Annotated in this window: 51 protein-coding genes, 2 tRNA genes, 1 other RNA gene and 1 pseudogene (2 of these 55 running past the window's edge); 44 read left to right on the forward strand and 11 right to left on the reverse strand. The window is 35.6% G+C overall.

Annotation, left to right across the window (positions count from 1 at the left end; all coding sequences use genetic code 11):
• A protein-coding gene (locus FC70_RS01415; protein WP_057889259.1) for a TetR/AcrR family transcriptional regulator crosses the window boundary here: on the reverse strand, positions 1 to 500 show its 5' portion. 115 nt of this gene lie to the left of the window's left edge; only the first 500 of its 615 coding nucleotides appear in the window; it begins with the start codon at positions 498 to 500; its stop codon lies beyond the left edge, outside the window.
• A gap of 239 nt (positions 501 to 739) precedes the next feature.
• On the opposite strand from FC70_RS01415, the gene FC70_RS01420 reads away from it, so the two are divergent.
• From FC70_RS01420 to whiA, 11 genes are all read left to right on the forward strand, one after another.
• Entirely contained in the window at positions 740 to 2,725 is a 1,986-nt protein-coding gene (locus FC70_RS01420; RefSeq protein WP_057889260.1) for an ABC transporter ATP-binding protein/permease, read from the forward strand.
• A 127-nt stretch (positions 2,726 to 2,852) separates the two neighbouring features.
• Complete coding sequence (locus FC70_RS01425; protein WP_057889261.1) at positions 2,853 to 4,577, forward strand: phospho-sugar mutase; 1,725 nt, start codon at positions 2,853 to 2,855, stop codon at positions 4,575 to 4,577.
• A gap of 46 nt (positions 4,578 to 4,623) precedes the next feature.
• Positions 4,624 to 5,265: a YfbR-like 5'-deoxynucleotidase gene (locus tag FC70_RS01430; RefSeq protein ID WP_057889262.1), complete on the forward strand. Its 642-nt coding sequence runs from the start codon at positions 4,624 to 4,626 to the stop codon at positions 5,263 to 5,265.
• 109 nt (positions 5,266 to 5,374) lie between these two features.
• On the forward strand, positions 5,375 to 7,378 hold the full coding sequence (uvrB, locus tag FC70_RS01435; protein ID WP_057889263.1) for an excinuclease ABC subunit UvrB: 2,004 nt from the start codon (positions 5,375 to 5,377) through the stop codon (positions 7,376 to 7,378).
• 18 nt (positions 7,379 to 7,396) lie between these two features.
• On the forward strand, positions 7,397 to 10,234 hold the full coding sequence (gene uvrA, locus FC70_RS01440) for an excinuclease ABC subunit UvrA (RefSeq protein WP_057889264.1): 2,838 nt from the start codon (positions 7,397 to 7,399) through the stop codon (positions 10,232 to 10,234).
• Positions 10,235 to 10,293: 59 nt separating this feature from the next.
• Positions 10,294 to 10,767: an S-ribosylhomocysteine lyase gene (locus tag FC70_RS01445; protein WP_057889265.1), complete on the forward strand. Its 474-nt coding sequence runs from the start codon at positions 10,294 to 10,296 to the stop codon at positions 10,765 to 10,767.
• A gap of 180 nt (positions 10,768 to 10,947) precedes the next feature.
• A complete protein-coding gene (locus FC70_RS01450) occupies positions 10,948 to 12,168 on the forward strand; it encodes an argininosuccinate synthase (protein WP_057889266.1) in 1,221 nt (406 codons plus the stop codon).
• A 2-nt stretch (positions 12,169 to 12,170) separates the two neighbouring features.
• Complete coding sequence (gene argH / locus FC70_RS01455; protein ID WP_057889267.1) at positions 12,171 to 13,553, forward strand: argininosuccinate lyase; 1,383 nt, start codon at positions 12,171 to 12,173, stop codon at positions 13,551 to 13,553.
• Between the two features lie 104 nt (positions 13,554 to 13,657).
• Positions 13,658 to 14,542 carry an RNase adapter RapZ gene (gene rapZ, locus FC70_RS01460; RefSeq protein WP_112278693.1) on the forward strand — a complete coding sequence of 295 codons (885 nt, stop codon included), beginning with the start codon at positions 13,658 to 13,660 and terminating at the stop codon, positions 14,540 to 14,542.
• Positions 14,539 to 15,549 (forward strand): gluconeogenesis factor YvcK family protein, encoded by a 1,011-nt coding sequence (locus FC70_RS01465; protein ID WP_057889269.1) that lies wholly within the window; start codon positions 14,539 to 14,541, stop codon positions 15,547 to 15,549. The genes rapZ and FC70_RS01465 overlap by 4 nt, the downstream gene beginning before the upstream one ends.
• Before the next feature lie 12 nt (positions 15,550 to 15,561).
• Positions 15,562 to 16,503, forward strand: coding sequence for a DNA-binding protein WhiA (whiA, locus tag FC70_RS01470; RefSeq protein WP_057889270.1), 942 nt, complete (start codon positions 15,562 to 15,564; stop codon positions 16,501 to 16,503).
• A gap of 46 nt (positions 16,504 to 16,549) precedes the next feature.
• On the opposite strand, the gene clpP is transcribed toward whiA, so the two are convergent.
• Together clpP and FC70_RS09505 are read right to left on the reverse strand one after the other, a co-directional pair.
• Positions 16,550 to 17,140, reverse strand: a complete 591-nt coding sequence (gene clpP, locus FC70_RS01475) for an ATP-dependent Clp endopeptidase proteolytic subunit ClpP (protein WP_057889271.1) — start codon at positions 17,138 to 17,140, stop codon at positions 16,550 to 16,552.
• A gap of 108 nt (positions 17,141 to 17,248) precedes the next feature.
• Positions 17,249 to 17,371 carry a hypothetical protein gene (locus tag FC70_RS09505; protein ID WP_268871758.1) on the reverse strand — a complete coding sequence of 41 codons (123 nt, stop codon included), beginning with the start codon at positions 17,369 to 17,371 and terminating at the stop codon, positions 17,249 to 17,251.
• 243 nt (positions 17,372 to 17,614) lie between these two features.
• Between FC70_RS09505 and FC70_RS09510 the strand changes: the two genes are divergently transcribed.
• Positions 17,615 to 17,746 (forward strand): hypothetical protein, encoded by a 132-nt coding sequence (locus tag FC70_RS09510; protein WP_268871759.1) that lies wholly within the window; start codon positions 17,615 to 17,617, stop codon positions 17,744 to 17,746.
• Positions 17,747 to 17,859: 113 nt separating this feature from the next.
• On the opposite strand, the gene FC70_RS01480 is transcribed toward FC70_RS09510, so the two are convergent.
• On the reverse strand, positions 17,860 to 18,591 hold the full coding sequence (locus tag FC70_RS01480; RefSeq protein WP_057889272.1) for an MIP/aquaporin family protein: 732 nt from the start codon (positions 18,589 to 18,591) through the stop codon (positions 17,860 to 17,862).
• Positions 18,592 to 18,728: 137 nt separating this feature from the next.
• Positions 18,729 to 20,537, reverse strand: coding sequence for an FAD/NAD(P)-binding protein (locus tag FC70_RS01485; RefSeq protein ID WP_057889273.1), 1,809 nt, complete (start codon positions 20,535 to 20,537; stop codon positions 18,729 to 18,731).
• Between the two features lie 478 nt (positions 20,538 to 21,015).
• Between FC70_RS01485 and gap the strand changes: the two genes are divergently transcribed.
• The 9 genes from gap to smpB all read left to right on the forward strand — a co-directional run bounded on the left by gap (position 21,016) and on the right by smpB (position 30,561).
• Positions 21,016 to 22,032: a type I glyceraldehyde-3-phosphate dehydrogenase gene (gene gap / locus FC70_RS01495; RefSeq protein WP_057889274.1), complete on the forward strand. Its 1,017-nt coding sequence runs from the start codon at positions 21,016 to 21,018 to the stop codon at positions 22,030 to 22,032.
• Between the two features lie 82 nt (positions 22,033 to 22,114).
• Positions 22,115 to 23,317 carry a phosphoglycerate kinase gene (locus FC70_RS01500; protein ID WP_057889275.1) on the forward strand — a complete coding sequence of 401 codons (1,203 nt, stop codon included), beginning with the start codon at positions 22,115 to 22,117 and terminating at the stop codon, positions 23,315 to 23,317.
• Between the two features lie 141 nt (positions 23,318 to 23,458).
• A complete protein-coding gene (gene tpiA, locus FC70_RS01505; protein WP_057889276.1) occupies positions 23,459 to 24,214 on the forward strand; it encodes a triose-phosphate isomerase in 756 nt (251 codons plus the stop codon).
• 15 nt (positions 24,215 to 24,229) lie between these two features.
• Positions 24,230 to 24,949, forward strand: coding sequence for an SDR family oxidoreductase (locus tag FC70_RS01510; protein WP_057889277.1), 720 nt, complete (start codon positions 24,230 to 24,232; stop codon positions 24,947 to 24,949).
• 140 nt (positions 24,950 to 25,089) lie between these two features.
• Positions 25,090 to 26,412: a phosphopyruvate hydratase gene (eno, locus tag FC70_RS01515; protein ID WP_057889278.1), complete on the forward strand. Its 1,323-nt coding sequence runs from the start codon at positions 25,090 to 25,092 to the stop codon at positions 26,410 to 26,412.
• A gap of 226 nt (positions 26,413 to 26,638) precedes the next feature.
• A complete protein-coding gene (gene secG, locus FC70_RS01520) occupies positions 26,639 to 26,878 on the forward strand; it encodes a preprotein translocase subunit SecG (RefSeq protein ID WP_057889279.1) in 240 nt (79 codons plus the stop codon).
• Positions 26,879 to 26,938: 60 nt separating this feature from the next.
• Positions 26,939 to 27,709, forward strand: a complete 771-nt coding sequence (locus tag FC70_RS01525; RefSeq protein ID WP_057889280.1) for an alpha/beta hydrolase — start codon at positions 26,939 to 26,941, stop codon at positions 27,707 to 27,709.
• Positions 27,696 to 30,071, forward strand: coding sequence for a ribonuclease R (gene rnr, locus FC70_RS01530; RefSeq protein ID WP_057889281.1), 2,376 nt, complete (start codon positions 27,696 to 27,698; stop codon positions 30,069 to 30,071). Before FC70_RS01525 ends, rnr begins: the two co-directional genes overlap by 14 nt.
• A 22-nt stretch (positions 30,072 to 30,093) precedes the next feature.
• The gene (gene smpB, locus FC70_RS01535; RefSeq protein ID WP_057889282.1) at positions 30,094 to 30,561 is read left to right on the forward strand and encodes an SsrA-binding protein SmpB; all 468 of its coding nucleotides are present in this window, start codon (positions 30,094 to 30,096) and stop codon (positions 30,559 to 30,561) included.
• A 37-nt stretch (positions 30,562 to 30,598) separates the two neighbouring features.
• Here the strand turns inward: smpB and FC70_RS01540 are convergent, their stop codons facing one another.
• On the reverse strand, positions 30,599 to 31,180 hold the full coding sequence (locus tag FC70_RS01540; RefSeq protein ID WP_191980109.1) for an LURP-one-related/scramblase family protein: 582 nt from the start codon (positions 31,178 to 31,180) through the stop codon (positions 30,599 to 30,601).
• A 102-nt stretch (positions 31,181 to 31,282) separates the two neighbouring features.
• Here FC70_RS01540 and FC70_RS01545 point away from each other — a divergent pair, with 102 nt between their 5' ends.
• The 4 genes from FC70_RS01545 to FC70_RS01560 all read left to right on the forward strand — a co-directional run bounded on the left by FC70_RS01545 (position 31,283) and on the right by FC70_RS01560 (position 34,004).
• Positions 31,283 to 31,969 (forward strand): uracil-DNA glycosylase, encoded by a 687-nt coding sequence (locus FC70_RS01545; protein ID WP_057889283.1) that lies wholly within the window; start codon positions 31,283 to 31,285, stop codon positions 31,967 to 31,969.
• A 38-nt stretch (positions 31,970 to 32,007) separates the two neighbouring features.
• Positions 32,008 to 32,979: a phosphate acetyltransferase gene (gene pta / locus FC70_RS01550; protein WP_057889284.1), complete on the forward strand. Its 972-nt coding sequence runs from the start codon at positions 32,008 to 32,010 to the stop codon at positions 32,977 to 32,979.
• Positions 32,980 to 33,040: 61 nt separating this feature from the next.
• A complete protein-coding gene (tsaE, locus tag FC70_RS01555) occupies positions 33,041 to 33,505 on the forward strand; it encodes a tRNA (adenosine(37)-N6)-threonylcarbamoyltransferase complex ATPase subunit type 1 TsaE (RefSeq protein WP_420835981.1) in 465 nt (154 codons plus the stop codon).
• Positions 33,495 to 34,004 carry a GNAT family N-acetyltransferase gene (locus FC70_RS01560; protein ID WP_057889286.1) on the forward strand — a complete coding sequence of 170 codons (510 nt, stop codon included), beginning with the start codon at positions 33,495 to 33,497 and terminating at the stop codon, positions 34,002 to 34,004. Before tsaE ends, FC70_RS01560 begins: the two co-directional genes overlap by 11 nt.
• A 44-nt stretch (positions 34,005 to 34,048) precedes the next feature.
• On the opposite strand, the gene FC70_RS01565 is transcribed toward FC70_RS01560, so the two are convergent.
• Complete coding sequence (locus FC70_RS01565; protein WP_057889287.1) at positions 34,049 to 34,585, reverse strand: 3'-5' exonuclease; 537 nt, start codon at positions 34,583 to 34,585, stop codon at positions 34,049 to 34,051.
• A gap of 141 nt (positions 34,586 to 34,726) precedes the next feature.
• On the opposite strand from FC70_RS01565, the gene murB reads away from it, so the two are divergent.
• Positions 34,727 to 35,620: a UDP-N-acetylmuramate dehydrogenase gene (murB, locus tag FC70_RS01570; protein ID WP_057889288.1), complete on the forward strand. Its 894-nt coding sequence runs from the start codon at positions 34,727 to 34,729 to the stop codon at positions 35,618 to 35,620.
• Positions 35,621 to 35,677: 57 nt separating this feature from the next.
• On the forward strand, positions 35,678 to 37,780 hold the full coding sequence (locus FC70_RS01575; protein WP_057889289.1) for a cation:proton antiporter: 2,103 nt from the start codon (positions 35,678 to 35,680) through the stop codon (positions 37,778 to 37,780).
• On the opposite strand, the gene FC70_RS01580 is transcribed toward FC70_RS01575, so the two are convergent.
• Entirely contained in the window at positions 37,777 to 38,418 is a 642-nt protein-coding gene (locus FC70_RS01580; RefSeq protein ID WP_057889290.1) for a DUF1361 domain-containing protein, read from the reverse strand. The genes FC70_RS01575 and FC70_RS01580 overlap by 4 nt on opposite strands.
• Positions 38,419 to 38,573: 155 nt before the next feature.
• Here FC70_RS01580 and cdaA point away from each other — a divergent pair, with 155 nt between their 5' ends.
• The 11 genes from cdaA to FC70_RS01635 all read left to right on the forward strand — a co-directional run bounded on the left by cdaA (position 38,574) and on the right by FC70_RS01635 (position 49,208).
• A complete protein-coding gene (cdaA, locus tag FC70_RS01585; RefSeq protein ID WP_057889291.1) occupies positions 38,574 to 39,416 on the forward strand; it encodes a diadenylate cyclase CdaA in 843 nt (280 codons plus the stop codon).
• Positions 39,409 to 40,248: a CdaR family protein gene (locus FC70_RS01590; RefSeq protein WP_057889292.1), complete on the forward strand. Its 840-nt coding sequence runs from the start codon at positions 39,409 to 39,411 to the stop codon at positions 40,246 to 40,248. Before cdaA ends, FC70_RS01590 begins: the two co-directional genes overlap by 8 nt.
• Positions 40,249 to 40,285: 37 nt before the next feature.
• Entirely contained in the window at positions 40,286 to 41,635 is a 1,350-nt protein-coding gene (gene glmM / locus FC70_RS01595) for a phosphoglucosamine mutase (protein ID WP_057889293.1), read from the forward strand.
• A gap of 131 nt (positions 41,636 to 41,766) precedes the next feature.
• On the forward strand, positions 41,767 to 43,587 hold the full coding sequence (glmS, locus tag FC70_RS01600; protein WP_057889294.1) for a glutamine--fructose-6-phosphate transaminase (isomerizing): 1,821 nt from the start codon (positions 41,767 to 41,769) through the stop codon (positions 43,585 to 43,587).
• 156 nt (positions 43,588 to 43,743) lie between these two features.
• A complete protein-coding gene (locus tag FC70_RS01605; protein ID WP_057889295.1) occupies positions 43,744 to 45,096 on the forward strand; it encodes a gluconate:H+ symporter in 1,353 nt (450 codons plus the stop codon).
• Positions 45,097 to 45,206: 110 nt separating this feature from the next.
• Positions 45,207 to 45,911, forward strand: a complete 705-nt coding sequence (locus tag FC70_RS01610) for a glucosamine-6-phosphate deaminase (RefSeq protein ID WP_057889296.1) — start codon at positions 45,207 to 45,209, stop codon at positions 45,909 to 45,911.
• A 176-nt stretch (positions 45,912 to 46,087) separates the two neighbouring features.
• A complete protein-coding gene (locus FC70_RS01615; RefSeq protein ID WP_057889297.1) occupies positions 46,088 to 46,393 on the forward strand; it encodes a hypothetical protein in 306 nt (101 codons plus the stop codon).
• A gap of 69 nt (positions 46,394 to 46,462) precedes the next feature.
• Positions 46,463 to 46,535 (forward strand) — tRNA-Asn (locus FC70_RS01620).
• 119 nt (positions 46,536 to 46,654) lie between these two features.
• Positions 46,655 to 46,727, forward strand: a tRNA-Asn gene (locus FC70_RS01625).
• A 121-nt stretch (positions 46,728 to 46,848) separates the two neighbouring features.
• Positions 46,849 to 48,699, forward strand: coding sequence for an acyltransferase family protein (locus FC70_RS01630; RefSeq protein WP_057889298.1), 1,851 nt, complete (start codon positions 46,849 to 46,851; stop codon positions 48,697 to 48,699).
• A 41-nt stretch (positions 48,700 to 48,740) separates the two neighbouring features.
• Positions 48,741 to 49,208 carry a universal stress protein gene (locus FC70_RS01635; protein WP_057889299.1) on the forward strand — a complete coding sequence of 156 codons (468 nt, stop codon included), beginning with the start codon at positions 48,741 to 48,743 and terminating at the stop codon, positions 49,206 to 49,208.
• 43 nt (positions 49,209 to 49,251) lie between these two features.
• On the opposite strand, the gene FC70_RS01640 is transcribed toward FC70_RS01635, so the two are convergent.
• Positions 49,252 to 50,061: a LicD family protein gene (locus tag FC70_RS01640; protein WP_057889300.1), complete on the reverse strand. Its 810-nt coding sequence runs from the start codon at positions 50,059 to 50,061 to the stop codon at positions 49,252 to 49,254.
• 148 nt (positions 50,062 to 50,209) lie between these two features.
• On the opposite strand from FC70_RS01640, the pseudogene FC70_RS01645 reads away from it, so the two are divergent.
• The 5 genes and pseudogenes from FC70_RS01645 to FC70_RS01660 form a co-directional block, all read left to right on the forward strand.
• Positions 50,210 to 50,617, forward strand: a pseudogene (locus tag FC70_RS01645) (MarR family winged helix-turn-helix transcriptional regulator); the annotation flags it as partial.
• A gap of 184 nt (positions 50,618 to 50,801) precedes the next feature.
• Positions 50,802 to 51,614, forward strand: a complete 813-nt coding sequence (locus tag FC70_RS01650) for a Cof-type HAD-IIB family hydrolase (protein WP_057889301.1) — start codon at positions 50,802 to 50,804, stop codon at positions 51,612 to 51,614.
• A 311-nt stretch (positions 51,615 to 51,925) separates the two neighbouring features.
• Positions 51,926 to 52,507: an aggregation-promoting factor gene (apf, locus tag FC70_RS01655; RefSeq protein WP_057889302.1), complete on the forward strand. Its 582-nt coding sequence runs from the start codon at positions 51,926 to 51,928 to the stop codon at positions 52,505 to 52,507.
• A 106-nt stretch (positions 52,508 to 52,613) separates the two neighbouring features.
• Positions 52,614 to 52,986: a transfer-messenger RNA gene (gene ssrA / locus FC70_RS09075) on the forward strand.
• Between the two features lie 156 nt (positions 52,987 to 53,142).
• On the forward strand, positions 53,143 to 53,877 hold the full coding sequence (locus FC70_RS01660; RefSeq protein ID WP_057889303.1) for a glucose 1-dehydrogenase: 735 nt from the start codon (positions 53,143 to 53,145) through the stop codon (positions 53,875 to 53,877).
• Between the two features lie 108 nt (positions 53,878 to 53,985).
• Here FC70_RS01660 and FC70_RS01665 read toward each other — a convergent pair whose 3' ends face one another.
• Both FC70_RS01665 and FC70_RS01670 read right to left on the reverse strand, forming a co-directional pair.
• Entirely contained in the window at positions 53,986 to 55,389 is a 1,404-nt protein-coding gene (locus FC70_RS01665) for a DHA2 family efflux MFS transporter permease subunit (protein ID WP_057889304.1), read from the reverse strand.
• Positions 55,390 to 55,607: 218 nt separating this feature from the next.
• Positions 55,608 to 56,762: an AbrB/MazE/SpoVT family DNA-binding domain-containing protein gene (locus FC70_RS01670; protein ID WP_057889305.1), complete on the reverse strand. Its 1,155-nt coding sequence runs from the start codon at positions 56,760 to 56,762 to the stop codon at positions 55,608 to 55,610.
• A gap of 428 nt (positions 56,763 to 57,190) precedes the next feature.
• Between FC70_RS01670 and FC70_RS01675 the strand changes: the two genes are divergently transcribed.
• A protein-coding gene (locus tag FC70_RS01675) for a response regulator transcription factor (protein ID WP_057889306.1) crosses the window boundary here: on the forward strand, positions 57,191 to 57,671 show its 5' portion. Its footprint extends 242 nt past the window's final position; the window shows 481 of its 723 coding nt (coding positions 1–481); it begins with the start codon at positions 57,191 to 57,193; its stop codon lies off the right edge, out of view.

Here is a 57,671-nt window from a genome sequence, read left to right on the forward strand (position 1 = left end):
AAGCGACTATATTGAATGATCATATCAACATAAAATAGCATCGCTTCCAAAGTAATATTGTTTTTTAGTTGATCAGTTTTTTTAAGTTGACTATAGATGGCAGTTACGATGCCCTTAGTCATTTCTTCTTGAGCAACAATTACTTTCGGATTGCTAAAAAAAGCGATATCGAGAAATTCGTCAAACTCTGGATTATTTAAATCACCAGCTTTTTCATCAATTAAATTCTCAATTCGTTTCATAATTGAGAAAATATTATCAGTCGATACTTCTAATTCTTCTTTAATTGAGGCTGAAGCTTCAGTTAATTTTAAAATTGTAATTTGAGTTAATAATTCATCTTTACTGGGGAAATATTTGTAGAAAGTGACCGTTGATACGCCGGATTGCTTGGCAATATCACGAATATCAGTTTTTTTAATTCCCTGTTTTGAAAACATCTTTTCTGAAATAACTAAGATGTTTAATCGCGTTAAACGCTTCTTTTCTTCACGATTCATTAATAAGACTAGTCCTTTCTATCGATGACCACTTATACTAATAAATTAACCACATGGTGCATATATATTTAAAGTATGAAGCTAATGTGGTTAACTTAGCATGGTACTGTTTTAATAAAACATAGCTTAACATATTTTATTGAAAAGTTAAACATTTTGTCTTTATGTTAACTTTTCTTGACTTAAAAAATTCATTGAGTTATCATTACTCGTATTCAAAAACAAAAGGAGATTATAGGATGTCATATTTGGAACTTAAAGATATTCGTAAATCGTATTATCTTGGAAAAGAAGAATTTCCAGTTTTAAAAGGGATTAATTTAAAGTTTGAACTAGGTGAATTCGTTTCAATTCTTGGGGAATCAGGTGGTGGTAAATCAACCTTAATGAACATCATTGGCGGACTTGACCGTAAGTTTGAGGGTGAAGTTCAGGTTAAGGGAGAATTACTTGATCATCATAAAGAAAAGGAAATGGATGAATATCGCCGTGGCACCATTGGTTATATCTATCAATCATATAATTTAATTAGTCATTTAACTGTCTTAGATAATGTTTTGACATCACTTGAAATGGCACAACTAACCCAAGCTCAACGAGTTGAACGTGCTAAAGAAATGTTAATCAAGGTTGGCTTGGAAGATCAAATTAAAAAGCATCCAAATCAATTATCTGGTGGGCAAAAGCAACGGGTTGCGATTGCACGTGCATTGGCAGCTGATCCAGAAATTATTATTGCTGATGAACCTACCGGGGCATTAGACGCGGTTAATACTGAAGAAGTTCTTGAAATTTTGAGAAATATTGCCGCTGAAGGCAAGCTAGTTATTGCAGTAACTCATTCACAAGATGTTGCTGATTTCGGGACTCGAATTGTTCATTTAGAAGATGGAAAAGTCGATTACGATAAAATAGTTCGTGAAAAATATCCTGAAGTAAAGAATGAATCAAAAATTGTAAGTCGAAAATTACCAGCAAGTGCTAGCTATAGTAACGCTTGGAAGCATTTGAAGTATAATTTTGGTCGTAATTCATTAATTATGATTGGGACCGCAATTGGGTTGTTTGCTGTGTTATTGTTTAGTGGTTTAGGTAACGGAATTAAGGGCTATATTAATGACCAAGTTGATTCTTTAGTAAATCCCAATGCGATGATGGTTCAGCGATACACCAAAACTTCTGGAACTGCATCGAGTCAAAGTGAAGCTGGCGCTCAGTCTGCTTCGGCAGATCCAACTACAACTTCTTTCAGCCAAGCTCAAATTAAAAAGATGGCTGATGTTAAACATGTTGATTCCGTTGAATCAATGTTTGTCGCTGCAAATATGAAATTTAGTATGAGTGGCCGTGATTATACATTAGCAACGGTTCAATCTTGGACGAAGTTCTTCTCAAAAGATATGTTGAAGGCCGGAACTTTACCGGGCAAGGATGAAATCGTTGTTGATAAAAAGACGGTTGCCAAAGTTTACGATAGTAAAGACTGGAAATCAGTCGTTGGTAAAAAAATTGATGTTAAATGGACTACAACTGATGACAGTGGTAACCCAGTTCAGATTAGTAAAAAATTAACGATTTCAGGGGTTGTTGATGCTGGCCAAAGTGGTGCGTCAATGAATGCTATGTCTAGTGCGACCATGAAATCAGTTTTAAAGGATGCTGGGGCAACCACTAAGCCATCAGCAACGATTGTTAATGTTGATAATTCTAAAGATGTTGAGTCAGTTTCTAAAAAAATTGACAGTATTAAGATGGACAATCAACGAGTCTTCAAGGCGACAACAATTGGAAGTACTTTGAAAACAGTGAATACAATTGTTGATTTAGCAACATATGTCTTAATGGCAATTGCTGGAATTTCATTAGTTGTATCAGCCTTAATGATTATCGTTTCGATGTACATGTCAGTTTCTGAACGGACTAAGGAAATCGGAATTTTACGAGCTTTAGGTGAAAGTAAAGCTGATGTTCGTCGCTTGTTTACAAGTGAATCGTTATTAATTGGTTTAATTTCAGCTGCATTAGCAACTGTCTTGGCCTTTGGATTAGGTTATTTGTTAAATCAATTCCTATATTCAATTGCTAAGTACGATTTGATCCAAATTTCATTAGGTAATATTGTCATGACCTTTATCTTGGCAATTGTAATTTCATTCTTAGCAGCGTTATTACCTGCAAGAAGTGCCGCTAAGCTTAACCCAATTGATGCTTTAGCAGCAGATTAAAAATATCTGTTTTAAAATAAAGTAGTCTTTAAAAGTAAATTTACTTTTAAGGGCTGCTTTTTATGTACCCAATAAATTAAGTGCGGTATACTTAATAGCAAAATGGATACGAAAAGGAGATAGTATAGTGAGCTGGAAAGATACTTATCAAATCTGGAAAAACGAAAAAAATTTAGATAAAGATTTAATGACGCAATTGAAACAATTAGATGGTCAAAACGAACAATTGGAAGATGCATTTTATGAACCAATGTCATTTGGAACTGCTGGAATGCGAGGACTACTTGGACCCGGAATTAATCGAATGAACATTTATACAGTTCGTCAAGCAACTGAAGGGTTAGCAGCATTTATGGATACGCTAGACAGTAGCGTGAAAGAACGTGGGGTTGCCATTGCGTTTGATTCACGTCACTATTCAGTTGCGTTTGCTCATACAGCAGCTGAAGTTTTGGGAGCCCACGGAATCAAATCGTTTGTGTTTGAAAGTTTACGGCCAACTCCAGAACTATCATTTACAGTTCGTCATCTACACACATATGCGGGAATTATGATTACTGCTAGTCATAATCCAAAAGAATATAATGGTTATAAAATTTATGGGGAAAATGGTGGTCAAATGCCACCAAAGGAATCGGATTTAATCACTAGTTATATTCGCAAGGTTGAAGATGTATTCGCCATTAAAACAGTTAATGAACATGAATTATTATCAGCGGGAATCATGAAAATTGTTGGTGATGATCTCGATCAAGATTATTTAAGTGCTGTTAAAACCGTGACTATTAACGCTGATTTAGCTAAATCACAAGGTAAAGATATGAAGCTAGTTTATACACCGCTTCATGGAACTGGCCAAATGCTTGGCGAAAAAGCTTTACAAAATGCTGGCTTTACTAACTATGAAATTGTACCTGAACAAGCAATTGCTGATGGTGATTTTCCAACCATTACAAAGCCTAATCCAGAGGATGCGGCTGCGTTTGATTTAGCTATTAAGTTAGGCAAAAAAGTGAATGCAGATGTTTTAATTGCCACTGATCCAGATGCTGACCGTTTAGGAACCGCAGTTAGATTACCAAATGGGGAATATCAATTATTAACCGGTAACCAAATTGCATCAATTATGTTGCACTATATTTTAGAGGCGCATAAGCAAGCTGGTGATTTACCAAAAAATGCCGCTGCCGTTAAATCAATTGTTTCAACTGAATTTGCCACTAAAATTGCTGCCAGTTATAACGTTGAGATGATTAGTGTTTTGACAGGCTTTAAGTACATTGCAGAACAAATTGAACATTTTGAAGCCACTGGTGAACATACTTATATGTTTGGTTTTGAAGAAAGCTATGGCTATTTAGTCAAACCATTTGCGCATGATAAGGATGCAATTCAATCATTAGTCTTACTAGCCGAAGTAGCTGCATTTTATCGTAGTCAAGGTAAGACACTGTATGATGGTTTACAAGAATTGTTTGCTGAATTTGGTTATTTCAGTGAAAAAACAATTTCAAATGTTTATGATGGTATCAACGGTGCTGCTGAGATTACGGCTTTGATGAAAAAGTTCCGTGAAGAAGCACCAACAGAATTTGCTGGTCATAAAATTGTAACTACGCAAGATTTCAGTTTGCAAACGGAAACTGACGCTAAGGGTAATGAAAAAAAGATGACATTACCAACTGCTAATGTATTGAAGTATATTTTGGATGATGAAACTTGGATTGCAATTCGCCCTTCAGGAACGGAACCAAAGCTGAAGTTTTATGTTGGAACTAGTGCAGATAGTAAAGCAGCAGCAGATCAAAAAATTAATGAATTTGAAACAGCTTTGAATAATTTTAGTAAATAACAAATGAGTCTGGGAAACCAGGCTTTTTTTGCAGGGGGAAATAATAATGGGAATGCATCAATATTTAAATAGTTTAAGTGACTTAGAAATGATTAGTCGGGCACCAGGGTATTTTAAATTTGAAAAACATACGGTAGCAGCTCATTCTTTCAAGGTAGCCCAAGCCGCCCAAATGTTAGGTGATATTGAAGAACATGCTGGCAATGAAGTTAATTGGCGGGATTTGTATGAAAAGTCATTAAACCATGATTATACTGAACGTTTTATTGGTGATATAAAAACGCCGGTTAAGTATGCAACAAATGAATTACGCACGATGTTAGCAGATGTTGAAGATTCATTAACCGAAAATTTTGTTAATAATGAAATTCCGGCAGAGTTTCAAGCTGCTTATCGCCGTCGATTATCTGAAGGCAAGGATGACACATTAGAGGGCCGGATACTATCAGTTGCTGATAAAATTGATTTAATGTATGAATCATATGGTGAAATTCAAAAAGGAAATCCGGAGCCCGTTTACCTTGAAATCTATCGTGAAAGTCTGCGCACGATGTTAGAGTTCAAACAAATGGCTAGTGTTCAATATTTTTTACATGAAATTTTACCAGAATTGATTGCGGATAATGCTGATAATAATAATCAATTGGATAGCATTACGAAGCATATTTTGGATCAAATTCAGGACTAGGCAACACGCTAGACGAATGCATGTTCGTATGTTAAGATTGATTGACATGAAAAGGGAAGCATGTGCTTTCCTTTTTTTATGACTAAGGAAAATTCAGGGGGATTAAAGAATGATTTATCGTCAAGAAGATAAAGATTTTGAACTTGTATCACCATATCAACCAACTGGTGATCAACCTGCTGCAATTAAAGAGTTAACTGACGGCATTGAATCTGGTGAAAAAGCCCAGATTCTATTGGGGGCAACTGGGACTGGGAAAACATTTACGATCTCAAATGTAATCAAAAATGTTAATAAACCAACTTTGATTTTGTCGCATAACAAAACACTAGCTGGTCAGCTGTATGGAGAATTTAAACAATTTTTTCCTAATAATGCGGTTGAATATTTTGTCAGTTATTATGATTATTATCAACCCGAAGCTTATGTTCCTTCAAGTGATACCTATATTGAAAAGGATTCAGCGATTAATGATGAAATTGATAAATTACGACATTCAGCTACCAGTTCTTTATTAGAACGTAATGATGTGATTGTAGTAGCTTCTGTATCAAGTATTTTTGGGTTAGGTGATCCCAACGAATATCGTGATCATGCCTTATCTTTGCGTGTTGGAATGGATATTGAACGTAACCAATTATTACGGGAATTGGTCGATATTCAATTTGAACGTAATGATATTGATTTTCAACGTGGTCGTTTCCGAGTGCATGGGGATATAGTTGAAATTTTCCCGGCATCACGTGATGAACGAGCCTTAAGAATTGAATTTTTTGGTGACGAAATTGATCGGATTCGAGAAGTTGATTCATTAACAGGTGAAGTTGTTGGTGATCGTGATCATGTATCAATTTTCCCAGCTACTCATTTTATGACTAATGATGAAATTATGGGAACCGCAATTGATAATATTCAAACTGAACTTGAAGATCGACTCAAAGTGTTGGATAAAGAAGGAAAATTATTAGAAGCACAACGCTTGAAACAACGAACTGAATATGACATTGAAATGATGCGTGAAATGGGATATACATCGGGGATTGAAAACTATTCTCGACATATGGATGGTCGAAAACCAGGTGAACCACCATATACATTATTAGATTTCTTTCCAGATGACTTTCTATTAATTGTTGATGAATCTCATCAGACGATGCCACAAGTCCGGGGGATGTATAAAGGTGATCGATCACGAAAACAAATGTTAGTTGATTATGGCTTTCGGTTACCAAGCGCGTTAGATAATCGACCATTACAATTACCAGAGTTTGAAAAGCACATTAATCAAGTGGTTTATATGTCAGCAACTCCAGGTCCATATGAATATGAAAAAACGGATAAGGTTGTACAACAAATTATTCGGCCAACCGGGTTACTTGATCCTGAGATTGAGGTCCGGCCAGTTATGGGTCAAATTGACGATATGGTTGGTGAAATTAATCTTCGTATTGAACGTAATGAGCGAGTATTTATTACAACGCTGACTAAAAAAATGTCAGAAGATTTAAGCGATTATCTTAAAGATTTGGGATTGAAAGTAAAATATTTGCATAGTGATATTAAAACACTTGAACGGACACAAATTATTCGTGATTTACGATTAGGTAAATTTGATGTCTTAGTGGGAATTAATTTGTTACGTGAAGGAATTGATGTACCAGAAGTTTCTTTAGTGGCGATTCTTGATGCTGATAAAGAAGGCTTTTTACGTAATGAACGATCATTAATTCAAACGATTGGTCGAGCTGCGCGAAATGAAAACGGTAAGGTTATTATGTATGCTGATAAAGTTACTGACTCAATGAAGGCAGCAATGAGTGAAACTGAACGCCGTCGTGAAATTCAAGAAGCCTATAATAAAGAACATGGGATTACACCACATACAATTAAAAAAGAAATCCGTGATTTAATTTCAAGTGTCAAGGAAACTGAAGATACTGGGACACAGGATCAATTTACTGAACAAGATTTTGCTGATATGGCAAAAGATGATCAAAAAGAAATGGTTAAGCAATTGGAAGAACAAATGAAAGCAGCAGCCAAGCGGCTTGATTTTGAACAAGCGGCAACGCTTCGCGATACGGTGATGGAACTTAAATCACAAATCGGCTAATCGTAGGGGGAAAATAAAGTGGCAAATGATAAAATTGTGATTCACGGTGCACGAGCACATAATTTAAAAAATATTGATGTATCAATTCCAAAAAATAAATTAGTGGTTGTGACGGGACTATCTGGTTCAGGTAAAAGTTCGTTGGCGTTTGACACTTTATATGCTGAAGGACAACGTCGGTATGTTGAAAGTTTATCTTCATATGCACGTCAATTTTTAGGCCAAATGGATAAACCAGATGTGGACTCAATTGATGGTTTGTCACCAGCAATTTCGATTGATCAAAAAACAACATCTAAGAACCCACGATCAACAGTGGGAACTGTTACTGAAATTAATGATTATTTACGATTGTTATGGGCACGAGTGGGAACGCCAATCTGTCCGAATGATGGGACAGAAATTACGAGTCAATCACCAGAACAGATGGTTGATACCGTATTAGCATTACCTGAAAAAACTAAATTACAAATCTTGTCACCGATTGTACGAAATAAAAAAGGTGGCCAAAAAAAGAACTTAGCCAAGGCAAAACGTGAAGGATTCGTCCGAATGCAAGTCGACGGTGAGACATATGATGTTGATGATGTTCCAGAATTAGATAAAAATGAACGTCATGATATTAATATTGTGGTGGATCGAATCGTCGTTAAAGAGGGAATTCGCTCACGGTTATTTGATTCGTTTGAAGCGGCACTGCGTTTAAGTGAAGGTTATGCCGTTGCTGATATTATTGATGGTGAACAGATTCCGTTTTCTGAATCATATGCTTGCCCAGTTTGTGGATTTGCAGTTGGTGAAATGGAACCAAGGTTGTTTTCATTTAATGCCCCATTAGGTGCATGTCCAGAATGTGAAGGACTCGGAATGAAGCTGGAAGTTGATAAGGATTTAATTGTACCCGATGGTAAGTTGACCTTGCGTGAAGGAGCAATTGCACCTTGGAATCCAATTTCATCACAATACTATCCAGCCCTATTAGAACAATTTGCAACCCAATTTAAGATTGACATGGATAAGCCATTTAATAAATTAACTGATCGTCAACAGGGGATGATATTAGATGGACATCCGGGACATACATTTCATTTTCATTATGAAAATGATTTTGGTGGTGTTCGTGATGTAGACGTTGAATTTGAAGGTGTATTGTCGAATGTTGAACGGCGTTATAAGGAAACTAATTCTGACTTTACACGTGATCAAATGCGTAAGTATATGACGGAGTTAACTTGTCAAACTTGTCATGGATATCGTTTGAATCGTGAGGCGTTAAGCGTCAAGGTGGGTGGTATTCATATCGGCGAAGCTTCCGAAAAGCCGATTAGTGATGAGATACCATTTTTTGGTCAACTGAAACTTTCAGACCAAAAAGCAATGATTGCAAAACCAATCTTAAAAGAAATTAGAGATCGATTATCATTTCTACAAAATGTTGGGTTGGATTATTTGAATCTTAGTCGGGCAGCTCGGACTTTATCAGGTGGAGAAGCGCAACGAATCAGATTGGCAACGCAAATTGGTTCTAATTTATCTGGTGTAATGTATATTTTGGATGAACCTTCAATTGGATTACACCAACGGGATAATGATCGGTTAATTGAATCGCTGAAGAAAATGCGCGATTTAGGGAATACTTTAATTGTAGTTGAACATGATGAAGATACGATGCGTGCAGCTGACTATTTAATTGATATTGGTCCTGGCGCTGGGGAACTTGGTGGCGAAGTGATGGCTGCTGGAACGCCAAAGCAAGTTGAAAAATCACGTAAATCTTTAACAGGGCAATACTTAGCGGGTAAAAAATTTATTGAAGTTCCTAGTGAACGTCGTCAAGGTAATGGTAAGAAAATTACGATTACCGGTGCGGCTGAAAATAATTTAAAAAATATTGATGTTGATTTTCCCTTAGGTAAATTTATTGCCGTAACTGGTGTTTCAGGATCTGGTAAATCAACATTAGTTAATTCAATTCTAAAAAAAGTACTCGCACAGAAATTAAATCGTAATTCTGAAAAGCCTGGTAAGTATCAATCAGTTAAAGGCATCAAAAATATTGAGAAAATTATTGATATTGATCAATCACCGATTGGAAGAACGCCACGAAGTAATCCAGCTACTTATACTGGTGTATTTGATGATGTTCGTGGTTTATTCGCACAAACCAATGAAGCTAAATTACGGGGCTATCAAAAAGGCCGGTTTAGTTTTAACGTTAAAGGTGGCCGATGCGAAGCCTGTAAGGGTGATGGAATTTTAAAAATTGAGATGAACTTTTTACCTGATGTATATGTGCCTTGCGAAGTGTGTCATGGTAAACGTTATAATTCGGAAACACTTGAAGTGCAATATAAAGGTAAAACAATTGCCGATATTTTGGATATGACGGTTGCTGAAGGTTTAGATTTTTTCGGTGCCTTACCAAAAATCACTCGAAAATTACAAACTATTGTTGATGTTGGACTTGGATACGTTAGCATGGGTCAACCGGCAACTACACTATCTGGAGGAGAAGCACAACGGATGAAGTTGGCTTCAGAATTACACAAACAATCTGCCGGAAAAAGCTTTTATATTTTGGATGAACCAACTACGGGATTGCATACTGAAGATATTAAACGGTTATTAGGAGTACTTCAAAGGTTAGTAGATTCTGGAAATACAGTGTTAGTCATTGAGCATAATCTAGACGTGATTAAGTCTTCGGACTGGCTAATAGATTTAGGACCAGAAGGTGGAGCTGGCGGAGGAAATGTGATTGCTGTTGGTACACCGGAACAAGTCGCTGAAGTAACGGAAAGTTATACAGGAAAATATTTGAAACCTGTTTTAGAACGTGGAAAAGTTAAAAAATAGTCTTGAATTTTATTCCAAGACTCGTAAAATAACGAGGTAACTAAAAAGGAGCGTTTTAAATGGCAAAAATTGAAAGTTTTGAGTTAGATCATACTAAGGTATTGGCACCATATGTACGTTTGATTACTGTTGAAGAAGGACCAAATGGTGATAAGATTTCAAATTTTGATTTAAGATTAGTTCAACCTAATGTTGATGCAATGCCAACTGCTGGTTTGCATACTATTGAACATATGTTAGCGGGTCTTTTACGGGACCGGATGCAAGGGGTGATTGACTGTTCTCCATTTGGTTGCCGAACAGGCTTTCATCTAATTATGTGGGGTGAACATACCACAACTGAAGTTGCTATTGCCTTGAAGTCATCACTTGAATTTATTGGTAATGAAGCGACTTGGGATGATGTTCCTGGAACAGAACTTGAAAGTTGTGGTAATTATAAAGATCATTCATTATTCTCAGCACAAGAATGGGCTAAAAAAATTATTAATGAAAAAATCTCGACTGATCCATATGTACGTAAAGAAATTTAATTTAAAAAAGATTAATCTGAATATAGATTAATCTTTTTTTATGCATTCAAATACGGTTATCATACGTTATTTTGAATAAAAAACGATAATTTAGATTTAAAGTGAATAAATACTTGTTTATTTATTTAAATGATGGTAGTATTTAATGTATAATAATTCATTAATTGAGGAGAATACACAATGGAAAATAAAAAAATTGTTTTAGCATATTCAGGTGGTTTAGATACATCAGTTGCAATTAGTTGGTTGAAAGATAAAAAGTATGATGTGATTGCGGTATGTATTAATGTTGGCGAACAAGGAAAAGATTTGGAGTTTATTCAAGATAAAGCGCTTAAAATGGGAGCAATTGAATCAATTACAATTGATGCAAGAGAAGAATTTGCTCGTGATTATGTAATGGTTGCATTACAAGGGCATGCTCTATATGAAGGAACATATCCTTTGGTATCAGCGCTTTCACGTCCATTGATTTCAAAAAAATTAGTTGAAATTGCTCAAGAAAAAGGTGCAACTGCAATTGCGCATGGATGTACTGGTAAAGGGAATGACCAAGTTCGTTTTGAAGTTGCTATTAAAGCACTTGCCCCTGACATGGAAATTGAAGCTCCAATTCGTGACTGGCATTGGTCTCGTGAAGAAGAGATTGAATACGCGAAAGAACATAATGTGCCAATTCCAATAAATTTGGATAGTCCATACTCAATAGATCAAAACTTATGGGGCCGGGCCAATGAAGCGGGGGTACTTGAAGATCCATGGGAATCAGCTCCAGAAGATGCCTTTGATTTGACCGCGCCGCTTGATAAAACGCCGGATGAACCAGATGTTATCACGATTGAGTTTAAAAAAGGTATTCCAGTGGCATTAAATGATATTAAAATGAGTGCGGCTGAATTAATTCAAGAAGTTGAAAAAATTGCTGGTAAGCATGGGATTGGTCGGATTGATCACATTGAAAATCGACTGGTTGGAATTAAATCACGTGAAATCTATGAGGCACCAGCTGCAGCTGTCTTAATTCATGCACATAAAGATCTTGAAGACTTAACGTTCGAACGTGATTTGGCTCATTTCAAGCCAATTATTGAACAAAAATTGGCTGATACAATATATAATGCCTTATGGTTCTCACCATTAATGGACGCAATGAAGTCATTTTTAAGTTCAACACAAGAAGTCGTTAATGGAACCGTACGTTTAAAGTTGTTTAAGGGTAATGTGATTACTCAAGGACGGAAGTCAGCTAACTCTCTTTATAATAAAAAATTAGCAACATATACTGCAGCTGATGAATTTGATCAGCAAGCAGCCGTTGGATTTATCAAACTTTGGGGGCTACCAACAACTGTATATTCACAGGTACAAAATAAAGTTCAGCAAGAGAAAGATGGGATTTAATAATGAGCACTAAAAAATTATGGGGTGGTCGATTCGCCGAAAAAACGGAACAGTGGGTTGATGAATTTGGGGCGTCAATTCCATTTGATCAACAATTAGCTGAGCAAGACTTGGAAGGTTCTTTAGCGCATGTCAAAATGTTAAAGCAAACCAAAATACTATCAGCTGTTGATGCGGATCAAATCATTGCAGGATTAGAAAGTTTGCAGCAACAACTTTTGGCTGGTGAACTAGAATTTACGATTCAAAATGAAGATATTCATATGAATTTGGAATCGATTTTATCGGACCAAATTGGGCCAGTGGCTGGTAAACTGCACACGGCACGAAGCCGAAATGATCAGGTTGCGACTGATTTTCACCTGTATGTAAAGCAACAAATCCCTACTGTGATTAAAGAACTTAAACAGTTACAAAAAGTTTTAATTGAAATGGCTGAAGCCAATGTTGAGACGATCATGCCAGGATATACTCATTTGCAACATGCACAGCCAATTTCATATGCTCATTATTTATTATCCTATTTTGAAATGTTCCAACGTGATATTGAGCGGTTTGAGTTTAACATGAAACATACAAATATTATGCCATTGGGAGCAGCAGCATTAGCGGGAACAACTTTTCCGATTGATCGTGAATTTAGTGCGCAAGAATTGGGATTTGATGAGATCTATCATAATAGTTTAGATGCAGTTTCTGATCGCGATTTTGCTTTAGAATTTTTGAGTAATGCTTCAATTATGATGATGCATTTTTCTCGCTTTTGCGAAGAAATCATTCTCTGGTGTTCGTATGAATTTAATTACTTAGAATTATCTGATCAATTTTCAACGGGAAGTTCAATCATGCCACAAAAGAAAAATGCTGATATGGCTGAATTAATCCGAGGTAAATCTGGGCGAGTATATGGTGATTTGATGGGCTTATTAACAGTTATGAAGTCTTTACCATTAGCATATAATAAAGACATGCAAGAAGATAAAGAGGGCGTATTTGACACAGTTAAGTCGATTATGCCAAGCATTAAAATATTTACCCAAATGTTGGCTACGGCAAAAATTAAAAAAGAAAATATGGCAGCTGCAACACGAAATGATTTTTCAAATGCAACTGAACTAGCTGACTATTTAGCTAATAAGGGAATTCCATTCCGTGAGGCTCACGCAATTGTAGGTAAATTGGTGTTGCAAGGAATTGAAACTGGAACAAACTTACAAGATATTTCATTGGATGAATATAAAAAAATCTCACCTTTAATTGAAGAAGATGTTTATCATGATCTTCAAAGTGAAGTCGCTGTTGAACGGCGTAATTCATTAGGTGGAACTGGATTTAAACAAATTAAATTAAATATTGAGCGAGCTAAACAGTTATGGGAAGCTTGATTAAATTAAAGTCGAGACTAAAATCTCGACTTTTTGAGTACAACTATATAAAATGACACACCAGGTATGTTACAATTATTGAAATGCGAATCGGAGGAAAAAATTTGAATTCAAAACTAGAAGTTGTTTTAGTTACCGGAATGAGTGGTGCCGGAAAGACAGTTGCAATTCAAAGCTTGGAAGATTTGGGCTATTTTGTCGTTGATAATATGCTACCTAATTTAGTGGTTAGGTTTTTAGATATCATTAAAGAAGCTGGTGATGTTAACAAGGTTGCAATGGTAATTGATTTAAGATCAAAAGGATTTTATAAATTATTAATGCCAGTTATTGATGATTTACGTAAACAAGATGATCTACATATGCAGTTATTGTTTCTTGATTCAACTGATGAAGAAATTGTTTCGCGCTACAAAGAAACTCGCCGTTCACATCCATTGGCTCCACAAGGACGAGTGCTGATTGGAATTGAAACAGAAAGAGAACTTTTGGCAGAGACACGATTTGCAGCTGATGTGACAATTGATACATCTAATTTGACACCACGTGAATTTCGCCAACGAATTATGGACCACTTTAATGAAGATCAAGCAGTTACATTTCATGTTGAAGTAATGTCATTTGGTTTTAAATATGGAGTACCGCTAGATGCTGATATTGTAATGGATGTCAGATTTTTACCTAACCCTTATTATGTTAAAGAATTAAGACCGCTGACCGGGATTGATCAATCAGTGAGCGATTATGTATTTAGTCAACCTAGTGCAGATAAGTTTTATGCACAATTTTTGGATTTGATTAAGATGACATTACCTGGCTATGAAAAAGAAGGTAAACAAAATCTTACAATTGCAATCGGTTGTACTGGTGGACAACATCGGTCAGTGGCAATCGCAGCTAAGTTAACCCATGATATTGCACAAGATTATCAAGTTAATTTGAGTAATCGTGATATTGAAAAAAGAAAGGAATCTACTAATCGATCATGACAAAAATTGAAAAATTTCATCGGCCAAAAGTTGTTGTGATTGGTGGTGGAACAGGATTACCAGTAATTCTTAAAGGTCTTCGTAATAAAAATGTTGATATTACAGCGGTAGTTACTGTAGCTGATGACGGTGGTTCTTCAGGGGTACTACGAAATTATATTAATGTGGTTCCGCCTGGGGATATTCGTAATGTATTGGTATCGATGTCTGATATGCCAGAGCTTACGTTAGATATCTTTCAATATCGATTTGATAGTTCGGATTCTTTTTTTGCGGGTCATGCAATTGGTAATTTAATTATTGCTGCCCTAGCTGAAATGAAATCTGGCGTGTTTGAAGCAGTGCAAGAATTGTCAAAAATGATGAAAGTTAAAGGTCATGTTTATCCAGCTGCTAATGAACCTTTAGTGTTGAATGCTGAATTTTTTGATGGAACGGTAATTTCTGGTGAATCAGAAATTACATCTGCACATAGTAAAATTAAACGAGTGTGGGTTACACCTTCAAATGCCGAGGATGGTCATCAAGCAAGTGCAGTTGCTGAAGTTATTGAAGCAATCATGGATGCTGATCAGATTGTAATTGGTCCGGGTAGTCTGTTTACTAGTATTTTACCTAACTTAATGATTAATAATGTTGGTCAAGCAGTCTGTGAAACCCAAGCTGAAGTGATTTATATCTGTAACATAATGACCCAATTAGGTGAAACTGATGCTATGACAGATGCTGATCATGTGCGTATTTTGAATCAACATCTGGGTCGCGATTTTGTAAATACAATTCTCGTTAATACGAAAGAAGTTCCTGAAGATTATATGGATTATCATAAATGGAATGAACTTTCTAAGCAGGTAGTTCATGATTTTAATGGCCTTCGAGAACAAAATGTACGAGTTATTTCTAATGATTTTCTTAGATTAGAGGATAACGGGGCATTTCATGATAGTAAAATGGTTGTGTCAGAATTAATGAATCGGCTGCATGCAGCTAGTGGTATTTTGAAGTAAGGAGGTGACCAAGTGTCATATGCGAGTGAAGTAAAAAAAGAATTAACGGGCTTAGAAGTTCATTTAAACAATGCAAAAGCTGAATTAATGGCTTTGATTAGGATGAACGGATCGCTAAACATTGCTAATCATCGATTGGTATTAAATGTTCAAACTGAAAACCCAGCAATTGCCCGACGAATTTATCAGTTGCTGAAGGACTTTTATCAGGCTGAAAGTGAGTTAGTTGTTCGACGTAAAATGAAATTAAAGAAAAATAATTTGTATATTGTGCGATTAAGATCTGATGCAGAAAGAGTTTTGGATGACTTAGGTATTTTGCAAGGACTTCAAATTAAAGAACAGGTTCCAGTAGAAGTATTATCTGATGAAGGGATGGTTCGCTCGTATTTACGTGGGGCCTTCTTGGCGGGTGGATCTGTTAATAATCCAGAAACATCAAGATATCATTTGGAAATTTATTCTTTATATGAAGAACATAATAATATGCTAGTTAAGATGATGAACGAATTTGAACTGAATGCGAGATCAACGCCACGACGAAGCGGTTATATCGTGTATTTAAAGGAAGCTGAAAAGATTGCAGACTTTTTATCATTAGTTGGAGCAACTAATGCAATGTTGAAGTTTGAAGATATTAGAATCGTCCGTGATATGAGAAATTCAGTTAATCGCTTAGTTAATTGTGAAACGGCCAATATGGATAAAATTGCAACGGCATCAAATCAGCAAATTGAAAATATTCGCTTAATTGATGAGAAAGTGGGACTGGGAAGTTTACCGGTTAAACTTCGGGAAATTGCCGAGACTCGGTTAGCTAATGAAGAAGTGAGTTTAAAAGAGTTGGGTGAACTAATTCCGAGTGGTTGTATTTCCAAGTCAGGGGTTAATCACCGGCTTCGTAAATTAAATGCTTATGCTGAACAACTTCGTAAAGAAGGTTTGGCGGGATAAAAAAACATCGAATCCGTTTGGATTCGATGTTTTTAAGTGCATACAATTATTTAGCATCTTTATTTGACATGATATTATCTAACAAGCCATATTCAACTGCTTCTTGAGCACTTAAATAATGGTCTCGTTCAGTATCTGCTTGAACTCTTTCAAATGGTTGACCAGAGTTATCAGCTAAAATTTGGTTCAATTGTTTACGTGTTTTTAGAATTTCTGTTGCAGCAATTTCAATTTCAGTTTGTTGTCCTTGAGCACCACCAGATGGTTGGTGAATCATAACTTGTGAATGAGGTAGACCAAAACGTTTACCTTTTGCTCCAGAAGAAACTAAGACACTGGCCATTGATGCAGCCATACCGATAACGATCGTTTGAACATCAGATTTGATGAAATTCATCGTATCGTAAATTGCCATACCCGAACTAACGACACCACCTGGTGAGTTAATATATAGGTAAATATCTTTTGTTGAGTCTTGTGCATCTAGGAAGAGTAATTGAGCAACGATTGAGTTGGCCATGTCGTCTTCAATAGGACCTGATAACATAATGATACGATCTTTTAATAGTCGTGAGTAAATGTCATAGGCACGTTCACCGCGAGATGATTGTTCGATGACAGTAGGTACTAAGTTCATAAAAGTTTCCTCCTTTTAGCACTTAAAGCTTGTGTTTGCTAAACGTGTAAATGTAGTTTACCGCATAGGTCAAAAAAGGTCAAATAGTTTATCTCGAAAGAAAAAAGCTTAATCAGTAAGCTGCTGACTAAGCCATTCTAATTCTGATGCGGCACTTTGTTGATCAAGTTCTTTACGATCATTTTGAATGATTGGTTCTTGGGTTGTTTCGGTTTTTTTGTCTGTATTCATAATTAAGTCTCCCTAAAATATTTATAAATTATTTATATGTGAATGAAGTTAGTATATTATTAATTGGTATAACTGTCAAATGCTAGTAAAGTTCTTTAAAAACACTTAATAAAGTTAAACAATTGCGAATTGGTATAGATAATTACTTTAGCTTATTATTGGAAAAGTATTGATTTTCTCGACTGATATGACTATAATTGAAATGTTGATTAATAAAACGATGAAATTAAGGAGGCAATTCTCATGCGCAAAGCACATCCACATGGAGTACAAGGACGCCGTCCAGTAGCTTCTCAATACAAGCAAGCACAAAAAGCCAAGAAGGCTGAAGATATTCGTGCTTGGGCTAAACAAAAGCCAGAAACTGCTAAGTAATAGCGATGATAACGCCACTGTAGAGTGGTGTTTTTTTGTGTCTTAATGACTATTTAATATAGTTGAATAAAAAAGGAACGTAAATTTTAAATTTACGTTCCTTTTTATTTTTTCTAGATAAAGATAGTTTTATAAACAAATGTAGCTAGAATACCAGCTAGAATTGGAGCAACGACTGGAACCCAAGAATAATCCCAATGTGAATCACCTTTGTTCTTAAGGGGATAGAGGGCATGCACTAAACGCGGACCAATATCACGGACCGGATTCAATGCTGGTCCGGTGGCACCACCCATAGAAATAACTAATGTGGCTACTAAGAAACCAATTGAAAAGTTAGCTAAAGCAATATTTTGTTCGAAAGCGATATTTTTGGTCATTGCTAGTGCACCAAAGACCAAAATAAAGGTACCGACGAACTCGTTGATGAAACCATCTCGATATGAATGAGCAGCATCGATGGTAGAGAACGTACCAAGGATTGCTTCGTGGTCTGTAGTTTTGTTGTAGTAAGGTTTGTAACACCAAACGACAATTAATTGTCCGAAAATAGCTCCTAAAATTTGAGCGCTGATATAAGGAAGAACTTCGTTCCATGGAAACATTCCGTTGATTGCTAATCCTAAAGTTAACGCAGGATTAATATGATTTCCAGAAACACTACCAAACATCATTGCGGGGATTAATACACCAGCTCCGTATCCTAGCCCGATTAAGATCCAACCTCCGTGAAAGCCTTTAGTTCCTTTAAGTTCAACGTTAGCAACGGACCCGTTACCTAAAACGACTAGAAATGTTGTGCCGATAAACTCGGCGATGACACGAATTAATAAGCTGTAATGCATGTTTGTCCCACTTTCTTTCCAAAAGAATTATATTTTTACACCGTTTACCACTATACGTGACTTCAGGAGCTTAGTAAATGATAATTTTGGAAAGAAATCATATTTTGATTTGTTTGACAAGTGATTTTAACATTGACTTACAATGATTGGATTTCTTGAGCGATTTTATCGGCTGTTGAAAAAATAATATCGTTATTATTTGGTCGAGGACTAACAGTTGTAAACCACCGTTTTCCTTCAGTTGGGACACCCCAAAAATAGAGACCTGAACTAAGCTGCTCGGAGTCTGAAATCGTATTAATTGCACCGGTAGTATAATTGCTTTGATTTTTAAGTTTTAGCAGATAAGGTGATGCTAAACCAGATTTAATTAAATTAGTTATTAAATTACTGGTTGTTTTTTCAACATTAACCGCGGGTAGTCTAGCCTCTATAACAAAGCGAGCGTGAAACTTTTTATTGGGTGCCATTTCTGAAAAAGTAATAAATTCATTTGCTTTATGATCTATGCTTAATTTCATGTTTGGCTTTAAGATAGTTACGATACCAGCTTTAATGAGTGCTAATAATTCTTCACTTCGAGATTCTGGAGGTCCGGCAGAAAGAAATGAGCTTTCTTTTTTGAATTGATTTAAAAAATATTTTTGGTAATCTTCGTCTGAAAGTAAGTTTTTATTGACGATCTGACGAATTACATCACGAATATCATGAAACATGTTAAATGCGGCAGTATATGGACCGGTTTTATTTCCTAATTTAGCATCGGTGATGTCAGCGATTAAGTAGTTTTCGATTGAGATTGGTTTTTGGCCTTTACCAAGAACCATTTCCCAATTCCAATAGTCAGTGGCTTCGATTGCAGAATGATGAATTAATTCAGCATGGTTATCGGTGTTGGTAAATTCACCTAAGAATTCATTTACATCAATTGCTGGATATTTTAGTTGGATTAATTTTTCGTAGTAAACATATTCAATTTCTTTATGAGCAAGTTTGATGAACTCTTTGCCATCTAAACTACCAGGTTGTTGATGATTTTCAATCCATTTAGATGTGAAAAAACGAGGTGGATAATTTTCATTAGTCGATTTTTGATTGATTCCTTTGGCGTGAAATGGAATTCCACGTGGTGAACCAGCGATGATTTGGGGCTCTTTACCAGAAGGATGATAAATTAACTGACTGTTATCATCGCGGGAGTAATAACCATCTCGGCCCTTTGTAAGCAGTGTGATAGCATCTGAAAAACTTAAACCGAGTCCTCGAAGAATGATTGGTTCGTTAACTGCAACGCTTTTAAAATCATATTCTTGTGGATGGGTAGGAGTCAGATAGGCCAAATGATTGGTTTTAGCGAACTTGGAAAATAATTGTTCATCATCATTTAATTGATTTTCAATGTGTCCTAGTGACATTGTGACTGCATCAGTAGTTAGTTTTTGATCATTTAATTCAACAATGAATTGATTACTATTTTTTTTAATATTTAATACTTCATTATTAATTAGCTTAATATCAACGTTTCCTGGTAAATTAGACAATAAATGTTGATAGAACCAGCGTTGGTAAGTGCCAAATAGGCTTCGTGATGGATAATCATTTTTCTTGATTAAATTAGTTTCTTGAATCAAATTAGAATTGTTTGATAAATTGAGGCCATTAATGAATTCCTTTGCACTATCTGTTTGTGACCATGCAAATAAACTAGGGCCAGTAACAATTGGACCATCAATTTTAACCGATTCATCAGTGAACAAGGAAACGAAATTAGCATTGCTATTCATAATTAATTCATGTGGTTGGTCAGCTTGCCAAACCCGACCACCAATTCCATAAGGATCAAAGATGTTGATAGTTAGTTGTCTTGAATCATGGCGAAATCTTTCAATTAATCTTTCTAAAGTGACAAGTCCACGTGGACCAGCGCCGATAATAGTTACATGCATTAGATAGCCTCCGAAATTTATGGTTGCTTCTATTATATGGTTATTTAGCGTTTAAGTATATTATTTGATTTTTAAGCTGAATAAGATAAAAAAGTCCTTATTAACTACATTACCGTAGTCAATAAGGACTTTTAGGGATGCGCCCCCCCGGAGTCGAACCGGGATCTCAAGAACCGGAATCTTACGTGCGATCCATTACACTAGGGGCGCTTAACAATCTTTAATGTTACTGTAAAAGTTCATAAAAAACAAGAAAAATTCGTAATTAGTATTGTAGCCATATTTTTATTAATCGGATTTTAATTAAATAAGCAGACTACTAGACTAATTATGATATTTCGAGTATTATTTCGGTGTATCAAAGGGTAGATATTAACTTTTTGTTTTGTATAGAAAGTTGTATTTTTAGTGCAACGTGATATACTTAACAAGTACGTTTTATTAAAATAATCTATTTCCTAAAGGAGGAAATTACAGTATGACTGTAAAAATTGGTATTAATGGATTTGGCCGTATCGGTCGTCTTGCCTTCCGTCGTATTCACGAACTAGGCTCTATCTCAAATGACATTGAAGTGGTTGCAATTAATGATTTAACTACACCTTCAATGTTGGCATATTTACTTAAATATGATTCAACTCATGGTGCATTCCCTGGTGAAGTTAGTTCAACAGATACTGCAATCGTAGTTGATGGCAAAGAATACCCAGTTTACGCAGAACGTGACGCAGTAAATATTCCTTGGGTTAAAAATGATGGTGTTGATTTTGTACTTGAATGTACAGGTTTCTACACTTCAAAAGAAAAAGCACAAGCACATATTACTGCTGGTGCAAAACGTGTCTTAATCTCAGCTCCTGCTGGTGATATCAAAACTGTTGTTCCAGGTGTTAACTTGGATATCCTTGACAGTTCAGATGTTATCGTTTCAGCTGGATCATGTACTACTAGCTGTTTAGCACCAATGGCATATTTCTTGAATAATGCCTTTGGTATTGAAGTTGGTACTATGACAACTATTCATGCATTTACTGCAACACAAGCACTCCTTGATGGACCTCGTGGAAGCAAAATGCGTAATAACCGTTCTGCAAGTGTTAATACTATTCCTCATTCAACTGGTGCTGCTAAGGCTATTGGTCTTGTAGTTCCTGAATTGAAGGGTAAGTTAAAGGGACATGCACAACGTGTTGGTGTTGTTGATGGTTCATTAACTGAATTAGTTACAATTCTTGACAAAAAGGTTACTGAAGAAGAAATTAATGCTGTTATGGAAAAAGCTTCAGCAAACAATGATGCCTTTGGTTACACTAAAGACGAAATCGTTTCAAGCGATATCATTGGAAGCACATTCGGTTCAGTTTTCGATCCTTCACAAACTGAAGTTACAACTGCTGGTGACAAGCAAATCGTTAAGACGGTTGCTTGGTATGATAACGAAAACGGATTTACTTGTAACATGGTCCGTACACTTTTGAAATTCGCCACACTTTAAGATAAATAATTCTTGAATTGAAAAGCGGGAGGAGATTATCTCCTCCCCTTTTTTAATTTAATTAATAAATAGGAGGATTAACATGGCTAAATTAACTGTTGAAGATCTAAATTTAGAAGGTAAAAAAGTTTTAATGCGCGTGGACTTTAATGTTCCTATTAAAGATGGCGTAATCGGTAATGATAATCGAATTGTGGCTGCTTTGAAGACAATTCAATATGTAACTGACAAGGGTGGTCGTGCAATCTTGCTTTCTCACCTTGGTCGTATCAAAAAAGAAGAAGACAAGCCAGCACTTTCAATGCGTCCAGTTGCTGAACGTCTTTCAAATCTTTTGAACAAGCCAGTTACTTTTGTACCAACTACAGAAGGTAAACAACTTGAAGATGCCATTGATGGTCTAAATAACGGTGATGTTTTAGTTATGGAAAATACTCGTTATGAAGATGTTGCTAACGGCGAATATGTTAAACGCGAATCAGGTAACGATGCTGACCTAGGTAAGTATTGGGCTTCACTTGGTGATGTGTTTGTTAATGATGCGTTCGGTACTGCCCATCGTGCCCATGCTTCTAATGTTGGAATTGCTTCTAACATGACACAAGCTGCTGCCGGTTTCTTAATGGAAAAAGAAATTAAGTTTATCGGTGAAGCTGTTGATAAGCCAGCTCATCCATTTGTTGCCATCCTTGGTGGTGCAAAGGTTTCTGACAAGATTGGTGTTATCAATAACTTATTGAGCAAAGCTGACAAAGTTATTGTTGGTGGTGGAATGACTTATACATTCTACGCTGCTAAGGGAATGACAATCGGTAACTCACTTGTTGAAACTGATAAGATTGATATGGCTAAAGAAATCTTGGATAAAGCAGGCGATAAGCTTGTTTTACCAGTTGATTCAATTGTTGCCAAAGAATTTAGTAATGATGCAGAACAGATGACTGTTGATGGTGATATTCCTGATGGTTATATGGCACTTGATATTGGACCTAAGTCAGTTGACTTGTTCAAAGATGTTCTTAAAGATGCTAAAACTGTTGTATGGAACGGACCAATGGGTGTGTTCGAAATGAGTAACTATGCCAAGGGAACACTTGAAGTTGGAGAATTCTTAGGTACACTTACTGATGCAACAACAATTGTTGGTGGTGGTGATTCAACTGCTGCCGTTCAACAATTAGGGGTTGGCGATCGTTTGACACATATCTCTACAGGTGGTGGAGCATCACTTGAATATCTTGAAGGAAAAACTCTTCCAGGTATTGCTGCAATTTCAGATAAATAAAATTATTAATAGAAATGTTAAAGTTGTAATTACGGCTTTAACATTTTTTTTAGTTTATAATGATAATTAACTTTACTAGCCATTTTTACTTAACTTAAGTAAAATTAATTGTGTAAAGACTTTTAATTCGGAGGTGTAGTTATGAGAACTCCATTTGTAGTTGGAAATTGGAAGATGAATAAGACGGCTGCTGAGGCAATACAATTTGTGCAAGAAGTCGCAAAAGGACTACCTAGTCAGTCTATAGTTGAAAGTGCAGTAGCAGTGTCACCATTATATTTACAATCAATGGTAACAGCTGCAAAAGATTGTCCGCTCGAAATTATGGGTGAAAATATTTTTTATGAACAATCAGGTGCATACACTGGTGAAGTCAGTCCACAAGTTTTGAAAGAAGTGGGAGCTAATTATGTATTATTAGGCCACTCGGAACGGCGGATGTATTTTCATGAGTCTGATGAAATTATTAATCGAAAAGTCATGGCCGCACTGGAAGTAGGTTTGAAACCAATTATTTGTTGTGATGAAACAATGGGTCGACAAGCAACTGGTGACCAAATTCATTGGGTAGTTAGCCAAATTTTAACTGATTTACGGGGCTTGACTGATGAGCAAATGAAACAGATTGCGATTGCTTATGAACCAAGTTGGGCAATTGGAACTGGAACTAGTGCCACAGCTGAGCAGGCTGAAGAAGGATGTTATTTAATTCGTCAAACAGTTGCTGATATTTATAATGACGAAATTGCAAATGAAATCCGCGTGCTTTACGGTGGATCAGTTAATCCTGATAATATTGCTGATTTGATGGCAAAACGGGATATTGATGGAGTATTAGTAGGGAATGCAAGCTTGCAATCAGATTCATTCTTAAAATTGGTGAATTATCAAAAATAGAAAGTGCAAACAAAAATGACGGATTTAGTAAATAAAAAAATTTTGATTATTGGTGGTACTTCTGGCTTTGGCTTGAAAACAGCGGAATTAGTTTCATCGTTGAGGGCAGAGGTAGTTTTAATTGGCCGAGATAAAACCCGGTTGAATGATGCGATCAAGAAAATTAATAATCAAAATGTAACTGGTGAGGCATTTGATGCAACTGATACCAAACAGTTAAATTACTTTTTGAGCAACCATGATAAATTTGATCATATTATTTCAATGCTTGGTGGTGCAATGGGCGGTGGCTTTATTGAAGCATCGTTTGATGAAATTCACCAAGCAATCGATGATAAATTTTTTGCTAATTTAAAAATTGCTAAAAGTGTTTGGCAACATATTGCCGAGGATGGCAGTCTGATATTTACTAGCGGATCTGGAGGACATCCTGCAGATGCGTCAGGTGCAATTATTGGCAATCAAGCGATTGAAACCATGGTAACTGGATTAGCGGTTGAATTGGCTCCTAAAATTCGGGTGAATGCTGTTTCGCCAACGTGGACACCAACCGGACTGTGGCGTGGCCTTACAGATAATGACTTGCAAAATAATCAAGCTCAAATGGTTAGTCAGATTCCGTTGAAACGAGTTTCAAAACTTGATGAAGTTGCACAGGCTTATGTATTTTTAATGCAAAATAATTTTGTTACAGGTCAAACAATCCGCGTTGATGGTGGTATATCCGTAAATTAAGATAACCATTATTTAGGATATTGATTGAACTTTAGACTTAGTATTGAGATTTATTGTTAAATGGCTTGTTTTTAATTGCACAAAATAATACAATTATATGTGTAAAGTTTTAAAATTAAACACTCAGAGGAGATACAATAATGTCATTAATTACAGATATTTATGCTCGTGAAGTCCTTGATTCACGTGGTAACCCAACTGTTGAAGTTGAATTATATACTGAAGCCGGTGGTGCTGGTCGTGGAATCGTTCCTTCAGGTGCCTCAACTGGTGAACATGAAGCCGTAGAACTTCGTGATGGCGATAAGAGCCGTTACCAAGGTAAGGGAACAACTAAAGCCGTTGCTAACGTTAACGACATCATTGCTAAAGAAATCATTGGTTTTGAAGTAACTGACCAAGTTGCTATTGATAAAGCTATGATCAAGCTTGATGGTACACCTAACAAGGGTAAATTAGGAGCCAATGCTATTTTGGCTGTTTCTATTGCCGCTGCACGTGCCGCTGCTGATGAACTTGAACAACCATTATATAACTATATTGGTGGATTCAATGCTCACGTAATGCCTACTCCAATGATGAATGTTATCAATGGTGGAGCTCATTCAGACAACAAGGTTGATTTCCAAGAATTTATGATCATGCCTGTTGGTGCTCCTTCAATTAAAGAAGCCATTCGTATGGGTTCAGAAACATTCCATACTTTGAAGAAATTGCTTTCTGCTGATGGCAAAGCTACTTCAGTTGGTGATGAAGGTGGATTTGCACCTGATTTCGCTAACAATGAAGAACCACTTCAATACTTAGTTAAAGCTATTACTGAAGCAGGTTACAAGCCAGGTAAAGATATTGCAATTGCTATTGACGTTGCAGCATCAGAACTTTGGAGTGATGAAGACAAGAAGTACAAGCTTCGCTGGTCAACTGGTGAAGAATTTGATACTACTGAATTTACTAAGTATCTTGAAGGACTTGTTGCTAAGTACCCAATCATTTCAATCGAAGATCCTATCGACGAAAATAACTGGGACGACTGGGCAACTATTACTAAGGAACTTGGCAAAAAAGTTCAACTTGTTGGTGATGATTTCTTCGTTACTAACACTGAATACCTTGCTAAGGGAATTAAGATGGGTGCATCTAACTCAATCCTTATCAAAGTTAACCAAATTGGTACGCTTACTGAAACAATGGAAGCTATCGAAATGGCTAAAGAAGCAGGTTACACTGCTATCGTTTCTCACCGTTCTGGTGAATCAGAAGATACAACTATCGCTGACTTAGTTGTTGCTACTAATGCAGGACAAATCAAGACTGGCTCAATGAGCCGTACTGATCGTATTGCTAAGTACAACCAACTTATGCGTATTGAAGATCAACTTGAAGGCGTTTCAGAATACAAGGGTATTAACGCATTCTATAACTTGAGCGAACAAGCTCGTCAAGACGTTATCAACAAGTAATCTTTTAAAATGAAAAACTACTGCCTAGGTACTCGTATCTAGATTGTAGTTTTTTTTATTTGCAGTATAATGAATGAATTAGTTAAATTTATTGATTTTCATGATTAGTGAGATTTTTAAATTTTAGTAAATCTAAATCAGCCCGTTTAAAAAAAGTAGAATGCTTTGATTATCTATGCTATAATTCAGTAGTATTTGTATCGGGTTAAATTAGGAGGAATTTTCCTTGTATAACATTCTTTTAACAGTATTTTTGATAATATGTGTATTATTGATTGCATGTGTAATGATGCAACCATCTAAAACAAGTAATGATGCTATGTCAGCTTTAACAGGTGGTGCTGGTGATTTATTTTCACGAAAAAAAGCCCGCGGATTTGAAGCAGTAATGCAAGTAACCACTACAATTATGGGTGCCGTATTTTTTATTGTAGCTATTGCATTGGTATATTTGTCATCACATTAAACAAAAAACCTCCTGTTAATTTTACAGGAGGTTTTTTGTTGTCAGAAAGGAATTTACTATATGGTAAGAGAACCTGAGCCATTTTTATTTGAACATGGACCTAATGCCGTTATATTATTGCACGCATATGCGGGTAGTAGCAATGATATGAGAATGATGGGGAGGGCACTTGAAAAAGACGAGTATACTGTCTATGCGCCTATTTTTACCGGTCATGGAACTAAAAAACCAACGGATGTAATTAGTGAAGGATCACCTGAAAAATGGTTAAACGATGCACAACAGGCAGTTGAATTTATGCTGAACAAAGGCTATCGTTCACTTGCTATTTTTGGTTTATCAATGGGTGGTATTTATACAACTAAAATGCTAGAGACATATCCGGAATTGGTTGCTGGTGGAACCTTTAGTTCTCCCGTAGTCAGAGTAGGTAGTTCTAATGTAGCGGTTGAATTCCCTAAAATGGCAGCACGAAGATATGATAGAATGGATACAGATAGTGAAGAAAAAAAGCAGGGGCTTCAGTGGATTGGTGAGAATGTTCAATCACAGTTAGATGCGATTGAACGGTTTGCAAAATCGGTCGAACATGATTTAGATAAGATTAATGTTCCGTTTTTTGTTGCTCAAGGGAGCGCAGACGAAATGATTGACCCTGAAAATGGGGATGCCCTAAAAAATCGCTTAACAAAACTAAATAAAAAGGTAGAATTTCATAGTTATCCAGATGCAACACATGTCCTTACCGTTAATTCGGCGCATCATGCATTGGAACATGACGTTCGTAACTTTTTATCAAAAATATTTGAGGTAGAAAATGACAGAAAGTAATTTAAAAGCACAAATTAATAAACATTTACATGATAATTCTGAACTAAGTTTTTCAGTTGAGAAATTAGCATTTCAGTTGGAAATGAATTCAGCTGAACAATTTACACCAATTGTCCAAGCATTGGCACAATTAGAACGTGATAACGAAGTTAAGGTTACGGATAACGGAGAATTTATCGCTATTATTAAGCAAAATGCGTTGACTGGTATTTTTCATGGAAATGAGAAGGGTTTTGGGTTCGTTGCCTACGATCCAGAGGAACCAGATGTCTATGTTAATCCAGACCATACAATGCACGCTCTTAATGGTGATGAGGTTGAAGTCGAAATTATTCGTCCTGGAAAACCAGACAAGTCTCAAGGGCCAGAAGGAACGGTTAAAAAAATTGTTACCCATCACTATGCTCAAGTAGTTGGTGAATTTAAGTCTAATAAAACCGCTAATTTTGTTGGTGAAATTGTTCTTAAAGATAAAAAAATATCAACATTTAAGTTCATGGTAACAGGTAATGGCTTAGTTCCGACTGACGGTGAAATTGTCACAGCTGATGTAACGGAATATCCTACTAATGAAGCACCTAAAACAATGATTGGTGTGGCTAAACAAGTAATCGGGGCTAAAGACGAACCTGGAATTGATATTTTAGCATCCGTCTATGCGCATGATTTACCACATGAATTCCCAGAAGATGTAATTAAGCAAGCTAATGCAATTAGTGACACGGTTCTTGAAGAAGAAAAAATTGGTCGTGAGGATATTACTGACCAGCCATTAGTTACGATTGATAGTATCGAATCAAAAGATTTAGATGATGCTGTTGTAGCATGGAAGATGGATAATGGAAATTATCATCTTGGAGTTCATATTGCTGATGTTAGTCATTATGTTCAAGAAGGTACCCCATTAGATCGTGAAGCTTTCAATCGTGGAACATCAGTTTATTTGACTGATCGAGTAATTCCAATGCTTCCTCGTCGCCTTTCAAATGGAATTTGTTCATTGAATCCGGATGTTGAACGACTTTCAATGAGTTGTGAAATGGAAATCAACGCAGAAGGAAAAGTTGTAAATCATCGTATTTTTACTAGTGTGATGAAGTCACATGCACGAATGACTTATAAGGCAGTTAATGCCATCCTTGAAGCACATGATGAAAAAACACGGAATGAATATCAAGAACTTGTTCCGATGTTTGAAGAGATGGGTGAGTTACACCGAATTCTTTTGAAAAGTCGTAAGCATCGTGGTGCACTTGATTTTGATGCTCCTGAAGCAAAGATTATTGTTGATGAAGATGGTCATCCAACGGACATTGAATTACGTGAACGTGGCTTATCTGAACGAATGATTGAATCATTTATGTTAGCTGCAAATGAAACAGTAGCAGAACATTTTAAAAAATTACAAGTGCCATTCTTATATCGTATTCATGAAACTCCAGATGGCGAACGAGTAAAGAAATTCTTTGAATTTTTAAGCGTCTTTGGCATTAATGTTAAGGGTGATCCTAACAATTTGAAGCCTAAGATGTTGCAAAGTGTCTTGAAAGACGTGGCAGATGCACCTGAAGCGCAAATGGTTCAAGTGATGATGTTACGTAGTATGAAGCAAGCTAAATATTCTGAAGATTCTTTAGGTCACTTTGGATTAGGCGCTGAATTTTATACGCATTTCACTTCACCAATTCGTCGTTACCCAGATACTACGGTTCACCGTTTAATTAAATGGTACGCCGAAAATGGTACTGGTAAGGAAGCTAAAGAAAAATATGCAGAACAGTTACCAGAAATTGCTGAACATACATCAGTAGCTGAACGTCGTGGTATTGATACTGAACGTGAAGTAGATAGTATGAAGAAAGCAGAATTCATGGAAAGCCATGTTGGTGAAACTTTTGATGCAGTTGTTAGTTCCGTAATGAAGTTTGGTCTATTTATTTCATTACCTAATACGGTTGAAGGATTAGTTCATATTAGTGTTATGAAAGATGATTATTATGAATATCTTGAAAATCATCTAGCTTTGGTTGGTCGTAAGTTTCATCGAATCTTCCAAATTGGACAACCGGTTAAAGTTAAGTTACTTCGTGTGGATAAAGATCAACGCGAAATTGATTTTGAACTAGTTGATCCTGCATCAGCACCATTAACTAAGCTTCGAGTTCCTCGTCAAGATGATCGCCGCGGCGGTCGTCGTGGTGGCCAAAATAGTGGAAATGGTAGCCGAAACAGTAACAGCCGTAATGGTAACCATTCTAATAGCAATGGACATCGTAACAGTAATTCGCAACATAATGGTGAACAAAACAATCGTCAGATTAATCGAGGACAAGCACGTAAGTCACCAAAAGATTCACACTAGATTACGAGTGAGGTGAATTGAATTGGCTAAAAAACAACAAAATGATGATAATTTAGTTGCTCAAAATAAAAAGGCGCGTCATGATTATTCAATTGCAGAAACTTATGAGGCTGGGGTTGTATTGACCGGAACTGAAATTAAATCAGTTCGAGCTAAACGGGTGCAATTGAAAGATGGTTATGCTCAGATTCGTGGTAATGAAGCCTGGTTAATGAATGTTCATATTAGTCCATATGATCAGGGAAATCAGTTCAACCATGATCCACTTCGTAATCGAAAATTACTTTTGCATAAAAAGGAAATTCAGAAGTTAACGGGTGAATTAAATAATCAAGGTATCACGTTAGTTCCACTTAAAATGTATATCAAAAAAGGCTATGCTAAAGTATTGTTAGGGATTGCTAAAGGTAAACATGAGTATGATAAGCGTGAAACAATAAAAAAACGTGATCAAGATCGTCAAATTGAACGAGTAATGAAGCATTATTAGCTTGGCAAATTTATAGTATTAAAAAAATGATAATCCATTATGGATTATCATTTTTTTGGATATGTTTAATCTTTAATGGCCGATTTAAAAATGCTTCAGAATTTCGTAATCTTGGCTGTGTAATGGATGGGATGGTGATTACTTTAAAATTTCCTTTACGAGCCCAGTGATCAAGTACTGATGCGACTGCAATTGATAAAGCTTCAAGTTCTGGTTCATAAACAGTCAGTTGATTATATTTAATTTGGTTATGATTTTCTGGGTGGAAAGAAAAAACAAGCTTGGTTCCACGATAGACATGATAACTATCACGTAAAGTATTACCGACAATAATCCAATTCAAACCGCGGATAAAAATTACTTCACGGAAAAATCCTAGTGATTTACTAATGGTACCAACTTGTTTTGAATCGTTAAAAATTGCAAATTTAGGCAACATTCCTAGGGTGAGTTGTTTGATTTCTGATAAAAGTTCACCTTGCATGGAATAAACTGAGATTACATCTTTTTGTATCCCCCATTTACCAACTACTAAATATAAGGAGGTTCCATTTTCGTCTTTGACAACACTAGCTCCATGGAGCGTAGTTGAGTGCTTTCGAATAAATAAGTTACGCATACTCACACCTCACTTTGATTGAATTTGATTATATTCTACCACGGTTTGTTAGCAATATCATTTTCAACGCAATTATGCTAAAATTATGTCGAGGTGCTGTGTATGAAACCATTTATTAACAATGATTGGTGGCCAGTTTTAGAGTCAGAGTTTGGACAACCGTATTATTCAAATTTAAGTTCATTTATTAATCATGAATATCAGAATGAAAATATTCACCCTGATCATGATAAAATATTTGAAGCATTTGAATGGACGCCATTTGCTAAAACCAAGGTGGTTATTTTAGGTCAAGATCCTTACCATGAAAATCATCAAGCTCATGGCTTGAGCTTTTCGGTAATGCCAGGGGTTAAAGTACCACCATCATTGCGAAATATTTATAAAGAACTAGATGATGATTTAGGGTTTGCGCCAGTTAATCACGGATATTTAGAATCTTGGGCTAGACAGGGTGTGTTATTACTTAATACCGTGTTAACCGTCCAAGATGGAGTTGCATTTTCGCATCAAGGAAAAGGATGGGAAAAGCTTACCGATGCTGCGATTATAGCGCTATCTGAGCGAACCAAACCGGTAATTTTTGTTTTATGGGGTAAGGCGGCGCAGGATAAGATCAAGTTGATTGATACGACACAAAATGTAGTAATTAAATCAGCGCATCCAAGTCCATTATCAGCTTACAGGGGATTCTTTGGTTCACGGCCATTTTCAAAAGTTAATACAGTCCTCAGACAATTAGGTGAGAAAGAAATTGATTGGCAGCTTCCTGAATCAGTGGAAGAGTAATCATAGTTACATAATATATTATAGATGGAGTGATAGATATGGATTTATTTACAGGCTTAGCATCAAAAGTTAAGGGTCAAAATAAACGAGTAGTTTTTCCAGAAGGTGAAGATGAACGTATTTTAGGCGCCGCTGTACGACTTAAAAAAGATGGATTAGTTGAACCAGTTTTACTTGGTAATGTTGATAAAATTAGTGAAGTATCTGCTCAAAATAAATTTGATATAGCTGGAATTGAAATTATTGATCCAGCTGTTTATACAGAAAAACAAGTAATGATTGATAGTCTTGTAGAGCGTCGTAAGGGTAAAACATCACCTGAACAAGCAGCAGAAATGATTAGCGATGTAAGTTACTTTGGAACAATGCTAGTTTATATGAATAAAGTTGATGCAATGGTTTCTGGTGCTACTCATCCAACTGGCGATACGGTTCGTCCGGCCCTTCAAATTATTAAAACTGCTCCAGGTAATTCACGAATTAGTGGAGCGTTTATCATGGAAAAAGGCGATGAACGATACGTATTCGCTGACTGTGCAATTAATATTGAATTAAGTGCACAAGAAATGGCTGAAGTTGCCCTTCAAAGTGCACAAACGGCTAAAGTATTTGATATTGATCCTAAAGTTGCACTATTAAGTTTCTCAACTAAGGGTTCTGCCAAAGGCGACGTGGTTACTAAAGTCGCTGAAGCAACTAAAATTGCTCAAGAATTGGCACCAGATGTTCCAGTGGATGGTGAATTACAATTTGATGCAGCGTTTGTCCCAAGTGTTGGTGAACGTAAAGCGCCAGGTTCTAAAGTTGCTGGTCATGCTAATGTCTTCGTATTCCCTGATTTACAATCAGGCAACATTGGCTACAAGATTGCGCAGCGTTTTGGTGGCTTTGAAGCCATTGGACCAATTTTACAAGGATTAAATGCACCAATTTCTGATTTATCTCGTGGTGCAAGTGAAGAAGATGTTTACAAAGTAGCGTTAATTACAGCTGCTCAAGCATTAAATTAATTAACAAATGAGCGAACTGACAGTTACTTTATCGGTTCGCTTCTTTAATTGGTAAGGTGAGATAATGGATATTAAATTTACAAATAGTACACAGACAATGGATTTGGCTAAACAGCTAGCTAGTAATTTAAATGCTGGGGATGTTTTAGTTTTAAATGGTGATCTTGGAGCCGGGAAGACAACTTTTACCAAAGGGCTCGCCGAGGGACTAGGAATAACTGCAACGATTAAGAGCCCGACGTTTACGATAATTCGTGAGTACCAAGAAGGTCGTTTGCCACTTTATCATATGGATGTTTATCGCCTTGAAAATGGTGGTGGTGAAGAGTTAGGGCTTGATGAGTACTTTGCTGGAGATGGCGTTAGTGTTGTTGAGTGGGCCCAGTTTGTTGAAGACGAATTACCAGATGAATACCTGTCAATTAATTTCAAGCGTACGAATCTTGAAAATGAACGACAAGTTAGTTTTGTTCCACATGGAGCCCATTTTAAGCAAGTGATTGAGGGATTAATTAATGGAAATTGAAATGAAATCAGCAGAATCAACTGATGCTGCTAAAATATTAAAATTACTAGAAGAACTACAAGATGAATCAGAATTTTTTACAGTGAAAAATCTTGCTCAATTAACAGTTGAACAAGAAGCAGATAACTTAGATAAAATTAGTGATACCAATGATAATTTAGTATTAATTGCGATGGCTGCAGGCGAAATGATTGGGATTGTAACAGTCGCTAAAATTGATAAAAAAGCAGTTGGCGAAATTGGGATTGCGATTCGAAAAGAATATTATCATAAAGGACTTGGAACGGCCTTGTTAGATGAAATAATCTATTGGGGCGATCATTTTAGTCCGTTGAATAAATTTACGCTATCAGTGATTGCTGAAAATGAACCAGCGATAGGACTTTATCGAAAGATGGGCTTTAAACCAAATAAGGTTGCGATGGTTCCAGATCGAGAAGGTATTGAACGTAAATCGTTTATTATGACTTTAGAATTGGATGAAAGCACGGCTAAATAAGTAAATAAAAACCACTTGTAGTATTTATTAATCTACAAGTGGTTTTATTTAGCTGCTTTAACAAAAGGTTTGATGGGCTGAGTACCAAAATGAGTTGCTTGGTAAAGCAAGATATTGGCACAAGCTTGACTATCATCTAATGCATTATGATGGTGGTCGAGTGTAATGTTTAATTTATCGCAAACAGTATCAAGTTTATGATTAGGCAGGTCTGGGAAAAATTCTTTACTAGTTTTAACCGTATCTAAAGTTAGATAATTTGGTCTCTCAATACCATAATAATCGAGACTGCTTTTAATGACACTATTATCAAAAGGTGCATTATGTGCAATTACAAGTTTATTTTCACCAAAGAAAGAATCAATGTGGTCCCAAATATCAGTGAATGAGGGGGCATTGGCAACATCTTCTTCATGGATACCATGAATTTGAACGTTTCGCCAAAAAAAATCAGTTGGTGGTTTAATTAGTGAATAGAATTCATCAACTATTTTATTTTCACGGACGACAGTTAGTGCAACTGAACAAGCACTATATCGTTTAGCATTGGCAGTTTCAAAATCAATAGCAACAAAATTCATATTATTCCTCCGTTATTAATTTAACAGGGTAATTTTACGGTAAAATCGTGGATAAAGCAATTATTGAAATTGGTAATCATCCAATCGTAGTTTCATGATACAATTAATATTAACAAAAATATTTATGAAGAAGGGTTTTCGATGTCATTAGCTATTGAAGAAACATTCCCTAAAATTGAAATTATGCAAAATGCGTCTTTATCAGATTATACCAACACTGATACTGGTGGGCCGGCTGATTGGCTAGCTTTTCCAACAACGGTTGAGGAAACTCAACAATTGGTGAAATTCGCTAAAAATAATCAGTTAGCGATTACTATTATTGGAAATGCTAGTAATTTAATCGTTCGCGATAGTGGCATTGAAGGTCTCGTTATTATTTTAACGAAGATGAATACAATTGAAGTTAGTGAAAATAAAATTATTGCCCAAGCTGGAGCAGCCTTGATTACAGCAAGCGAGATAGCACGTGATGCTAGTCTAAGCGGATTAGAGTTTGCAGCTGGAATACCAGGTAGTGTTGGCGGAGCAGTGTTTATGAATGCTGGGGCTTATGGCGGAGAAATTAGCCAAGTAGTAGTAGCTGCCACATTATTAAATTCAGATGGTGAAGTAATTACGTTGAATGCTGATGAATTAGATTTTGGCTATCGTCATAGTAGTATTCAAAGTGATGGTGGGGTAATTTTAGCAGCGACATTTTCATTAGTATCTGGTGATCGCGCTACTATCAAGTTCAAAATGGATGATTTCAATGCTCGCCGTGCGGATAAACAACCGTTAGAATGGCCTTCATGTGGCAGTGTGTTTAAACGACCAGCCGGTTTTTATGCAGGTAAATTAATTCATGATGCTGGCCTACAAGGTTATACTAGTGGTGGTGCTCAAGTATCGAAGAAACATGCCGGTTTTATTATTAACATCGGCGAAGGAACAGCGACTGATTATTTGAATGTTATTAAACACGTACAAGATACCGTTTTTAGGCAGTTTCAAGTTCATCTTGAAATTGAAGTCAGAGTAATTGGACGTTAAATAAAAATGGGGCAATTTTGATTGTCCCGTTTTTTTAATAAAACTAGGGGGAGTTTTATGCTGATATTAGAAGAAGTATTATTATTAATATTTCTAGTGTTAATTTCGAAAGTATTTACTCATTATTTGAAAATTGTTCCAGATAGTTTGATTCAAATTGGTCTAGGTTTATTAGTAGCATTATTTTTTAAAGTTCAGGTACCATTGCAAACGGATTGGTTTTTATTACTTTTTATTGCGCCGCTATTGTTTAATGATGGTCGCAAATTTCCAAAGCAAGAATTATGGAAGTTGAAAGGACCAATCTTTGCTAATGCCATTATATTAGTATTTGTGACCACCTTATTGGGTGGATATTTAATTTATTTAATTGTTCCAGAGATCCCATTATATGTTTCATTTGCGTTAGCAGCAATTTTGTCACCAACGGATCCAGTAGCGGTGCAATCAATTGCTAAGCAGGCAAAGTTAGATTCCAACATTCTTCATTTAGTTAGTGGTGAAAGTCTAATTAATGATGCGTCAGGATTGATTGGTTTCAAATATGCGGTTGCTGCTGTGACAACTGGATATTTTTCAATTGTTAATGCAACTGGAGATTTCATCTATACAGCCGTAATCGGACTAGTTGCAGGTGTATTAATAATGCTTGTGATTGAAATGGCCCATGACTTTTTACATAATCAAGGGATTACGGATATTATTTTTTATGTCGCATTTAAGCTCATGTCGCCGTTTATTGTTTATTTGATTACTGAAGATGTCTTTCATGCGTCAGGTGTTATTGCCGTAGTAGCTGCAGGAGTGTTCTCACATACGCGGAATATGCAAATAATTGATGATCGCCCTGAGATGAGTTTAGTCACTGAAAGAACTTGGTCATTAGTTGTTTATCTTTTAAATGGAATCGTGTTTGTAATTTTAGGAATCGAATTGCCAATTGCCACTTCAGAATCGTTAAAAAGTGATAGCTATAATAATTTAAGTTTATTTGGGTACGTAATTGGGGCGTGGGTAATCCTGTTATTGATTCGAGTTAGCTGGATTTTAGTTTACGAGACTTTCCAATACTTGCGTCATCGACGTGATAATGTCAGTATCAGATCAGCATTTTTAGTTGGTTTATCAGGGGTTCGTGGTGCAATCACGATGGCAGGGGTGTTGTCAGTGCCATTGTTAATTGAAAATGGTGCCGATTTTCCGGCTCGTTCATTAATGCTGTTTATTGCGGCTGGAGTAATTATCCTGAGTTTAATTGTTGCTTCGTTGTTAATTCCAATCTTTACCAAAGTTAATTTTCCGTTTGAAAATCGTGGTAGTGACATTGATGAGGACGAAGAAGATGAAGAAGAAATTGATGAAGAAGAGGATGATCAAGCTAATTACATGACCGAAGAGCAGGCAAAATACTTTTTGATGCAACTTGCGGTACAAACGATCGAGGAACATCGTCGTGATTATAATCAGCAAGCTGCGTATGATTTAATTTTAAACTATCAAATATTAATGCGTCGATTACAATTGAGTAATCAGACTGATGAAGCGCTAACGCGAACTTTGAAACAAGAGCTTGAATTAAGAAGTGTCGCGTATGAGGCAGAACGAAATGCCTTGCATCGATTATTAGAAAAAGGAATTATTACCGCAAATGATTATTATCAATCAATGAAACGTATTGATCAAATTGAAAATCACTTGGCGCATGATTTAAGAGCGGCTAATACTTGGTGGACCTGGCGAAAAATGAAAACACGAGTAGCTGGATTGCTGCATTGGCTGACTAGATGGATCATTAACCAAAATACTGATATTGAAAGACGCCGAATTATTGATGTTGAAACTAGTAAAGCTGCAATTAAAGCGTTATCTAAATATGTTTCTGATGCCAGGGTAGTAGGTAATGATGTTGAGCGAAATGCAGTATATCAACTGATTGTTAGTTACCGTAATCGAATTGAACATAGTAAAAATCCAAAGTTAAAGCTAGCGACAAAATATAAGCAGGATTTAGAGCTGTTACGTTTTGAAGCAGTTAATGCACAACGAATTGGAATTGTTCAATTACGTGATGGCGAACGGATTTCGGCCACTACTGTCCAAAAGCTAAGACAATATCTTAATTATTCAGAAAATTCAATTATAAAAACAGCAGACGATTAGTCTGCTGTTTTTATTTGCTTTAGTAGCCATAAGACGGCTAACTGCACGATTGTAATGATGGCAACGAAGAAAAGCATGCGTAGATTCCACATATTGATAATTTGTTTGAAAAACCAAGTTGGGGTTAAAAATAAGTAGAGAGAATGAATTCGTAGGAAACGACCGATATAGACACCAATCGCTGAGGCAAGCATTAAAATTGTTGGTAATATCCAGGTTAATTTGATTTTGAAAGTTTGATTAATTCGTTGCGAGATCGTATTTAATTGATAAGTGCTAAGTAGTAACGCCCCGAACATACTAACCATTAATAATCCAAAATCTAACCACATTCTTGGACTGTTGCTTAATAATCCGTTAGAAAAATCATGTGGATCAAGTAATGATAGATGAAATAGGTCCGTCATTAAGTATGGCGCATTTGGATAGAAACCTAACCAGAGTATGAAAATTAATAAAAATAACCAAGATTTAACGGATTTGATTTTTTTCATTTGAAAGGCAAGTTCGATTGGAATATAGCCTAAAAATGTATTTAAAATAAGAAAATTGAATGGGGATTTAGCTAGAAAAATTAAAATAATTAAATCAACGAGAAAAAAGCCCCTAATTTTCCATTGCATTGAAATTGATTGCATGATTTATCCCCTCTTTATATAGTTAGATTACCAAAAAAAACGTATCACCACCATCAATTTTAGAAAAGTTTCCATTTAATTAATCTTCTAATCTATCATAATAATTTGAGAGTCCGTGATATAATGATTCAGGAACTAAATTTGGGGGTATATAAATGGCTTTAGACTGGAGCTCAATCCTGACATGGCAAAATGTCATTCGACTATTCGATATTTTGGTTGTTTGGTTTTTAATTTATGAATTAATGATCTTGTTGCGTGGCACAAGGGCTGTACAATTATTCCGTGGTATCTTAGTAATTATTATTGTTAAACTGGCTAGTTGGTACTTTGGATTAAGTACGGTTTCTTGGATTATGGATCAAATCATTAACTGGGGTGTCATCGCGATGGTGGTTATTTTTCAACCAGAAGTTCGTCGTGGATTAGAGCATCTTGGACGTGGAACTGTTTTGACGCGTAATAAGCGGCAAAATGAGGAAGAAGAGCTGTTAGTCCAACAACTTGATCAAGCCATGCAATATATGTCGAAGCGAAGAATTGGTGCTTTAATATCGATTCAGATGGAAACTGGGCTTGAAGAATATATTGAAACTGGGATTCCGATGAATGCGGATGTATCCGGAGCGTTGTTGATTAATACGTTTATTCCCAATACCCCATTACATGATGGTGCAGTAATTATTAAAGATAATAAAATTGCTGTTGCAGCAGCGTATTTACCCTTATCTGAAAGTAACCTGATTCCTAAAGAATTAGGGACTAGACATCGAGCTGCTGTTGGTATCAGTGAGGTAACTGATGCATTAACGATTGTTATCTCTGAAGAAACTGGTGAAGTTTCCATTACGAAGGATAATGATTTATATCGTGGAATGGATCAAGAAATGTACCTTAAATTCTTGCGTAATCAATTATATAAGTCCGCTGATGACAACAAAACAACCGTAACTAGCTTTATTGAGCGGATCTTTAAAGGCGGTGACCGCAATGTATGATAAATTAACTAAGTTATTCTTTAAGAGTCATACCTTTTTGAGGATTAGTGCATTAGTCTTAGCAATCTTATTATTTGTGTATGTTAATGGTGAAAAATTACAAAATGTGCGTGATAGCGATAGTGGGAACAGTTCGACGTTAACTTCGACGGTTAAGAAAACCATAACGGTACCGTTAAATGTAAATGTGGATAGTGATAAATACGTTGTGACTGGTTATCCAGCCAATGTTAAAGTAACGATTACTGGACCTGCGGCGCTGGTTACAACGACGTCGAATACACAAAACTTTAAAATTGCCGCTGATTTAAGTAAACTAGGTACTGGAACTCATAAAGTAAAACTAAAAGAGACTGGAATTAATAAAGATCTGAGTTATGCAATTGATCCTAGTACAATTACAGTAACGATTGCTACCCGTAAAACGGTAACTTTACCAGTTGATATTCAAGTTAACTCAGATCAACTTCCTGATAGTTACAAGGTTGGAAAAGCAACGTCTTCAATTGATTCAGTCAAAGTCACAGGGGCTAGTGCTGATATTAGCAAAATTAACCGAATTATTGCTTCAGTAGCAATTCCTAAAGATACTAAATCTGACTTATCTCGCAAGGTTACCTTGCAGGCAATTGATTCTAACGGGAATACTGTTAATGTTGTTATTTCACCATCAACAACAACAGTTAAAGTTCCAATCTCACATGATTCGAATGGAAGCTCAAGTGAAAGTAAAACTTCAAGTGCTAGTTCAACTTCGCAAGCTATATCCGAATCAGATGCTAGTGAGTCGTCTACTGATTCAAGTAGTTCAAGTTCAGCATCATCTAACTAATATAATCGTGAATTATTTTTGAGAAATGAGGAAAACAATGGATTTAAAATATTTTGGAACTGATGGTGTACGTGGAGTGGCAAACTCTGACTTAAGCCCAGAATTAGCGTTTAAACTAGGACGAGCTGGAGGATATGTATTAACACAACATTCAGATCGCAAGCAAGCCCAAGTATTAATCTCGCGTGATACACGAATTTCTGGTGAGATGCTTGAAAGTGCGTTAGTTGCTGGATTGCTATCAGTTGGCATTGAAGTTCTACGTTTAGGGGTTGTAACGACCCCTGGAGTTGCGTATTTAGTGCGAGCTCAAGAAGCTGATGCTGGCGTAATGATTACCGCATCACATAATCCAATCCAATATAATGGTATTAAATTTTTTGGCGATGATGGTTTTAAATTATCGGATGAAATTGAATTAGAAATTGAAAAATTGTTGGATGCACCTGTAGATGAATTACCTCGACCTTCAGATTTGGGATTAGGACGAGTATCAGACTATCGTGAAGGTTCATTGAAGTATACTCAATTTCTTGAACAAACCATTCCAAACGATTTAGCTGGCCTTTCAATTGCAATTGATGGTGCTAATGGGGCAACAAGTAGCTATGTATCATCATTGTTTGCTGACTTGAATGCTGATTTTCACACGATTTCAACGTCCCCTGATGGTTTAAATACCAATCTTGATTGTGGTTCAACTCATCCAGAACATTTACAAAAATATGTGGTTGATGAAGGCTTACAAATGGGTGTCGCCTTTGATGGTGACGGAGATCGTTGTATTGCGGTTGATGAAAAAGGTAATCTTATCGATGGAGATAAGATTATGTATATTTGTGGTAAATATTTAAATGAAACTGGTCGATTGAAAAAAGGAACTGTCGTTACAACAGTAATGAGTAATCTTGGTATGTATAAAGCACTGGAACGTGCTGGAATGACTAGTGTAAAAACTAAAGTTGGCGATCGCTATGTTGTTGAAGAAATGATCAAGAGTGGTTATAATCTTGGTGGTGAACAATCAGGACATATTGTCTTTATTGACCACAATACAACTGGAGATGGAATGTTAACTGCATTACAATTAATGCAAGTTGTTAAACAAACCGGTAAGAGTTTATCTGAATTAGCTAGTGAAGTTACTGAATATCCACAAGAATTAGTTAATATTACGGTGGCTGATAAAGAAGCAGCATTGGCTAATGAAAGTTTATTAAAAGTGATTGCTGAAGTTGAGGCTGATATGGCTGGTGACGGTCGAGTACTAGTTCGTCCAAGCGGAACGGAACCTTTACTAAGAATTATGGCTGAAGCACCAACTAAAGAAGCAGTGCATGGTTATGTTCAAAGAATTGTAGCAGTTGCAAATAATGAATTGGTCTAGAAATAGACCAATTTTTTATTTGATTGACATTTGTTGTATATATAGCTAATATATTCTATGTTGAGAGTTATCTACGTAGGAAGTATATAATATATACCAATTTTGAGATTTAGATAAGGATGGAAATGCGTATGTGTGGAATTGTGGGTGTTACTGGAACTAATCAAAGCGTTTCAATATTAATTGAAGGACTTGAAAGACTTGAATATCGTGGGTATGATTCTGCCGGAATTTATGTAAATGATCAATCAGGCAACGATTATTTAGTTAAACGTGTTGGTCGTATTGTAAATTTAAAAAATGCCATTACTCCAGAAATTTCTGGGTCAACTGGAATTGGACATACTCGTTGGGCAACTCATGGGGTTCCAAGTGAAACTAATGCACATCCACATTTTTCAAATGATGAACGTTTCTATCTAGTTCATAACGGTGTAATTGAAAATTTTAAGCAATTAAAAGAAGAATATCTATCAGGTGTTGAGTTTAAAAGTGATACAGATACTGAAGTCATTGTTCAACTAATTGATCGCTTTGTCGTTGAATATAATATGGATACCCAGGCAGCTTTTTTGAAGGTGTTGCGATTAGTTAGTGATGATTCATCTTATGCATTTGTACTAATGGATCGTGAAACTCCAGATACGTTATTTGTTGCAAAAAACAAGAGCCCTTTGCTTGTGGGAGTTGGGGATGGCTTTAATTTAGTCGCTTCTGATGCCGTAGCTATGCTTAAACAAACACATACTTTTATGGAAATTCAGGATCAAGAAATTGTTGTGGTTAAGCCAGCTGAAATTTTAATTACGGATTTTGATGGTAATGAAATGAAACGTGACACTTTCCAAGTTGAGATGGATGCTAGTGCTGCAGATAAGGGGACTTATCCATTTTATATGCTTAAAGAAGTTGATGAACAACCTGCAGTTATGCGCAAAATTGTTCAAAACTATTTGAATGAAGATGGTGATCCGGTGGTTGATAGTCAGCTACTAGAATCGATTAAAGAGGCTGATCGAATTTACATTATCGGAGCTGGAACCAGTTATCATGCAGGATTAGTTGGTGCTAAGATGTTCGAACAATTAACCAATATTCCAACTGAAGTTCATATTTCCTCTGAATTTGCTTATGAACAACCAATCATGTCAAAAAAACCATTCTTCATTTTTTTAACGCAAAGTGGAGAAACAGCTGATAGTCGTGAAGTATTAGTTAATGTTAAAAAGCAAGGTTGGCCAAGTTTAACAATTACTAATGTACCGAAGTCAACACTCTCACGTGAAGCTGACTATACAATGTTGTTACATGCTGGTCCTGAAATTGCAGTTGCGTCAACTAAAGCCTATACTGCTCAAGTAGCAGTTGAAGCTGTCTTGGCTAAGGCAATTGGTGAATATTTAAAACACCCACGAGCTGCAGAATTTGATTTGAAACATCAATTAGGATTAGTAGCTGTTGGTATGCAAGCATTGGTTGATAGTAAAGAAAAATTAGAATCAGTAGCTTCTAGATATTTATCTAAACCACGTAATGCGTTTTACATTGGTCGTGGAACAGATTGGTCCGTTGCCCTTGAATCTGCATTAAAATTAAAAGAAATTTCTTATGTTCAAGCTGAAGGTTTTGCATCCGGTGAATTAAAGCATGGTACGATTGCTTTGATTGAATCACAAACGCCAGTAATTGGAATCATTACCCAAGATCGTACGGCTGGTCTAACACGGAGTAACTTACAAGAAGTTATCTCTCGTGGTGCTAGTGTAATTACGATTGTAACGAAACATTTGGCACAAACCGATGATACGATTGTTTTACCAGATGTTGATCCACTGTTAACACCATTACTTAGTGTGGTACCAGCACAGTTGTTGGCATACTACACCAGTTTAGGTAAAGGGCTAGACGTGGATAAACCACGAAATTTAGCAAAATCAGTAACGGTACAATAATTAATAAACACTTAAGACTTCTACAAGAAGTCTTTTTTTGTGTATTTACTTTATTGTAAACAGCAAATATTGGAAAAACGCTTGCAAAATGTAAGCGAATTTCATATACTAAACTTTGTGTTTTTATTTTAATTTGAAAGTGAGTAGGTATATATAATGCAGTTTGTCGTATTGTTATTAGGAATTTTGTTACTGCTTTTCTTGATCATCAAGGTCAAGTTAAACACCTTCGTTTCACTTATTGTTACTGCTATTTTAGTCGCACTTGGTCTCGGAATGAATCCAGCGGAAATCGCGGATACGATTAAAGAAGGAATTGGTAGTTCACTTGGTGAATTAGCTATTGTCTTTGGTTTCGGTGCTATGATTGGTCGGTTAGTTTCTGATGCCGGTGGATCATATCGGATTGCGAAAACATTAATCAATCTATTTGGTAAGAAACGTCTACAACTTGCTGTTGTGGTTGCTTCATTTATCATTGGGATGTCAATGTTCTTCGAAGTTGGAATGGTTCTATTAATTCCTATTGTCTTCGCTATTGCCTTAGAAGCTGAAGTTCCATTGCTTTATTTGGGTATTTCAATGGCAACTGCATTATCTGCAACCCAAGGATTTTTACCTCCACAACCAGCTCCAACTGCTGTTGCCTCAGCGTTGGGTGCTAATTTAGGAATGGTATTGATGGTCGGAATTGTGGTTGCAATTCCCTGTGTGGCAATTGCTGGACCATTATTTACTATCGTTGCTAAAAAAATGGCTCCTGAAGCATTTGTGATTAAGAAGTCACTACCAGCTTTTGGTGAGGTTAAAGAATATAATCTTAACGAAACTCCTGGTTTTGGTATTTCTGCTTTAACATCATTATTTCCCGTTATTTTTATGATGCTTGCAACTATCTATTCTTTAGCGGTACATGGTGGTAAAACACTTAAAAACCCTCAAGGATTTGATGCAGTAGTTTCAATGTTGGGTAATCCAATGATTGCTATGGTGATTGCCTTACTATTTGCAATTTGGTCGATGGGAATCCATCGCGGTCGGACAATGGCCCAAATTGGAACAACACTTGAAACAGCAATTAAATCAATTGCCATGTTATTAATGGTTATTGGTGGTGGAGCTGCTTTCAAACAGGTTTTAATTAATGGTGGTGTTGGTGATGCTGTTCAAAGCTTGATGGCAAATGCTAGTCTTTCACCATTAATTTTGGCATGGCTAATTACGGTTATTTTACGTATTTGTCTCGGATCTGCTACGGTTTCAGGAATGACAGCTGCCGGTCTAGTGGTTCCACTTATGCATGCAACTGGTGCCAATCCTGTCTTGATGGCCCTTGCTATTGGGGCTGGTTCATTAGCAGCTTCGCATGTTAATGATGCTGGTTTTTGGATGTTTAAAGAATATTTTGATTTAACGGTTAAACAAACACTTTCAATTTGGACAGTTCTTGAAACCATCATTTCAATTGTTGGTTTGGGAATGGTTCTGTTATTAAGTTTAGTAATGTAATTTTTAAAGGACGGGGTTGCTTAGGCAATTCCGTTTTTTATTTGCTTTTTTTTATAAGGTGGGCTATTATTGGACTATACCAATAATGGCGATTAATCAGGAGGACTACTATGAAAATTAATATTGTAAAAGATAGTAAAGCAGCAGGACAAGCTGGATATAAATTATTTAAAGAACAATTGGATAATGGGAGTCATGTATTTGGATTAGCAACGGGAAGTACACCTATTACTACTTATGATGCAATTACAGCTAGTGATTTAGATTTTTCCGATTGTATTTCAATTAATCTAGATGAATATGCTGGGTTACCAGGAACGCATGAACAAAGCTATCGCTATTTTATGAATCAACATTTATTTTCGAAAAAGCCATTTAAGGAATCATTTGTGCCAGATGGAATGAATGAAGCCGATGCTGAAATTAAACGTTATGAAAAAATTATTGAAGAACATCCAGTTGATTTTCAAATTTTAGGGTTAGGTCGGAATGGTCATATCGGCTTTAATGAACCAGGGACTGCATTTGATTCACGGACGCATAAAGTTGCCTTAACTGAGTCAACGATTGCTTCTAACGCCCGCTTTTTTGATAATGAGGCCGATGTTCCTAAGTTTGCCTATTCAATGGGGATCGGAACAATTATGGACGCAAAAGCTATTTTGCTTGAAGCTTATGGCGAAAATAAAGCAGATGCAGTTCAAAAAATGATTGAAGGACCCGTAACTGAAGATTTGCCCGCTTCAATTTTGCAACGACATCCGAATGTTACGATCATTTTAGATGAAGCAGCCGCATCAAAATTAAAAAAATAAGAAAAGCCTATTGACAGCGCTTTCATTTAGGCGTATTCTTTGTGTCATGAGGTATGGAAATACCTTCTAATCAATTCTCTTTCTCTCTTATGCCGATCACCGTTTTCCCGAACGGTGATTTTTTTTTGACTTTGAATCTTATTTTCATTAAAATAGTTTCTTGTGGGGTGAATGTAATGAATGAATTAACATTAGATATCGTAGAAGAAATAACACGTAAAGATGGCAGTAAATATTATGAAGTTGGTAATATGGTTCAAAATGGTCGGGCAGAATTAGCAGCTGAACGTGGGTTTATTCAATTAGTTAGAATCTTACAATTAAATATTCCACATTCACAAAATGTAGCAAAGTATGAAGCCTATGTTAGTGATAATTTTGAAGACTTAGGTGAGTCAATGGATCATTGGAATGAATGGACTAGAAATCAAGATATTGAACCTATTTTTCAAAACATTTTAGAAGAAAACCATATTGGTTAAAAAAATGATAAAAAGCCTTTACACAGTACCGTTTTTTATGGTATAAATGTAACTGTTGTTTTGCAATATTGCCCCATAGTTCAGTTGGTAGAATAATTGACTGTTAATCAAGAGGTCGCTGGTTCGAGTCCAGCTGGGGCAGTTTAAATTTCAGTTAAATGAAATTTAAAAGTATCGTATTTTATGTAGATAATTGTTGTAAAAAGTCTTTACAATGTTCGTCATTATATGATATTATTATATATGTTGTTTTGAGGTTATTGCCCCATAGTTCAGTTGGTAGAATAATTGACTGTTAATCAAGAGGTCGCTGGTTCGAGTCCAGCTGGGGCAGTATTTAAGGAGATTCCGTGAGGATCTCCTTTTTTTGTGCAAACAGATGATAAATTACCATAATTTATGAGAGTGAAGTATAATTAACATAATTATTGAAACAACTAGAATAGGGGATCGAGATGAAACATCCAACGGGGCAAGGTAAGACAACTAGTCACCGATATATTACGGGGTTTGATGGACTACGTGCATTGGCTGTAATTGGAGTGATTGTGTATCATATACTGCCTAACGTATTAAAGGGTGGTTATCTTGGAGTTCCTATTTTTTTGTTACTGGCAGGCTATTTAGTAACTAATCAAATGGTTGGTAAATTAGTAAATAAGCAATCTATTCGGATAGTTAATTTTTACTGTAGACGCCTTAAACGGTTATACCCAACGCTGATTTCAATGTTAATCTTTACCATTACTTACATTACATTGTTTCAGCGCAACTTATTTTACCAGTTAAAAAGTATTTTTATTACAAATATTTTGTTTATATATAACTGGTGGGAAGTCATCTACGATCAATCTTATTTTGATCGATTTGCTGGAGAATCACCATTTACACATCTGTGGACATTAGGTGTGGAGGTCCAATTTTATCTAATTTGGCCATTATTATTAGTCTTACTTTTTAAGTTACTAAAGAATAAGCAGCAAGTTGGTCATATTGTATTAGCTTTGAGTATTGTTTCTGCAATCTTAATGGCTGTATTGTATGATCCTAGTCATATTAATCGGGTATATTATGGTACGGATACTAGAGCATTTTCTTTTTTATTGGGTGCATGGTTAGCTTTTATCTGGCCCGCAGACCAGTTACGAAATCAGTTGAAACCCCAAGCAAAAAAGTTAATTGATATAACTGGGATTATTGCACTATTGGCTGTGGTGCTGCTGTATTTTGTACTTCCAGGTGAAGCAGCATTTACATACTATGGTGGTATGTTTATTTTTAGTATTTTTGCGATGATTTTAATGGGTGTAATTGCACATCCAGGTAGTAGTTTAAGTGCTTGGTTCACTAATCCAATTTTTACTTGGATTGGGAAACGTTCTTATGGGATTTATGTGTATCAATTTCCCGTATTAATTTTTTATGAGAGTAATTTTAAAAATATCGGTTCACACCCACTGATTAATGCAATAATTGAAATTGGAATTATATTAGTAATTAGTGAATTATCATACCGATTTATTGAAGCACCAATAGCAAAATTTGACTGGCAAAATTTTCCCGGTAAATTAACTAAATTTAAAAATATATCTTGGCAATGGTTATGGTTGGTTCCAACGGTTATTATTCTTGGAATTGCGATTTTTGGAATAATTCAATCACCAAGTGAAAAGCCACAGTCAGCGTTAGAAAAACGAATTGAACAAAACAATAAAACCATTAAGCAACATAATTCCAATATTAAGTCTGGAAAAGTTGATGATCAACCCCCAATCGGAGATGGTAAGGTTGCTAAAAAGTATGGACTCAGTAATCAACAAGTTAAAGCTGCCAAACAGCTTAAAGTGACAGCAATTGGGGATTCAGTGCTGGCAGATAGTGCAGTTAATTTACAAGAAATATTCCCTAATATTTATATTTCAGCTAAAGTTGGACGACAATCATATGAGGCACCTGAGATTGTACAGTCACTTAAAAGGGATGGTCATTTGGCAAATATCGTAGTAATTAACCTTGGAAGCAATGGTATAATTACCGATAGTGATGCAAAAAGTATCTTAAAAACAATTGGTCCCGATCGTCAGGTATATTGGGTGACAACACATATCCCTTCTAAAGCTTGGCAAAAACCGGTGAATAAAGAAATTAAAAAAATTGATAAAAAATATGATAATGTTCATGTGATTGATTGGTATCAATATAGTATTGGTCATCCGGAATGGTTTTATAGTGATAATGTCCATACTAATGTAGACGGAAATGTTAAATTTGCTAAGTTAATAACCGGTAAACTATTGAATGATTAAGAGTTAATTATGTAATGATATGAATTATTGGAGGAATCAACATGGGAAAACGAGAAATAGATTTTGAAATTCAAGAGATGGCTTTTAAAAAAATTCTAGTAGCAGTTGATGAAGACGATTCAAGTTCATCACGGAAGGCGTTTAATTATGCAGTGACATTTGCACATGCAGCTAAGGTTCCGTTGGGCATTGTTACTATTTTAGAAACCAAAGATTTAAATCTACTTGAGAGTATGCAACCAGAAGTACTCGAAGGTCGTAGAGAAGCAATGCAAGCTTTAGTTAATGAATATGTGAAAAAAGCTAAAGAATTTGGTGTGATTGAAGTTGATGCATTTATTGGTGAAGGTAAACCAGGTAAAGTAATTGTACAATCAATATTGCCAGAATTTAAACCTGATTTATTAATTTGCGGTTCGGAAACAGAAGACAAAAACAGTATTTTTATTGGTACTCAGGCAAGTTATATGTCACAAAATGCACCTTGTTCGGTAATTGTAGTTAGATAATCAAAAAGGGATACTCCAATTTAAGTTGAAGTATCCCTTTTGACTATAAAATTTCGATATCGTTAATAAAAACTTGTGAATAATGTTTTGGAGATTGATCTGCTTCTGGTGGAAGTTTCATATAATCACCGTACATCCTTTTTAAAATGACATCATAATCTGCGGGAATCATGACATTTAAATGGGCGAATGGGTGACTAATTAAATTATTCATTTCCTCAATTAGCATAATTTCTTTATCATACTTGTATTGGGAAGCTAAGTTTTTATATTGTTGCAAACCTTGTTGATTAAATTGTTGGAAAATTTGATCACGTTTGTGTTTTAACTCGCGAACTTCAGCATATTGCCGTTGGTTAAGTGGTCGGAATAATTTATTTAAATTTGAATCGGTTAGTCGATAACCCAAACGGACAATGATGGAACTGTCGTAAAACTTAATTTTCGCCATTTGAGTAGTTTGTTCACTACTCTTCTCAGGAATTGCATCAAATGGGAAGATATCAATAAAAATACCATTTTTGGCATTATTAAAATTATTTCGTTCTTGAATTTTGGTATCTAAGTCAATTAATTTAGCATAGCTCATTGCATAGTTTTTATCAGTGAATGGTGTTTGTAAAAAGTATGCCGAGTGTGAAAGAAGTACTGGCGCCAATTTTAAAAATTTATTATAGTCTTCGCGGGGCATGCCGACATCTAGATCATCATCCCATGGAATGAATCCATGATGTCTAATGGCACCTAGAAGTGAGCCACCGACGAGAAAATAATGTAATGAATATTGATTGCAAATTCTAATAAAAGTCTCGAAAAGACTGAGTTCTACTTGTTGTATTGGCTTTAAATTCAACCTTTAACCCCCTTAAATATTAATCAGTTGACATATTGTTTTAAATGACGCATATTATAGTCTATAAGCCTAGTGTATATTATTATTACCGAGAGGGGAATAGCTATTGGACACAGATGAACTGCTTACAAAAGCAATTAGTGTATATATGTCAACGTTAAAATCGTTAGATACTTTTATTTCCGAACCAGCCGCAAAATACTTTCTTTCCTTTGAACAATATCTTATTTTACATGATATTGCGACACAAAAAAAGATTATGTTAATGGATATTGCCGAACAACGTGGGGTAACTAGAAGTGCGATTTCACGTCAAATTAAAGTATTACTTAAACATAAGTATGTTTATCAAAAGGCCGATCCATTAGATCGTCGTCGTTTATTTTTACACCTCACTAAGAGTGGTAAAGCGGTAGAAGAAGAAATCAATGAAAATGTTGCATTACGCTTTAGTGGCTGGGTCAATATTTTTGGTGAAGATAAAGCTAGTGAAATTTTAGATTTTATTGAAGAGTTTGATAATCGAATTGTGCGAGAAGAAGCTAAAAAGAAAAAAGTTGCACAAGAAGCTGAATTAAAAGCGGCTAAGGTTGCAGCGAAAAAGGCAGCTAAGAAAGCGCAAGAGTTACAAGATGCTTTAGAAAATGAAAGTACAGCAACTGATTAAAATACTAATAATTATTGAAAACTACGGTGATTAAACCGTAGTTTTTTGTTATAGTACTCGTGAGGTGATTGAAATGATAAAAATGGTAGCGTTAGATTTAGATGGGACATTGTTAACAGGTGAGAAAACAATCAGTGCGCGTAATGAGAGTGCATTAAAAAAATTACATAGTGAAGGAATTAAAATTGTTTTATGTACGGGACGGCCAATTAATGCGATTTGGAAATACATTGAACAGTTAGGCTTAACTGATTCTGACGATTATACGATTACATTCAATGGGGCTTTAGTGATTCAAAATACTGAAAAAAAGGTACTAAGCCAACAAGGAATTTCTAAGCAAAAACTACAGTTGCTACATGATTTCGCAGAAACTAATGGATTACCATTAGACGTTTTAGATTTCCAGGCGGTTTATCCGATTACAGATTTGAAACAATCAGTTTATCAAAAAATGCTTAATGCAAATATTGATTTTGTACCAACTGATTTTAATCAGTTGGATAATCACGATTTCAGTAAAGCGGTGATGGCAACTGACCCTGCAATTTTGGATGCTACGTTTAAAAAGGTTAGCCAAGAAATGTTTGATACTTACCATATTGTTCGTTCACAACCTAAAATTTTAGAATTCTTGGATCATGATATGGATAAAGCTGTTGGACTCGAAGCATTACTCACTAACTTTGGTTGGAATTTTGATAATTTAATGGTTTTCGGGGATGCTGAAAATGATCTAGGAATGTTAAAGAGCGCTGAAGTTGGTGTCGTAATGGATAACGGAAAAGATGACATTAAGCAACAAGGAACAGACGTCACTGGAACGAATGATGATGACGGCGTAGCTCAATTTATCGAAAATTATCAATATTTTGATAAAATTTAGCTTAATTATTATTATTTTGTAATAATTAATATATAAAACTTAATTATTAGTAAAAGGATGTTACTTGTATAAGTAGCATCCTTTATTTCTTTATTTAATAAGGATTGTAGCAAGTGAAGGACAAAAAGGTAAAGTACCCTGATTAGAAAATATATGATAAAAATTATCAATAATCAAATGTTTTATTACAAAGAAAACAAAAATAAAGAAAATTGAAATGTGCATGTTATGTGTGAGTAATATCAATCAATTATGATAGGCAATGTTGAAAAAAGACAAGGTAAACATTAAAAAAGGATGGTTATTGGTATATGACTTCACGTAAAAATGTTTTAAAATATTCAGTTGCTACTTTGGGTGCCGTTGCACTTGGTGTTGTAGCAACAACTGCCACAGCAAACGCTGACGAAATTTATACAGTTCAAAAGGGCGATACACTTTCAGAAATCGCTGTTAAGTACACACAAACAACCGATACAGTTGATGCAATTGCACAAAAGAATAGTATTTCAAATATCGATTTCATCATGACTGGACAAAAGTTACTTATTACAAGTGATGGTCAAGTTCGTGAAGCAACTGAAGCTGAAGTAGCATCAACTCCTGCAGTAGATGATTCAGCTGATAATACAGCAAATAGTACTTCAAGTTACCAAAGTACCGCTAATGGTGACGAAGCATCAGCTAAAGACTGGATTGCTAATAAAGAATCTGGTGGCTCATATACAGCTTCAAATGGTCAATTTGTTGGTAAATATCAGTTAAGTGCATCATATTTAAATGGTGATTACTCAGCTGCTAACCAAGAACGCGTTGCAGATCAATATGTTTCTAGTCGTTATGGTTCATGGACTGCTGCTAAGTCATTCTGGCTAGCTAATGGTTGGTACTAAAATTTAAATTAATTATGAATGTCTCTTAGGAGGCATTTTTTTTGTAGTTATACCTCAAATAGTACCAAAATGGTGCACAATATGGTAATATTGAATGTGCATAAACGGGGATGTTTATGGATTCGACTGGTATGGGTTGAGATTTGACTGCGTTTCGAAGGTTGCGTCTTCGTTAAAACGCTCAGTTTAAATTATAACTGCAAAAAATAATACAAACAATTTCGCTTTAGCTGCTTAATACCAGCGAGTGAAGATCCAGCCAGGTTTGCTCATGGCTTGATACTGGGTCTAAAAATTAAGTGAGCTCACGCTTATTGCTCCAGTCAGAAGTGATAAGAAGAGATTAATCGGACTAGTTAATCATGTTGGCCCTGATCAGCGGCGAATTGGTTAGCAAATTTCAAATAGTTGATTTATGAACGTAGACGTCAGATTGGCAACATGCTAGGACAGGGGTTCGACTCCCCTCATCTCCATAATGAGTATTTCAAAAATGTGTTATAACTACTGATTATTCAGTGGCTATGACGCATTTTTTATTTTAATAAAAATCGCTTTAATTGACAGCGCTTACAAAATGGTGATACGGTTCAGTCAGATATAAAATTTCTGTCTAAACGAAAGGGAGTATTTTTATGGATAAATTAAAGGGAAAAGTCGCAATTATTACTGGTGCTTCACAAGGAATGGGCGCTTCGCATGCTAAATTATTCATTGCTGAAGGAGCTAAAGTTGTTATCACCGATATCAACGCAGATAAGGGTGAAAAATATGCTAAAGAATTAGGCGAAAATGCGTTGTTTATCAAACAGGATGTTGCTAGTGAATCAGATTGGAAAAACGTTGTTGATACGACCGTTGATAAATTTGGTAAATTAGATATTCTTGTTAATAATGCTGGTATTACGGTTGCTAAATCATTATTTGATGTTAGTGTTGATGATTATGAGAAGATTTTTAAAATTAATCAATTAAGTGTTTTCTTGGGAACTAAGTATGCTGCGCAAGCAATGAAGGAACAAAAACAAGGAAGTATTGTTAATATTTCATCATTGAATGGCTTAGTTGGCGGTGCAATTGGGTATACAGATACTAAATTTGCAGTCCGTGGGTTTACGAAGGCAGCTGCCTTAGAGTTAGCTCATTATGGCATCAGAGTTAATTCAATTCATCCGGGGGTTATTTCTACTCCAATGATTCATCAAGGTGGAACTGAAGATAAAGTAGCTCAGTTTGCTAAAATGATTCCAATCCAACGAATTGCGGAACCAGAAGAAGTTTCAAAGATGGTTTTATTTGTAGCCTCCGATGATGCTAGTTATTCTACCGGTTCGGAATTTGTTATTGACGGTGGAATTAGCGCTCAGTAATTATTAAATTATTCACTTAAAACAATATTATGAAGTTTAATTCTAATATTGTTTTTTATTTTAAAAAAATACTAGGATGTCCAATGACAGCCTAGTAGAGTGCAATTATTATTTTGAAATTTTAATTTGACGATTTAATGATATAACTAAAATTATGACAACAATTATGATGCCAAGATTAGTCCACATGGCAATTTGATTACCCATTAATGTCTGATGAATTGTGTTATGGTCGGGGAGTAAGCGTGAACCTGTAGCCAACATCACTGCCATAATCGTGGTACCCAGAGAACCGGAGTATTGTTGGAGAGTATTGAAGATTGCATTGGCATCTCCAATTTGAGATTTAGTTACCTCTTGCAATCCGAATGTTAACGAGTTATTGAATATAAAACTAAAGCCAATCATATAGAAAACATTGAAAATGATAATTGTTAAAACATTCAAGTGCTGTGCAAAAATGGCAAAGCATAGGGTCGATAATAGTAAGAACAAGGCTCCGATGACGAGCGGCTTGTTAAAGCCGACTCGATCCATAAAGTTACCCGCTAATGGTGATAATACGGCTGACACCAAACTACCTGTTAATAAAAGCATACCTGATACTAATGAATCTTTTCCTAATGCCAGTTGAGCAAAATTAGGGAGTAAGAAAGCCATCCCGATTTGCACAAATTGAATCAAAAAATAAATTGCTAACACCTTAGCAAAAATTGAATTTTTAAAAACGTTTAATTGAAGTAACGGGTCAGAATCTTTGGCACTTAATTTTACAAACCCATAAATTGCAATTAGGGCAACTAAAACAGGAATGTAAAATTGAGGGTTGGTGAAACCATGTTGACCTGCGCTATTAAAGCCAAGTGCAATTAACACTAATCCAAGCGTAATTAAGATAAATTGACCCAGCGGGAACGACCGACGATGTAAAGTTTGGTTTTGTGGCATATTGAAACTAGCTATTAGCCAACAGATTGTCCCAATTGGAATTGTAATCCAAAAAATAATAGGCCAGCTCATTGTTTGAGTGACTAAGCCACCATAGGTTGGACCTAAAGAAGGCGCCATGGCAATGACCATGCCGGCAGTGCCAGTGAATTTGCCCTGCTGATTAAATGGTATCTGATGCATAATCAGTGAAAAGACTAATGGCATTGCAAACCCAGTTCCAAATGCTTGAATAATTCGTCCGATTAATAAGAGCGAAAGGGATGGTGAAAAGGCACAAATTAAACCACCTAAGACGAAGGCAATTCCGCCAATATTAATGATAGTTTTAGTTTTGAAATTACTTTGAATGTAAGCCGCAATGACCATTGTGGCAGCGACTGCCAACAAATATGCAGTAGTAACCCACTGAACTTGACTAAGAGTGGCATTGAATTGGCGCATTAAGGTAGGAAATGTAACGTTCATTGACGTTTCTACCAAGACTCCACAAAAAGCTACTCCGGCAGTCCCAAAGATAGCGAGTTTTGTTTGTTTTGAAACTTGATTTGATTCTTTTTGCAAAAAAATAACCTCCACATCGAGGAAAAGTACTTCCAACTAAATAAATAGTTAAAAGGTACTTTTCCTTAATCATGTAGGCTAATGTAAGGATATACAAGTACCGAACGGAATCATACCGCTCGTCTTTACCACGACAAATTTTATAATATTGATTATTTTACACTAAATTAGACTAAAAAATCAAAGCTGAATTGACAATTTTAGCTTTGATTTTTTCATTATTCGATTCTTACGGTAATATTTTCTGTCTGTGTTAAGTCAGTGATGTTTTGTAATAAAATTAAAATCCATGCAAATGCAATCATGAATGCAATTAATTCAAAGGCAGTTAATGATAGATAATGAATTCCATAAAATCCAATTGAAGTAGCCGCAATCGCAATTCCAGCACCGATAGATACTAATGTAAATTCTTTAGAAGTCTTCGGTAAAAGCCAGTTAACGCTAATCATCATGGCAAGTACGAAAAGAACGAGTAATTGGGCAAATTGCGTATGAATATTATGGAACGAAATGTCATTTGGAAAAATACCAACTGCAGCAATATCAATAGCCGTTACGGTTAATAATGTTCTTAAAAGTAATAATTTTTTTGAATGCGGAAATGTGGCATGTAAACTAACGAATAAATAGTCAACTAAAGCTATCATTAAGAGAGAAGATAACATGAGTGATAAGTTAAATTGCCATGATTTGTCAGCCATTTGGGTGCCTAAAAAACTAAGGTTATGTTGCCACCAATGACTATTTTGATTACTAAGCATTGAAAGTACAGTACCGCTGATGATAACGGCCATTAGTAAGTTAGTCATAACGTTAGTCGAAACCGATAAGGCAGCTAAAATCATTGAATAGTTAATTAAGGCGTTGAACAAGATAAAAATGATGGCAGAAGTAAATGGATCAAATGATACCCCGTGGAACATCAAACCGATGACCCAAAATAAACCAAGTAGGCCTAAGACTAGGATAACTGCAAATGAAATCACTAATGGAAAATAAATTCGCAGGTATACTCGGGATCCATCTTTAGAAATTCGCTTTCGGTTAAGAAAAAAGAAAATTGAAAAGAAAATAATTCCCGTGATTACACTCCCAAAGATCACCATAGTTGCGATTGAATTATCACCGTGTAGCGGTATTTGATGGACCTTTTGATTAATAAAGACTGCATAGAAAATTAATCCAACAACGATAGAAGTAGGTAAATACCACAAAATAGAAATTGAATTTAAAGCTAACTCTTTTTTATTGGTTAGTTTAACAATAAATTCATTATCTTGGCTGACTATTTTAACTGGATCTCCAGGTTTTAAATTAAGTTTATCGACAACTTCTGCTGGAATGGATAATTTACGTGTTGATGTGGACATTTTTATACCTCAATTATTGGAATTATGTGCTAAATTTTTAAATAAAAAGTTGATTAATAAATCAATGTGATTATAGTAATAATCACTAATTATGTATGATAATTAACAGAATAAATTATATCATAAGCAAGTATTTTAAAATACGAAAATTAAAACTTTCAAAATAGTGAATCATGAAAAAAATGAGTAATTTTTAAAAAGTAAAGTAGTCGTTGTACTATTTAAATGTGATTATTTCTAAATAAGCGGTTTATTTAGATAAATTTAAGCTATTCGATACAAATTATCAATCTTTCTTCACATTCTAATCAATAAAATGCAAAATTTGTTATGTAAATTAGAGATAGTGAAATAAGCTCAGACTATTAAAAATAAATAAAACAAAGTATACTTGCTGAATAAGCGGTAATACAACAGGAGGAGAAATAATGAAACTATTAATGGTGGAAGACAACAAATCGGTATCTGAAATGATGGCAATGTTTTTTAAAAAAGAAAAATGGGATGCACATTTTTCTTATGATGGTGAAGAAGCAATTGAAAAATTCAAAGATGACACTAATAGTTGGGATATTGTAACGTTGGACTTGAATTTACCTAAGATGGATGGAATGCAAGTAGCCGCCGAATTGCGTAAAGTGTCACCCACCGTTCCAATTATTATGTTGACCGCTCGTGATTCAGAAAGTGACCAAGTCTTAGGATTAGAAATGGGTGCGGATGACTATGTTACAAAACCATTCAGTCCAATTACTTTAATTGCTCGAATCAAAGCATTGTATCGTCGCAGCGAGTTAAATACGATTGGTTCATCTGAAGCAGATGAAAGTGATGAAACTTTTGATGTCGTGACCGAAAACTTCCGACTTAATAGTAAGACGCGGGAAGTGTATTTAAATAATGAAGCAA

It is taken from the genome of Paucilactobacillus oligofermentans DSM 15707 = LMG 22743 (assembly GCF_001434315.1).
In the GTDB taxonomy this organism is placed as follows: Bacteria; Bacillota; Bacilli; order Lactobacillales; family Lactobacillaceae; genus Paucilactobacillus; species Paucilactobacillus oligofermentans.

What these genes read in the sequence shown, in the direction of transcription:
- rnr (WP_057889281.1), top strand. Translation starts at nt 27,696, where the DNA reads ATGACAGAAAGTAATTTAAAAGCACAAATTAATAAACATTTACATGAT.
- FC70_RS01610 (WP_057889296.1), top strand. Translation starts at nt 45,207, where the DNA reads ATGAAAATTAATATTGTAAAAGATAGTAAAGCAGCAGGACAAGCTGGA.
- murB (WP_057889288.1), top strand. Translation starts at nt 34,727, where the DNA reads ATGTCATTAGCTATTGAAGAAACATTCCCTAAAATTGAAATTATGCAA.
- FC70_RS01445 (WP_057889265.1), top strand. Translation starts at nt 10,294, where the DNA reads ATGGCAAAAATTGAAAGTTTTGAGTTAGATCATACTAAGGTATTGGCA.
- FC70_RS01615 (WP_057889297.1), top strand. Translation starts at nt 46,088, where the DNA reads ATGAATGAATTAACATTAGATATCGTAGAAGAAATAACACGTAAAGAT.
- FC70_RS01580 (WP_057889290.1), bottom strand. Translation starts at nt 38,418, where the DNA reads ATGCAATCAATTTCAATGCAATGGAAAATTAGGGGCTTTTTTCTCGTT.
- FC70_RS01590 (WP_057889292.1), top strand. Translation starts at nt 39,409, where the DNA reads ATGTATGATAAATTAACTAAGTTATTCTTTAAGAGTCATACCTTTTTG.
- eno (WP_057889278.1), top strand. Translation starts at nt 25,090, where the DNA reads ATGTCATTAATTACAGATATTTATGCTCGTGAAGTCCTTGATTCACGT.
- FC70_RS09510 (WP_268871759.1), top strand. Translation starts at nt 17,615, where the DNA reads ATGCGCAAAGCACATCCACATGGAGTACAAGGACGCCGTCCAGTAGCT.
- argH (WP_057889267.1), top strand. Translation starts at nt 12,171, where the DNA reads ATGAGCACTAAAAAATTATGGGGTGGTCGATTCGCCGAAAAAACGGAA.
- FC70_RS01670 (WP_057889305.1), bottom strand. Translation starts at nt 56,762, where the DNA reads ATGTCCACATCAACACGTAAATTATCCATTCCAGCAGAAGTTGTCGAT.
- FC70_RS01465 (WP_057889269.1), top strand. Translation starts at nt 14,539, where the DNA reads ATGACAAAAATTGAAAAATTTCATCGGCCAAAAGTTGTTGTGATTGGT.
- FC70_RS01650 (WP_057889301.1), top strand. Translation starts at nt 50,802, where the DNA reads ATGATAAAAATGGTAGCGTTAGATTTAGATGGGACATTGTTAACAGGT.
- FC70_RS01575 (WP_057889289.1), top strand. Translation starts at nt 35,678, where the DNA reads ATGCTGATATTAGAAGAAGTATTATTATTAATATTTCTAGTGTTAATT.
- pta (WP_057889284.1), top strand. Translation starts at nt 32,008, where the DNA reads ATGGATTTATTTACAGGCTTAGCATCAAAAGTTAAGGGTCAAAATAAA.
- cdaA (WP_057889291.1), top strand. Translation starts at nt 38,574, where the DNA reads ATGGCTTTAGACTGGAGCTCAATCCTGACATGGCAAAATGTCATTCGA.
- FC70_RS01480 (WP_057889272.1), bottom strand. Translation starts at nt 18,591, where the DNA reads ATGCATTACAGCTTATTAATTCGTGTCATCGCCGAGTTTATCGGCACA.
- FC70_RS01545 (WP_057889283.1), top strand. Translation starts at nt 31,283, where the DNA reads ATGAAACCATTTATTAACAATGATTGGTGGCCAGTTTTAGAGTCAGAG.
- gap (WP_057889274.1), top strand. Translation starts at nt 21,016, where the DNA reads ATGACTGTAAAAATTGGTATTAATGGATTTGGCCGTATCGGTCGTCTT.
- uvrB (WP_057889263.1), top strand. Translation starts at nt 5,375, where the DNA reads ATGATTTATCGTCAAGAAGATAAAGATTTTGAACTTGTATCACCATAT.
- clpP (WP_057889271.1), bottom strand. Translation starts at nt 17,140, where the DNA reads ATGAACTTAGTACCTACTGTCATCGAACAATCATCTCGCGGTGAACGT.
- FC70_RS01565 (WP_057889287.1), bottom strand. Translation starts at nt 34,585, where the DNA reads ATGAATTTTGTTGCTATTGATTTTGAAACTGCCAATGCTAAACGATAT.
- glmM (WP_057889293.1), top strand. Translation starts at nt 40,286, where the DNA reads ATGGATTTAAAATATTTTGGAACTGATGGTGTACGTGGAGTGGCAAAC.
- FC70_RS01500 (WP_057889275.1), top strand. Translation starts at nt 22,115, where the DNA reads ATGGCTAAATTAACTGTTGAAGATCTAAATTTAGAAGGTAAAAAAGTT.
- FC70_RS01510 (WP_057889277.1), top strand. Translation starts at nt 24,230, where the DNA reads ATGACGGATTTAGTAAATAAAAAAATTTTGATTATTGGTGGTACTTCT.
- FC70_RS01605 (WP_057889295.1), top strand. Translation starts at nt 43,744, where the DNA reads ATGCAGTTTGTCGTATTGTTATTAGGAATTTTGTTACTGCTTTTCTTG.
- apf (WP_057889302.1), top strand. Translation starts at nt 51,926, where the DNA reads ATGACTTCACGTAAAAATGTTTTAAAATATTCAGTTGCTACTTTGGGT.
- FC70_RS01525 (WP_057889280.1), top strand. Translation starts at nt 26,939, where the DNA reads ATGGTAAGAGAACCTGAGCCATTTTTATTTGAACATGGACCTAATGCC.
- FC70_RS01430 (WP_057889262.1), top strand. Translation starts at nt 4,624, where the DNA reads ATGGGAATGCATCAATATTTAAATAGTTTAAGTGACTTAGAAATGATT.
- FC70_RS01450 (WP_057889266.1), top strand. Translation starts at nt 10,948, where the DNA reads ATGGAAAATAAAAAAATTGTTTTAGCATATTCAGGTGGTTTAGATACA.
- glmS (WP_057889294.1), top strand. Translation starts at nt 41,767, where the DNA reads ATGTGTGGAATTGTGGGTGTTACTGGAACTAATCAAAGCGTTTCAATA.
- FC70_RS01660 (WP_057889303.1), top strand. Translation starts at nt 53,143, where the DNA reads ATGGATAAATTAAAGGGAAAAGTCGCAATTATTACTGGTGCTTCACAA.
- FC70_RS01560 (WP_057889286.1), top strand. Translation starts at nt 33,495, where the DNA reads ATGGAAATTGAAATGAAATCAGCAGAATCAACTGATGCTGCTAAAATA.
- FC70_RS01485 (WP_057889273.1), bottom strand. Translation starts at nt 20,537, where the DNA reads ATGCATGTAACTATTATCGGCGCTGGTCCACGTGGACTTGTCACTTTA.
- FC70_RS01540 (WP_191980109.1), bottom strand. Translation starts at nt 31,180, where the DNA reads ATGCGTAACTTATTTATTCGAAAGCACTCAACTACGCTCCATGGAGCT.
- FC70_RS01420 (WP_057889260.1), top strand. Translation starts at nt 740, where the DNA reads ATGTCATATTTGGAACTTAAAGATATTCGTAAATCGTATTATCTTGGA.
- FC70_RS01635 (WP_057889299.1), top strand. Translation starts at nt 48,741, where the DNA reads ATGGGAAAACGAGAAATAGATTTTGAAATTCAAGAGATGGCTTTTAAA.
- tpiA (WP_057889276.1), top strand. Translation starts at nt 23,459, where the DNA reads ATGAGAACTCCATTTGTAGTTGGAAATTGGAAGATGAATAAGACGGCT.
- FC70_RS09505 (WP_268871758.1), bottom strand. Translation starts at nt 17,371, where the DNA reads ATGAATACAGACAAAAAAACCGAAACAACCCAAGAACCAATCATTCAA.
- FC70_RS01630 (WP_057889298.1), top strand. Translation starts at nt 46,849, where the DNA reads ATGAAACATCCAACGGGGCAAGGTAAGACAACTAGTCACCGATATATT.